This window comes from Dictyobacter aurantiacus (genome assembly GCF_003967515.1).
Taxonomy (GTDB): domain Bacteria; phylum Chloroflexota; class Ktedonobacteria; order Ktedonobacterales; family Ktedonobacteraceae; genus Dictyobacter; species Dictyobacter aurantiacus.
On the sequence record NZ_BIFQ01000001.1, the window covers coordinates 3,460,292 to 3,517,962 of the forward strand.

The following is a 57,671-nucleotide window of genomic DNA, read 5'->3' on the forward strand; positions in this document are numbered from 1 at the left end:
TTAAAAACGGCGGCCCCGCCAACGACATCGCTGTGCCCATTGATGTACTTGGTGGTGCTGTGTAGTACGATGTCCGCGCCCAACTCTAACGGTTGCTGGAAGTATGGACTGGAGAAGGTATTGTCAACCACCACCAGGATGTTGTGACGGTGGGCTATTTCGGCGATCGCTTTAATATCTACCAGGCGCAGTAGCGGATTGGTGGGGGTTTCCAGCCAGATCAATTTTGTGTTCGGACGAATGGCTTTCTCATAGTCTTTGGTTGAGGCGGCCGACACATAGCTGGTCTCGATCTGGTAGCGCGAGAGGACGCGCTCGAAGATGCGGTAGGTGCCACCATACAGGTCATCGCAAGCGACCATGTGATCACCCGTTTTGAGCAGGCTTAAGACCGCCTGTTCGGCTGCCAGGCCAGAGGCAAAGGCCAGGCCATACTCGCTGTTTTCCAGCGCTGCGATACAGTCTTCAAGGGCGGTACGCGTGGGATTCCCTGAGCGCGAATATTCGTAGCCTTTATGGCCACCAAGCCCGGTCTGGGCGTAGGTCGATGTTTGAAAGATCGGGGTCATGATCGCGCCTGTGGATGGATCCGGCTCTTGCCCTGCGTGAATTGCTTTTGTTGAAAACTTCATTGGTTATACTCCCCAAACAGCCTCCCCTCATACATCGATATGTGGGACCGCCGCAATAATCTTGATCAACTATATCATCATAGCCCTTAAAGCACAATTGACATAGGTAATTTCTCACAGGACGTAAGGTCTTACAGTTCTTCTCTTGTGGATGGGCCTGAAGTCTGACAATGTGTATCCCTGACAGATGGTGTCACGTCAGGCATCTATAAATGATTACAAAGATAAGCACAGAAATATTCCTGCAACCCGCCCGCTGGCAGATTCGTCCTATTTATATCAGATGTGTATATCATTACTTAAATATTTAAGAATGGGTCTTACCTCCGTTATCCTGGGGCATGTGAGCGCCCCCGCACGCGCGTCCGCTGTGCGGCCGCGCTAGTTTTTTTAGCTGGTGCATATGGGGTGCGCGGATGCGCACCCCATATGCACCAGCTAAAAAGGTGTAGGAGGGTTTCGATATATGGATGCTTCTGAATTATTTTCGCTGGATGGGAATAAAGGTCATTGTCCTGTGGAGGTGAGCGTGGCCGAGATTCTGGCCGGACAGCCCGTCGCGTCTCCGTGTTCCGGCCGGGTGGGCGTGTTGCTGGTGCATGGACTCAATGGGGGCAAGAGCGATATGGAAGAGCTGGGCGCGTTGCTGCAGGCGCAGGGATGGTGCGTCGAGCTGATCTTGTTGCCTGGCCATGGGACTGATGTGCGCGATATGTTGCCCATCGGCTGGGCCGAATGGGCGCAGGCGGTGCGTGAGGCGCTGCATGAACTGCGGGAGCGCTGCGATCATGTCTTCCTGGTCGGCCACTCGCTGGGCGGCGCGCTCTGCCTGCATATGGCCGCCTCCGAACCGGTGGCTGGCCTGGTGACTATGTGCGCGCCTATCTCTATGTATCCTGGCATGCTGGCCGCCGTGCGAGTAGTTAAGCGTTTTACGCCCTGGTTGCCGACGCTGCGCGAAGATGTTCGTGATAAGGAGGCCCGGCGCAGGTATGCCAGGGGAGTTTATCGCCATACACCTATGGCACCCGTTGAAAGTATGTTACAATACTTACCGTTGTTACGGGCTGAGCTGCCCAACGTGACAGCGCCGATTCTGATTATGACGGCCATTCATGATCACGTTGTGCCGGCACGTGATGGGAGAACCATCTACCGCTTGATTGGTTCACAGGAAAAGCAACTGGTAACGTTTCACCGGTCATACCACGTTATCATGAAGGATCACGATCGCGAAGAGGTGTTTGAGCGCACGCTGGCCTTTATTCAGAGGCATCTCCCATCGACATCAAGTTAAGCAGGAGGTGCAGGAGGGCGGCTAGCCCTCCTGCCGGGGTGGGGACTTGAGCATGCTCCCAGCATGCTCGCCTACACCCCGGCAGAGAGTTTAGCATGCCCCCGGCATGCTCGCCCTGCACCCCTTTATAGTAATTTTGGAGCTAGAGGCTACCTTGAAACCACATGTTAGTAATCCACCGGCATCGGAGCCAGAGACGCCACAGAAGAGAACGTGGTGGGCGGCGTCTCTCTCTAGAGGCGGTGCCGCTCTTTTTCTTCTCCTGCTGTGCCTGGTGTTTGCCATCAGTGGACGGCAGATCTGGCGTGGCTGGCCCGCGACAACCAGTGCTTCAAACGCGGAGTTCTCAAGCTCCGCTTCCGCTCCCGTGCAGGCCCCAAATGGCGATGGTCTCTCTTCCCTGCAATTGCCCACCGGACGCACGCTGGTCTATGAACAGGTCGATCATATCTATACCATTGCTACCGGCGAGAAATCTTCCCATGCCCTGCAGACGCCTGGCTATATCTATAACCGGGCCGTTCCGGCTGTGGTGACCGCGGGGAAAGAACTGCTCTACAGCGGTGCTGGCATCTGGCGCATGAGCCTGTCGGGTGGATCGGCGACGCAGATCGCCTCTCTCCCATCTGATCAGGTGATCACATCGATGGTGGTGAGCTCCGATGGGAGCACGCTGGCCTGGAGTAGTGCGCCAAAGGATGGTAGTGGAACGATTTCATTGTATGCCGGTCCACTGGATCATACCAGTCGCGTCTATCAGCAGCCAGCTGATAAGTGTCCCTGCTACAGGGCCTTTGCGTTTCCGAATAACGATACCCATACCCTCCTGCTTACCAACGATCGCGGGGACCACCGCAGCGTGCGCTATGGTCTATGGAAGCTCACTCTTGGTCAGGGCTCCTCGGCGCAGCCGCAGCCATACCTGAGCGATGCCGATCAGCAGGGCCCCCTGGCGCTGGCACCGCACGGCAACAACCTGCTCTACTCCACCTTCCAGGGCTATGTTCCCATGCAGGAGGAGCATGCGCCCGACGATATTTCGTCGCTGAGTTACGCGAATAGCCTGTCTGTGGCGTCTATTGGTGGAGCGCAAACTCAGGTCGGGCGGACGCAGACGCTCCTGCCCGAGCAAGGTGATCTGGAGAATACCGAGGAGTATCGTTGGGTATCAACCCCGCAGTTCAGTCCCGATGCCCGGATGCTGGCCTATACCGAGTTTTCTGTTAGCAACGTGAAGCATTTTCCGCGTCAGTATGCCCTGTACACGGTTGATCTGCATGGTGCCAGTGGGGCGAAGCCACAACTCCTGGCGACCTCCACAGCCCATTATATGGAGACCGGTGCCTGGTTGGACGATCATACCGTTACCTTCTATGCCGACAATGCGCTCTACGCGCTGGATATCCAGCAGCACAGTGTTGCCCGCATCACAGCAACCGGAGCGTATGCTGATGTTATCGCGGCGATAGAATGAGGCGATTGTGAAGCGCAACTCGACTGGTTTGCGAGCCCTATTTGTGGTACTGATAGGGCTCTTTGTTTTTTGCTATCCTTTTGCGGTCATCGGTGTGGCCTTTGATGTCAGGCCACCTTTTTCTCTGGATTGGGCCGGTAGCTTCCTGCTCTTTTTAGAGGGCGGCATTCTGCTGCTGGCCGCCATGCTTTGCTATGGTCCGCTGCCCGCTCTGTGCGCGGGCATTGCGATCATCGTGCTCTCATACCTGGTGGAGACTCTGGGTGTCAACACCGGCTTCCCCTTTGGCGTCTATCACTACACCCCCGTCTTATTGCCGCGCCTGCCTGGTGGGGTCCCGTTGGCCGTTATGTTTGCCTGGATACTGATTGTCCTGGGTGGTTACGGTATTGTGAAACGCCGCCTGCCTCTTAAACGTAGCATAAGGGTAGGGGAGGCATTGTCTGTTGCGATACTGGCGACACTTTTGGATCTGGCGATTGAACCTGTAGCGGCTCATGTTGTGTTGTACTGGCGGTGGGAAGTGAGAGGCTCAATGGACTACTATGGGGTACCGTTGATGAATTTTGTGGCATGGTTTGTAGTCGCGTTCGTGCTGGTGGTCGTGGTGAATGTGATATTGCAACAAGGGAGAAATATTCTACGGTTTTCTCAACACGGACAGGTGGACCGGGCGAGTGTGCAGAAGGCGGGAAGAGTTGAGCGACTGGCAATGCTGGCCCCATGCATCCTCTTTAGCTGTAGCCTGTTTATGTTTGGCCTCGTTGATCTCACCCATGGTTACTTTCTCGGCTCGGCCTGTGCCCTCGGTGCCGGTCTGCTCATCCTCCTCCTCTGGCGTTTCGTGCGTGCGCAACCTGTTTCTGATTATGCCGGATAATATCGCCCCTTCCACGAGGTGCCCGTTTTACTATAGTGCCAGCGGATCGCGTTGAGCAAGATAAGGCATTCAATGATGATCGAGAGAGCATGCAGCAGACTGAATAGCAGAGCCTGTCCCAGATTTCGTCGATTGAAGCGCAGCGCCAGCAGTACGCGCATAAAGATGGGTAGTAGCGTGGCTAGCAGCGCCAGCACGATGATGAGTGGACTCGCCATCAGCAGCAGGCTGGCGATGAGGACGATAGGAGGCGCTACAAAGAGCAGCAGATTGAGTATCAGGGCCCCCAGGGCGAATACGAGTGAATAGTTGTAGAAGGCAAACAGATTTTTCGAGAAGCCCGACCAGACCTCCGTGAATGAGTGATACATGCGGCACTCGGTCTGTTCCTGCGCGTCTACATAGGACATGCGATAGCCAGACGCCTTGATGGCGCGTGCCAGCAGGACATCCTCCAGAATACGCCCCTTGACCACGGTGTGTCCGCCAATCTTTTCGTAGGCGCTGCGCTGAAAACAGAGCATCTGCCCGTTGCCAGTTGCCAGGCTGGGCTCGGGACGCCGGTAGATCAATGCTACCGGAAGCAGGGTCATGATCGTGAAGTTGAGCAAGGGGATGATCAATTGTTCTCCCGGGCCGCCCAGTATCTGCGCTGGCTGCGCCGTTAGTAGTTGTACCCCCAGACGTCGCATCTGTCCGATTACTGCCTTTACCATGTCCGGCTGATGGATGGTATCGGCGTCGGTGAAGAGGATATATTCTCCTCGCGCCTGTTGGGCCAGCTGCTGGCAGGCGAAGTTCTTACCTATCCATCCCGGTGGAAGAGCGCCACCCCGTAGCAGGCGCAGACGATCGTTTTGATGAAGTGGGAGCTCGTCGATCAGACCTTGCACGATCGCCGCCGTTCGATCGCTGCTCTGGTCGTCCAGCACCAGGATTTCGAGTCGCTGATAGCGTTGAGCGAGCAGCGAGCGCACGCACGTTCCTATATTCGCCTCCTCGTTGCGCGCTGGAACCAGGACCGATACCAGCGGCTCCTCGCTATCCATGGAGCTATCCTGGGGGACGCGCAGGAGTGTAAACGTATATAGATTGATCAGCAGGATGCTGAAGTTGATCAGTAAAATAAATAAGAGCATACTGAGCAAAGCCGGGATGGCGATAGATACGATAAAATGCTCGAAAGGGATCATGAAGACCTCTATTGATGCTGTATTTGTTTGCGCAGGAGTGCTGCGTCAAACAGTCTATTGGTTGATGCGCGACCATGCATGATCTGGGTAAAGCCGCTGTAGTTGCTGTGTATGACGTCATCGCGCAGCTGATCCAGTTCGGCAGCGACTTTTTCCTGTAGACATGCGGTGTAGTGCTTTAAGAAGCCGCGTGTCTGCAGTTCGGCCTCACCTATCTTCAGCGGTTCTCCCAGGCTGATGTAGAGGTCGGGCCGCTGCTCCGCCAGGTATTCGATGCGAATGGCGGCCGGATAGACCAGCGCTGGCGCGGCCAGCCTGGCGATGTGGGCCGCGCCACTGAAAAAGGTGAGCGGCCGGTAGTCATTGGGAGAGATCTCACCCTGTGGGAAGAGCCAGACCATGCGTCCCCTCCGCTGCTTGAGCAGCTTGCCGGCGTAGTTGACGCTCTGCATGGCCGAGCGCGCATTGTGGCGATCAACCGAGAAACAGCCGACCCAGCGGAAGAAGAAGTAGCGTTTGAGCTGCGCCTCCTCCATCATCAGGTAGCCGTCCAGCTTCAGATGCCGTTCGACGAGGGCAGCCACATAGCCGTCCCACCAGCTGGAATGGTTGGCGCAGATAATAATGGGGAGCCGGCGCTGTTCTTCTGTCAGTGGCTCCTGCATGCGGAAAAAGATCCGGTCAAAGTGCCCGCGTAGCGATGTACGTATTAATAGCCAGACCAGTTGCTCGCCCGGCGTAAACTTACGAGCAGGTATCATTTATGGCTGTCTCCTTACCCATCAGGGATAATGCTAACATCTTCTTTGAGAATATTATAGCGAGGTATAATGATGTCTGTATATAAAAAGATTTTAATTGTGGGAGCGGGTATTGGTGGGCTGTCGGCATCCATCCACCTGGCGGCTCAGGGGCACTCAGTTTCGCTGCTGGAACGCCAGCCGCGCGTGGGCGGTAAGCTGAACCTGATTAGGCAGGATGGTTTTAGCTTTGATACCGGTCCCTCACTGATTACGATGCCCTATGTGTTGCGCGATCTATTTCAATCGGCTGGTCGTCGGCTGGAGGATTATCTGGATCTGCAGCCGCTGGAGGAGACGTGCCGCTATTTCTATCGCGATGGTGCTATCCTGCATGCCTGGCGCGATCGACAGCGCTTCACCCGGGAGATCACCCGCTTCAGCCAGCGCGACGGCGAGTCATTCCAGCGCTTCTTCGAGGCCGCCCGTACGCTCTTCGCGGCCTCGGCCGATCCCTTCCTCTACAACAGTCTGGGGAGCCCGCTGGATGTGGTGCAGACCTTTCTGCGCTTCGTGCTGCAGGGACATTCCGGCATGTCAGAGGAGGAGCAGGGGCAACTGCCTGAACGCCTCAAAGCTGTGCTAACCGCCCTCTCTCCCACGACGCTGGACCGATATATCAGTACCTTTTTTGAGGATGCCCATATTCGTCAGCTTTTCGATCGTTACGCTACCTATAATGGTTCGTCGCCCTACCAGGTGGCCTCGGTGTATAGCATCATCCCCTATGTCGAGATGGCCGATGGCGGCTGGTATCCGCGCGGTGGCATCTACGCGCTGGCGCGGGCACTGGAGAAACTGGCACGGGAACTGGGTGTGACCATCTGCACCGGTTGCGGGGTGCGCCGCATCCTGGTCGAGCGCGGCAAGGCCAGTGGCGCCGTTCTGGATGATGGACGCGTCCTGCGCAGCGACCTGGTAGTAGCCAATAGCGACGTGGTAACGACGTATCGCGAACTGCTCTCGCCGTCCATACGTCAGTCGCGTTATACTCGGCGCCTGGAGCGGTTAGAACCATCCAGTTCGGGCTTTGTACTCTTGCTGGGCACTAGCAAGCAATATCCAGCTCTGTCCCATCACAACATTTTCTTCTCCGATGATTATCCGGCCGAGTTTGCCGATCTGTTTGAGCGCAAAGTTCCTCAGCACGATCCCACCATCTATATCTGTGCCACCACGCGTACCGATGCCAGCCAGGCTCCGGCGGGCCACGAAAACCTGTTTATCCTGGTCAACGCTCCCTATCTGACCGATCATGCGAACTGGCGACGCGACGCGGCGGCGTACCGCGACCGGGTCCTGGATACACTGGCCCGCTATCCCCAGATCGACCTGGGCGATATTCGTGAGCACCTTGTCTACGAACATATGCTGACGCCCGAGGATTTTCAGCGCAACTACGGGTCCAACGCCGGCTCCATCTATGGACTCTCCTCGAATGATCTCATGGCCCCTTTTACGCGGCCGGGTAACCGAGCCGCGCACATCAAGGGACTCTATTTCGTAGGCGGCAGCACCCATCCGGGTGGAGGGGTCCCTCTAGTAATGTTGTCTGGCAGGATCGTCGCTCAACTGATCGCCGAAGATCATACCCGCTGATCGGCATATTTCGCAATCTGGTGTACCCAGATTGTATAATTGTCGTTGTGTTCGTGTTAGAATGTTTGCGTTGCCGCTTGCTGAAAAGGGGCACGAACGATCGCGTAGATGCTGGGCTATGTACAAGGTATGAGATAGAGAGGAGCCTCCTCATGGCGAACATCCCCGACAATGTAAAATGGTATCTGGCCGAACTGGTAGAAGAGATTAAGATCGAAGGTGAGAGCGAGAACGTGGTTCACAACAACCTGGTCCTGATCCGCGCGGACTCACCGGAGGAGGCTTATCGCAAGGCGCTGGCCAAAGGTGCGGAACTAAACGACGTCTATGAAAGTCCCGATGGTAAGCAGGTCAGAGTCACCTTCCGTGGACTCAGTGACCTGAACGCGATCCTTGACGAGCTTGAGGACGGGGCCGAAATCGCCTACGAAGAGATGACTGGCGTCACCGAAGACGAGATCGAGGAGATGCTGCCCGACAAAGACCAGCTCGGCGTCTTCCAGTCCGACGATTCCGATACTCCGGACATCCTGGAAGAGGCCATGCGCATCATCCGCAACTCCGAACATAACCAATAATCCCATAGCCCCGGTTTTGCCGCAAGGCGGTTGCGGGCCCGACCAGCTCCCAGGTTCGTTATGTGTTGGTGCGGTGGGTGCGCAGCCGTGCACACCACCCCACCATATAGAACCAGTGCGTCTGCTACGCGACACACCGGTTCTATATGGTGGTGCAACAGGGGCGCGGATGTGCCCCTGTTGCACCACCATACAAAAACTGGGCGGCCGCGGAGCGGACGCGCGTGCGGTGGCGCGCACGTGTCCCCAACATGACGGAAGTCAGATACATTCTAAGATATGTGAAATAAAAATGGCAGGATGCTATCCCAGCAGAATCGTAGGAAGGGATTTCATATTATGGAAGCATTAAGAAATTTAAGAAGACGCCAGAGGATTGCTTTCAACTATGGATTGTGGCTAGCTCTGTTAGGGACTTTTTTAATAGCTATATTGGACGCTTTTGATGGCTACAGGCACATGATGACTTTTGTAGATAACTATATGTATCTAGTAGTTTATTTTCTAGCTGGAATGCTTACTGCTAGAAAAGCTGGCGTCGTGACTCATTCCGGTCTGGCTGGTAGATGGACTGCTTTTTTCTCCGTGCTTTTCGGTCTGGTTTATGAGGCGATTGTCTACCTTTTCCAGTTTGCAGCCTTCCACACGCTTCCCAAATTTATTACCGACATAGAGTTTGGAGATGTTCATGCGCCGATTACGCTCATCTTTTTATCGCTTATAGCCTGCGGCTTACTTGCATTTGTTACCGCCCTGACGGTGGTTATCGGTTGGGGGATTGGAGCTCTAGGTGGTTTGTTGGGTAAGGCAATGTTTAAGGCACCCGCAGGTAGTGATTATTAAAATAAGGGTACTATAAGGGTAGTGTGGCATCGTTTTCTTTATGTGGTCTTTGATGTTGAGCAGGCCAGATATGACATGAAAGGATACTCTATGTCGGCTACCCCCTCTTATTCTTATGAAGAGCTGCAGCGCCGTCGGACGCGGCAGGCATCTGTCCTCCTGACCCCCGATATCTACGATTGGTATGAGCAGATGATGGCCTCGCACGATCTCTACTATGACGAGACGCGCGCCTCCTGGCTGTTGTTTCGCTATGAAGATGTAATGCGTGTTTTGCAGGACACCAGGACGTTCTCATCGCAGCGCACCACCAATCCCGATGGCAGTGTTGATCCCATCGCCAGCGGTGGCATTCTGGGCATGGACCCGCCGCGCCATCGTCAGTTGCGTTCGCTGATTTCAATGGCCTTTACCCCTCGTGCTATCGCGCAGCTGGAGCCGCGTATCCGCGCCATCGTTAATGATCTGCTGGATCATGTGGGGGACGAGGATGGTATGGATGCCATCAACGACCTGGCCTTTCCGCTGCCGATCATCGTGATCGCGGAACTGCTCGGCGTACCGGCCAGCGATCGAGAGCAGTTCCGCCAGTGGTCGAGTGATTTTGTGGGAACCGACTACGCGCTGCGCCTGGCGACCTCTAAAAAGATTGCTGCCTATTTCCAGGCGTTAGTAGAGCAACGCCGCAGGCAGCCAGGTGAGGACCTGGTGTCTGAACTCATCCGCGCGGAGATTGATGGTGAGCGTCTGCCCGCGCCCGATATTCTGGGCACCTGCCTGCTGCTGCTGATCGCTGGCCACGAAACCACCACCGGCCTGATCGGCAATGCGATTGTGTGCCTGGATGAGCATGCGGAGGCGAAGCAGGAACTGCTGGCGCATCCCGAACTGTTGCCATCGGCGATCGAGGAGGTGCTACGCTATCGGGCGGTTGTACATACCATACCGCGTATTGTCGCCGTCGATACGATGTTGTGTGGACAGGAGATCAAGGCGGGAAACCTGCTGTTGCCCCTCTTCGCCGCCGCGAACCTGGACAGCAGGCAGTTTCCCGATCCTGGCACCTTTGATATCCGGCGCGACCCCAATCGGCACCTGGGCTTTGGCTATGGCATCCATTTCTGCCTGGGCGCGCCGCTGGCCCGCCTGGAGACGCGCATCGCCCTTTCCGCCTTGCTCGAACGCTTTCCCAACTTCCATAGGCGACACGCGGGGCAATTGGAGCTCAGACCCAGTTCATTCATCTATGGATTGAAGCAGTTACCTATCGTCTTTGAGAGCGTGTCTGATTCTCATGATCATCGCCTGTAGCCTGGCTGAGTTTTCGCATCGGCGGTGCTCACGAGTCTATGGTGTGTTGGTGCAGCAGGGGCGCGCACGTGTCCCCAACATGACGCAACTCTGACACTCTCTTAGAGAGTGTCAGAGTTGCGTCATAGAGGGGAAGGTGGAGCGAGCCGGATCAGCATGCGTAGGCTTGCTGAGAGCATGATAAAGGCCTCCGAACTAGCTGGCAAGCCCTCATGATCGCGGCAGAGCCGACGCCAGCGCGTGATCCAGGCAAAGCTGCGCTCCACCACCCAGCGTTTGGGCAACGGCTGGAAGCCCTGGGGCACGAGCTTGTCCCAATCCACTTCCTCGCCCTCGGGCACTAAGATCCCGCGTTTGGGCACCTTGAAGTGCTTGACCGTCTGCATGCTCCAGCCCAAATGCAGCTTGAGCCACAGGATCATCTGACCACCATAATGACTATCCCCCCACACCGTCTGCATGCGCGGAAAACGTTCTTGCAGTGGCTGCAATAACGCTTGCCCTCCTTGCAGATCAGAACACTGGGCTCCCGTGACTTTGATCGCCAGCAGGGAGCCTGCACTATCGACGAGGGCGTGTCGCTTGCGTCCCCACATTTTTTTTCCCCGCATCGTAGCCCTTCTCCGGACCACGAACCGCACTGCTTTTGATCGATTGGCTATCAATCACCCCCACGCTGGGTTGGGGATCTCGCCCTTCTTGCTGGCGCATCTGCATGCGCAGAGCCTCCAAGACCTGGTCCCAGACCCCTTCGCGTTGCCAGCGTCGAAAGTAGCTATGCACCGTGCCATAGGGCGGGAAATCGTGGGGCAACGAGCGCCAGGGGCAGCCGCTCCGCAACACGTAGAGAATCGCATTGACGATCATGCGCCGTTCATGATAATGGTAGACCGCCTCGCGATGGACGCGAGGAATCAGTGGCTCCAACACGCTCCATTGTTCATCACTCACATCAGATGGATAGGCACGCCATACGGCACGGCTTGGCATCGTCACCCTCCTTTAGAAAACAGACAGGGGCTCACCTCGTGGTTGCCCTCAGTATGGAGGCTTTGGGGGGCCGATGTCAATCTGAAGCAGCGGAGGCGTGTGTTCTTTCCCTTCTCGCTCCTTTTGGTCTTCCTCCTTCTTTTGTCCTCTCTTCTAAACCCTTCAGTGAGTCGTCATGGCTCCCACTACGACGCAACTCTGACACTCTCTAAATGACGAGGGTAATCTATTAGTGTTGTTTCAGAAGGTGAGGAATAAGGGAGTCAAGCAGGGGGGTAAAGGGCATGGATAGGATCACCCTGTCTTTGTGCCGTGGTGATAGTAACGGTACATTGATAGGATCAATGTGACTCAGCCGGGTCACAGCGAGATTGCAAGCCCGACTCCCTATTTTTAGTGTAATTAAGAAAACAAGAAGCAAGCAGCATTAACGCTGTTTGCTTCTTGTTTCTGCTTTATGGCGAAAAAAGAGAATTAGAAGAAGATGCGCCCACGGCGTGAGCGGGGCATCAGGATGTAGGCCAGGATCATGCCACCGACGAGGCCGCCGATGTGGGCCCAGACGGCGATGCCCGATCCAGGTGTAAAGCCGAAGACCAGGTTGAGCACTAGCCAGAAGAGCCACTGTCCAATGACCCCGGTGCCAGCTGCGCCCAGGGCGCGTCGATTGATTAGATAGAACATACCGATGGCGCCAAAGACGCCAAAGATGGCTCCTGAAGCCCCTACCGCGATGCCATTAGGATCGAGTAGGAGGAAGGCCACGCTACCCAGTAGACCCGATACCAGGTAGATAACCAGGTAGCGCCACTTGCCATAGATGATCTCAACGCCTCGACCCACAAAGTAGAGCGAGAGCATATTCAGGGCAATATGGTAGATGCTGTTTGGATCATGCAGGAACATAGCGGTAAAGAGACGCCAATACTCTCCATTGTTCGTGATCAGTGGATTTACCTGCGCGCCATAGATAAAGACAGCATTATCCAGTTTCATCCAGATGTAGATCAGAATGTTGATCACGATCAAGGTGATGGTGACCAGGGTTGGATATTGACTTAAAGTAAAACGGGTACGTACCATCTGGTGGCGCATGGGATTGGGCTGTGACCAGGATGGCGCGGCCATGCGTTGGCGGCTGGCATTCTCCCCGTTGTTTACCTGATTCTCGGTTGGGCTGTTCGCGCCGGGATAGCTGCTGGTCGGTTGAGCGGTAGGCTTTTGATTTTCCAGGGGAGGGAAGCAGTTTTCAAAACGGCCCCCATACGAGAGACGCGTAGCGCGGGCCCGCGCCAGATTGGCGTCATAATCCTGTCCGCTGGCGCGCAGCAGGTAAGAGCGCAGAGCGTGCAGGTAGCCGATACCTGGATCGCTCTCGATGGCCTTATCGACGCTTTGCAGGGCGCGATCATAGCGACGATCCAGCAGCTCCAACAGCGCCTGGGCCGCCCAGCCCTCCGCGCCACCTTCTGGCTGCAGTTCTTGTACACGGCGACAGGCCATCTGCACTACCCCGTAGTTGCCCAGGGCCAGATTGGCCTCTGCCAGGCCCAGGTGTACCTGCGGATTATCGGTTTCCAGCTGAGCTCCATGCGCGTAGGCGATGGCCGCCTCCCTGCCATTGCCCTGCGCCAGCGCCTGTCTCCCCTGTTCTAGATAGTTTTGGAGTTCCGTTTGTGCTTCCACGAGATTTCCTCCCAATATGCCATCGCTCACGCCGGATATGGCTGGCGCATAACGATTAGTGTCCCAAATGTAAAGCTAAAATAGCAAGTAGTAGTGTACCTAAAATTGTTAAAAGTGCCAAGGGCCATCGGCGAGATAGACGATGTGTATCGAGCAATATCTGTTCCGCGCCCGGCCGATAGAGGGGTGTGAACCACCAGCCTAGCAGGCAGCCGCTGATAAATCCGCCCAGGTGCGCGTTATTATCGACGTTAGCCATCATAAAGCCGAAGCCTAGATTAATCCCGATAATAATGACCAGCCAGAGCAGCGCCATCAGTCCTCCCCGGGGAAAGGCGCGCCGGTGGATCAGCACAAAGATGCTATAAGCCCCGACCAGTCCAAAGATAGCGCCCGAGGCGCCCACGCTGATGACATCTGGCGCGAATACAAAACTGGCGATAATACTGATAATACCTGTGATTACGTAAATTAATAAAAAACGCAGATGACCAACCAGACGTTCCAGAAACGTACCCAACACGACCAGGTTCAGCATATTCAGTCCTATATGTAACAGGTTGGCATGCAGAAAGATCGGTGTTAGAAAACGCCAGTACTGCCCCTGCAGGATCAGATCATTCTCTTTGGCTCCATAGCGGATCAGCACTGTTGTCAGGGCCTCGTCGCTGCCGGGCTGCGTATTAATAGCGTTGTTGAGCACATGGTTAAGGATGGCGCCCAGGCTGTGGGCGCCCATCGCCTGGGCAACCCGGGTCGCCGTGAAACACCAGATCAAGCTTGAGCCAATCACAATAAGCCAGGTTCCCCAGCTGATGCGTGCCAGCGGTGTACGGGTACGGTAGTAGGAAAGCGCCGCCCGGTAGCTCTGTCTGGCACGAGCTGTACGTGTCGTCACACCATCAATGAGCTGAGGATTATTCACGTACACCTCGTTTCAAGGACGCTCTACTCATAAGACCTTGTACCTGTCTTCTTCTATCAGTATAGTTGGTATGATTGTTCTTTGTATGTACTACGTACTACAGCGTATAAGGTCGCAGGTCTGGGCCATGTATTATGCGATCGACACTGGATTGAGCTGGTGCTTACCTGATAAATCCGCCCGTATGAATATAAGTGGTGATACCATTGAGCATAAATTGAATGGCCAGAGCCGCCAGCAGGATACCCAGGATACGTGATAATACCAGGATGCCGGTTTTACCCACACGCTTGATAATCCAGGTGCAGCTGCGCATCGCCAGCCAGGCCAGAAAGAGGGCGCTGATAATGGCGGCAGCCACCGATATCAAGCTGAAGGGATGGGGCGCGGCCTGCCCGACATAGAGGATAGTGGTGGCGATGGTGCCGGGTCCGGCGATCATCGGGATGGCCAGAGGAAAGACGCTGATATCTTCGCGCGTCATGGCCTCTTCTGCTTCGGCCTTGGTTTCACGTGTCCCCGACTGACGACCAAAGAGCATGTCAACGGCGACCAGAAACAGCAGGGCGCCGCCCGCTATATTAAAGGCGTACAGCTCAATCCCCAGTCGATCGAGCAGATAACGTCCGACGAGCGCGAAGAAAAGGATGATGCCAGCGCTGATCAAGGTGGCGCGCGCCACAATCACATTGCGCTGCGCGTTCGTAAAATGTGAGGTAAGCCCTACCACGACCGGAGCCAGCCCGACCGGATCAATCACGGTAAAAAAGGTCACAAATGCACTGATGGTAAAGGTTAATGAGATGTCCACAGATGAAGCCTCGACAAAGTAAAAAAGTAATGTAAACAAGCCGCCGCTATTATATCACACATGAGTTAAAGGAGATGGTAGTAACTTCCATCTCCTTTACAGTAAGGCGTTCATGTGTTGTTCCATCGGGCCCCTCCAGACTCAGCACTATCGTTACGCTGTTCCGGTACCGACTGGTTTACCGGTATGCTTATTGCTCTTGCACCGGGGTGGTTGGGGTTGCATATAGACGGCGTCGGCGTGTCCAGTTGCGATAGCTTCGATAGGAGGCCAGGTACCACAACAACTCAAACACGACGGCCGAAGCACAGGCTTTCAGTAGCGGAACATCATAGAGGAAGATGTCCTTTGGAATATTGACCAGTACGACATCGGTGGCGAACCAGATACCCGCCAGCGCGATCACGACGGTACTGAAGATTCCAAAGGGGACGCGACGCCCAAAGACCAGGCGCGCCAGTATGCCTATTACCAGCGCCAGGAACCAGCATAGAAGCTGGCCTGCGCTCAACAAAAAGTGCGCCCCGCCCAGCGCGAACGTAAAAATGACGAGGTCAGCGAGTATTGGACTCATCGAGCAAGCTCTCCTTTATGGTATGGCTTTTTCAGGTTAACTATTTATATTTATACCAGAATGTCCCTGACTCATTACTCTGCTATATCTGTTACGTAATAGCTGATAGAATAGGTGCGCCACGCTACCTTTATCCTGTCCAGACTATAAATTCCCAACACATTCTATTATGTGACGGATTGTCGCCGTAATGTCCCCCTCTTGCGTATTAAGAGGGAAGGGTATAAGAGTATAAAGGTTTATCATCCGATGTCTCGCCGGGCGTATGGATCGCACCTATTCCTATGTTTTTATGAGCTTATCTCATCATAACCATTTATGTTTGAAGAGTTGAGCCTTGCAATAACTACAAGCATGCATGCCCGTGCGTTATAATGGAACAGCATTAATTTACTATTGTATTGGGAGGGACGCTATGCAAAAGGCGAAACGGTTCGCGATTATCACCGGTATCGTGTTAGCGATCATTCTCGTGGGCGGTGTCGTGCTGGCTGCTATCTTTGGCAAGCTGCTGGAACTGCTCTATATAGTTTTGATCGTCCTGGCAATTTTGCTTATCGCTGGTACCGTCTATCAAATCTATTCAGTGTTTCAACTTGTGCGCTCGATCAAGACTGTGCGCGAGGAAATGAGGCCATTAATCGGTTCCGTCAACGAGACGGTTGGAATTATGAAAGATACGGCCCGCACGGCTGGCAATACGGTATCGACGATTGGCACCGCGACCAAATTTACCTCTGAGCTGGCGCTGGGCCCCAGCGTGCGCGCAGTGGCGGCCGTTGTTGCCGCTCAGGAGATGGGACGCGTATTCCTGGGCAAGGGCCATGCCCGCAGCCGCGCGGAAGAGCGTCGTAGACAGCAGATGGAGGCGATGGCGGCGGCAAATGCGGCTGTGGATAGAGGAGGTGAATAATGGCAGCTACCACTATGGTTTTAGCTGTAGATCCTATTCTGGCCATGCTAGGGCAGATCGCCGCCCTGGTGATCTGTCTGTTCGCTCTGGTCTTTATCGTTATTACGGTGGTGTTTAATCTGGCTATGGGATTTGCCATGTCCTTCTTAGAAGAGAAGGTCCAGCTGATCAAGATGTTGCGCCCGTTTGTGGACAGTGTGAATACCACCTCTAAAGCGGCCGAGCACGGCATCGCTCCTCCGAAAGATAAACCAGCCCCGGCGCGTATCGCGGGTCAGTTGCCGCTGCGTGTCAATCAGGCTGATAAAACGGTTGATCAGGTATCCGATCGTGTAGCCAACGCGGTCATTGAGTTCCGCGCACGCACCATCCAGGCTAAAGCGATGGCCAAAGCGTTTTTTCTGCCTGGTTTAATGAATAGGGAAGAACGCACAACAATAGACGGTGAGACTATTGTCAATGAAAGGGGACAGCAGTTTACCAGCCCTGGTTATCGGACCCTGGTAAGCGAACGTCCCGAGGTGCTGCCGGGCCATGGGCCGCAGAGCGAGGCACCGGTGCAAGAGCAGATCGTGCGTCAGCGAAGGTAATATGTCTCTCACACAACATTATATACAGCAATTCGGGCGTTTCCAGCGAAACGCCCGTTTATATCTTATTAGCAATGCTCTCAGCGGTATGACGCTGGGCATTCTGCAGGTGCTCTACAACCTCTATTTGATCGCGCTGGGGTATCAGACCGACTTTATCGGGCTGATCCTTTTTGCCGGTACCATCGGGGCTGGTGTGGCTATCTTTCCCGCCGGACTCTGCATCGATCGTTTTACCGGCAGGTCTATTTTGATCTGGGCCAGCGTTCTGGTCGGCATCGCCGGGGCCGGTCAGATCTTGTTGCGCACCCCGTTCTTTCTGCTGCTCAGCGCCTTTATGGCTGGCATCGGGGGCGCCTTTATCCTGGTCGTCAATGCCCCTTTTCTGGCCCGCAACAGCACTCCCGATGAGCGCTCCCACCTCTTCAGCTTGAACATCGTTTTGACCCTGATCATGACCGTGTTGGGAGAGGCTCTGGGTGGTGTTCTGCCACTCTGGTTCCGGTCCAGTGCCTGGTTGATGGCGCCCCTTCCTCCCTGGTTTCATTGGGCTCTTGCCCAGGCGCCGCAGGCCCGTTCCTATCAGCTTTCACTGCTGGTAGCGGGTATCATCGCCACTCCCAGCTTTATCCCACTGTTCATGTTACGTGAAGAGCCACCCGAGCGCCGTGCCGATCCTACCTCATCGGGGACAACGCTCAGGGACAGGCTTTCAGTCCTGTCCGGATGGAGAAGGTTGCCGCCGCGAATGCTGCTGAACAATCCCTTGACCGTCATGATCGGTATTCAGCTCTTAATCGGAGCCGGTGCTGGCCTGTTGCTTCCTTACTTCAATGTGTATTTTGTAAAGCAGCTAGGAGCGAACTCAGCCTTATTTGGGGCCATTGACGCGGCGGCCAATACATTGAACGCCTTGCTCACATTGCTCGCTCCCTGGCTCGTCCTACGCATCGGTAAGGTAGCTGCACTGGTGATTCCCCGAGTCATCAGTCTCCCTATTATGCTCTTGATCGGGATTACCGGATCGCTACCGCTGGCGGCGACCCTCTATCCTCTGCGCCAGGGTTTCATGGACATGACGCAAGGCATCCTGCAGGTCTTCTCTATGGAGGTTGTACCGCCTCAGAGACGTGGCCTGGCCAACAGCGGCTACCAGGCCGCCTACCAGATCATGTGGGCGCTTGGTGCTTCCCTCGGTGGCTTCCTGATCTCCCGTGTCGGCTATCTCTCCGTCTTCATCAGCACCACCATCCTTTACTCCCTGGCCCTCCTCCTGCTCTGGACCCGCTTCGGTCACGGTCGCTGGCAAGAACCCACCACCTCACCCATCCAACCCGAACATATAACAATGTCATGATATGATTAATACATGTATGTGGATATGAAGAAAAGCGCGCGTCACGCGCGCTTTTCTTCATATCCACATACATGTATTAATCATACCTTTGAGCGCCGCAGGCGCGTATAGTCATGGCCGAAGGCACACACTAACCTGATAACAGGTAACATAAAAGAGGCCCCTGGCAATCAATGCCAGGGGCCTCTTTTATGTTACCTGTTATCAGGCCAGTTCCTCTTCAGCGTCTTTCTTTACCACGAAATGGATGAGTATTATGCTGAACTCATACAGAATCGATAGAGCGACACCGATAAAAACCGGACTGTACAGGTCGCCGCCCGGTGTGACAACGGTGGCCGCCGCCCACATTCCCACGTGCGCCACCGCGCGCTTACTCTTCAAGAAATGCTCGGTCACGATGCCGATCATGGCCAGGAAGGTCAGGACCAGCGGTAGCTCAAAGACCGCGCCAAAGAGGAGCAAGAAGAATGACACAAACGAGAAGTAACTATTGGCCGATATAAGTTCAGTAAAGTTCTCTGCGCCAAAGTTGACCAGAAAGCCAACTGGATATTGCAGGATAAAGTATCCCAGCGTCACCCCCATTACGAAGAGCACCAATCCCAGCGTAATAAATGGGACGGCATGCTTCTTCTCCCGGTCATAGAGTCCGGGTGAGATAAACGCCCAGAGCTGATACAAAATGACCGGAAGAGCAAACACCAGGCCAAAGACGATCGAGAGCTTGATCGAAACCGTAAAGGCTTCTCCGATGCCCGTCATAACCAGCTTCTGGCCTTCTTTTCCCCCAACGGTATTGGAGGTAAGTGGTAATGGTGCGTCCAGGACATGAATAATCTGGTTGCGGAAGATGAAAGCGATCACCACTCCGACAGCCACTGCGATCAAACATTTAAAGATGCGCCAGCGGAGCTCTTCAAGATGATCTATCAGTGACATTGCCGAGGGGTCGTTCTCGTCATCGTCTTTCGGTGAATTGTCGTAGCCCCCCGATTTGAGCAGACCCTGCTGATCTAGATCACTGGTAGCCATGAGATCCCCCTATACTAGTGTCAGCAGTTTTGATTAGTCAACGTTCGGGGTTGTCTTTACCTCAGGCCGTGCCGCCTCTTCTGCGGCCAGGGCAGCTTTTTTGGCGGCCAGTTCGCGCTCAATGGCCTCGAGTTCCAGGCGAGCAGACTCGGTAGCAGACTGGCGGGTCTGTACTTCTTCCTCTTCTTTGGGTTTGGTGATTTCGTTGACGCCATTTTTGAATTCTTTGATGCTCTTACCAATGGCGGAACCCATTTCGGGCAGCTTCTTGGGTCCAAAGACGAGAAGCGCGACGACGAGGACAATGATAAGCTCTAAGCCGTGTGAACCGAAAATACCCATGATTAGTATCCTTTCCTGCGCTGGTGCTTACTACTGTGTAACACCCAACGTTGATGTACTCAAGTCCGCCACGACAAAATAGTGGCTGGATGATGTTTTTTCAACTGCTTCTACAACGTTAAAATACTTGCCTTACAATGATAACAACGCTGGCTTTACGAATATGCCGGGCGGGTTCCTTCCTGGCTGCTCAAGATGCTCTGAACGCTGGCAACGCTGGCACTGAGAAGGCCAAGGCCAGCGGACCCCATCGCTACCAGTTGAACGGCACGACGGCGGCTGATACGCTGTTCACAGAGACGCCTGGCTGCGCTCTGGCGTTGCTGTATCTCCTGTGCCTCCTGGTGCACAGATGCGCATAGACGCTGCTCCAGAGCCTCGGGCGTCGGGCTGTTGGAGCCATAATGGCGTAACAGCAAGGTCTCAATTGAGTCGTTATGCATAGCCACTTCCTATCGATGGTGCCTGGTTCGCCAGGGATAGGCGCCGGTGCGTGTCTTTGGGCGCGTTGCGCTGCTTGCGATCCTGACCATCGGATTGTTGTTGGAGCAGAGAGCTGGTCGCTAGCGGTGGTGCCGCATCGACTAACTCTTCACCACTTTGCTGCGAATAGAGCTGTTGGAACTGCTTGCGAGCCCGGACCAGGCGTTGCCGTACCGCCGCCTCTTTGAGGTCCAGCATGTCCGCGATCTCCGCAGTAGAGAGCCCGCCCACGATTGAGAACAAGAGGCAGATGCGTAAAGGCTCTGGTAACAGGGCCATGGTACGCTGGACCGCGTCCTGCTCCGCGATAGCTTCAGCGGGATCCTCATTGTTGGCTGTGCCATAGCCGCCGGGTTGTACCGGCGCGGCCTGCGCCTGCACCATCTCATCCCTGGCTACGTTCCGCTCACTCCCCTCCTGCTGACGCTTCTCATGCATACTGGAGAAAGGAATAAAGCTAAATAGCGCCCGCCTTCTTCTCTGCATACGCACTGTATTTAAGGCAATACGTAACAACCAGGCTTTAGCGTGGAAATGTCCTCCACTGCTGGCCCGTGCCGCGTCAATGCCTTTTAACGCCTGGTGAAAGGTATCCTGTGTTAGATCCTGGCTTTCTTCCCAATTATTGGTCAGGCCATAGATCGTATGGAATACCAGCTTATAGTATTCATGAATGAGCGTTTCAACAGCTTGTGCTGCAGGTATCGTGTCCACACCTAACTCTTTTCGCGTTCGTATGAAGGTTTTCTCTTGGGAGAATTCCTTCACGTTAATGTAGATGCATGGCGAATGTGATTTGTGACAACAAATTTTTTATTTATTCAGATGTCAGGGAACAAAAGAGGTGCGCATTGCGCACCTCTTTTGTTCCCTGACATCTGAATAAATAACTATATGAGCGCCGAAGGCGCAGCCATAAAAAAAAGGGCGCTTGCGATATATATAATTATATCAGCAAGCGCCTAGCATTGCGAAATATTAGCGCAGATGCTCTTCGATGTAATCCTCAGCTTCCTGGACGGTTGTGATTTTCTCAGCATCCTCATCAGAGATCTGCAGTTTGAAGCCCTCTTCGAGAGACATGATAAGTTCGACCAGGTCGAGTGAGTCTGCGTTGAGGTCCTCAACAAAAGATGCGCTAGGAACGACCTCGCTCTCATCAACACCGAGTTGCTCAACGATGATTTTTTTCAGACGCTCATGAACTGTAGGCATTACTTCACCTCGCTTTCCGCTTTTGAGATGGGCTGTTGTTGTGCCCGATTAAATATCGTACCCAGAACGCCATTGACGAAACGACTGGATGTTTCACTGCCATAGGTTTTAGCGAGCTCCACCGCCTCGTTAATAGCCGCTTTGGCTGGTACAGTATTATTAAACAGAATTTCGTAGATTGCAAGTCTTAGAATATTTTTATCGATACGAGCCATCTGTTGCAAAGGCCATTCACGGGCTGCGCTTTGGATGTGCGCATCGATATCTGCAAGATGGCCATACGCGCCCAGAACAAGTTCGCTAGCGTATTCAACTACCTTGGGGTGCAGATTGCGCTCCTCGGCGTGGCGCTGCAAGACCTCTTCCGGGGCATGGTTGGCTATATCGTATTCGTAGAGTGTTTGCAGTGCGATCATTCGCGCTTGCCTGCGTATCCCTGGCATAGTTTCCTCGAATGTGACTAGCTGGTGCCTGTTCTTCTCAAGCGAGACCGTTCGTTATGGGGACGGCAGCGCGTGAGTTGGACAGACGATGTTTCGACTCATCAGACGCGTTATGGTTGTATTGTTAATATTACTTACGCAACGTCCTGAATGTAGACATTGACGCCCTGAACCTGCATGCCGATCATATTTTCAATGGCGGCGGCAACTTCTTCCTGGACGGCTGTGCCCACTTCCACTATGTTACTACCTGATTCAACGATTAAATAGAGGTCAGCAGTAACAGTATTATCTTTGACCGTAAGGTTGATACCCTGATTGGGGACGTCGCGCCCCAATAGTCGTGACCATTGGTCACTGGTATGAGCCATACGGACAACGCCGCGAATTTGCAGAGCGGTACTTAACACGATGGTTGTGAGCACTGGACGTGCCACACGTACCACTCCAGTCGTTTGTGATTCCATAGCCATATGACTGTTCCTCTTGACTACAGTGATAAACCCTGGGCGGCCCAAGATTGCCGTTCAATGCGACCACAGACGCGATATCGATGATCATGCCTTTATGAGCACGAATCATCATGCGCGCTGCAGCTTTACTGCAAAGATAGGCGCTTTTTATCTTTGTGTCAAGTACATTATCCCACTCGTCTTCGGTAGGCCATATCTTTTGAGCTAGCTCGAAGCTGGTGTTAGAATTCTTTGACCCTGGCGACCGCCTTTTCGATCTCTTCCACGCTTCCGATATTGATGATATCAACATCCCTGGTGATACGCTTGATCATACCAGCCAGGGCCTGTCCAGGACCAATCTCAAAAAAGACCTTCACGCCCTGGGCCGCTAAATATTCGATGGTGCGGGTCCACTGGACGGATTCAGCGATCTGCCGTGAAAGCTCGCTACGCAGGTCTGAAGCGCCGGTGATGGGCTGGGCGGTGATATTGCTGATAATGGGATAAGTGGCATCCTGAATCTGTGTGGCAGCGATGGATTCTGCTAGTTTGGTCGCGGCCGGTTGCATGACTGGCGAATGGAAGGCGCCGCTGACTGAGAGCCGAATGGCGCGTTTGGCGCCACGTTCTTTGGCCAGAGCACACGCTGTGTCCAGTGCCTTCTGCTCGCCTGAGATGACGATCTGGCCGGGTGCGTTGTAGTTCGCCAGCACTACGCGTCCCATCCCTGGATGCTGCTGAGCCTTCTGATCTAACTGCTGCAGGCACTGCCGCGTCGCGTCCTCACAGACCTGCTGTAAGGCGTCTTCCTTCATGGCGATGATGGCGGCCATCCCACCCGGACATATCTCTTCCTCTTCATGCATCAGGCGGCCGCGCTCGCGTACAAGATGGGCGACGCCCTTGATATCGATGGTGCCGGCGGCCACCATCGCTGTACATTCACCAACGCTATGGCCGGCGGTATAGCTGGGAGCGAGCGGCGTGGTCCAGGAAGAATTGTGTGGGGAGAGAGCTTCTTGAAAGGCTGCCAGATATGCCAGGCTCACTGCGACAATAGCTGGCTGAGCATTAATGGTTGAACGTAGGGTCTCTTCTGGTCCCTGGAAACAAAGATCACTGAGCGAGAAGCCTAATGTTTCGTCAAAGGTGGTGAAAACTCGCCTTGCCGCATCGGATGCCGCAAAAACATCCGCTCCCATCCCAACGTTTTGACTTCCCTGCCCCGGAAATAAAAAGGCAACTTTTGTCGTCATTTCGTCCACTTCGTATACGGAAAGAATGTGCAAGGCTACCAGGCGACCTGGTCTGGAAAGTAGTCGTATATATGTGTATACCTATCTTGTCTTAAACCGTAAAGCGCACGCAAACCGTATAGGATTTTTGACATCACTACACAATTGAGCGTGCGTCTATGGTAGCCTTTGCAACTTCTTACTACTTCTTTGTCCTGGGCAGGACAACCTGGCGACCACGATAGGTGCCGCAATTGGGGCAAGCGTGATGCGAAAGGCGCGGGCGCTTGCATTGTGGGCAGGCAACTAACTGTGGAATTTCCAGATGATGATGTGCCCGTCGCTCTCCCTGACGAGCGCGCGAAATGCGCTGTTTAGGTAATGCTCCCATTAGAATTTCTCCTCTTCCACCAGTATTGTGTCCTGGGCGCGTGCTCGCACCCAGGGTTACGTACTCGTGTATGCTAGTGTGTTTAGATTATTTTTCGTTTTGCAGCAATTGTTTGAGCACATTCAGACGGGGATCATCAACCTCAGGTTCACAGTTACAAGGACCAAGGTTGAGATCATGACCGCACTGTGGACATAGGCCCGCGCAATCTTCCTTGCACAAAGGTACCGTCGGGATAGCCAGCAGGATAGCCTGGCGAATTGCTTCGGTAAGATCAACCTGATGGTGTTCATCGATTGGGAAGACATCGTCTTCCTCGACGGGAGGGAGTGGCGTACCCGTTACCACATCCACCGTTGGATAGAAAAGCTCCTCAAACGTGATATGCATGGGCTGCTCAAAATGCTTCAAGCAGCGTGCGCACTCGAGCTCGAGTTTGAGGTCTACCCAACCGTCTACTAGCAGTCCCTGATTGACACGGCGCATACGCGTATGCCCATCAACGGGTCCAATCACCTTAAAATCGTTGTCGAACTGAACCTGCTCTTCGTGAATATCTGCTTCAAATGCGGCCCCCGAGCCGAACGGGGATTTCATTAATTGCGCCACGTTAAAGATCATGGAATGTGTCCTTCCCATTGAGATCGAAACAGTATAAAACTTTTGCCAGTAAATACGTTTTGGCGCAAGGCGAACCATCCCCTACTCTTCTCTGGCGCCTGCTCATTATAGACAAGGCATGAAAGGGTGTCAAGTCCTGTTGGTGATTCCTGATCGGCAGGAGCAGGCGCGGAAAACACCGCTGGCGCGGCACTCCGGTCACCAGAAAATGGTGGAGGATATCTTTCTTGTTGACCTTACATATCTACCATTTTTATGTATATTACAGTGTATTACATTGGATAATTGGGACCACCCATGGTATCGGCGGCCAGTGAGGCGCGCCGTGGTAGGGGGCGGGGCTGGAGCGCGTCATCGTCATCGTCTGGTTCTACCCTGTCAGGGGATGGCGGAGCCTCTTGTTCTTCCTCAGGACGGCCTTCCAGGCTGTCCAGGCCCTTCTCAATACTCATGACCGTGCGCTCGATCTCCATTTCAACGTTGAGGAGGTGCTCGCGCAGATTGCGCAGGGTCTCGGAGGCGTAGGTGTCGGCCTCAATCTGCAGCTGGTCGGTATGGGATTCCGCGCGTCGCACGATGGCCTGCGCCTGCTCGTTCGCGCGCCGAATAATCTCCTGCGAGCGCTCTTCTGCGGCCCGCAGGAGCCCCTCGCGCGCCATGGTGCGTTCGCTTTCCTCGCGCGCTCGGCTCAGTATCGCGGATGCTTCAGACTGCGCCTGCGCTAAGATGCGCTCTTTCTCCTGCATGACGCGCCGCGCCTGCTTGATTTCACCGGGAACTGAGGAGCGCATCTGCTCAATAATTGCCAGAAGATCGGCCTCTTTGAGGATAACCTGGTTAACTAATGGCATCCGCTTACTATTTGCGACAAGGTTCTCAAGGCGATCTACGAGGTAGAGAATATCCATACTGTTTGCCTGGCCTCCTTCCCATGCCGCTGTGTCCCCACCGGACCTGGCGAGATGCCTCTTTTTTGAAGAGGTTGCGCTGATCCCCTACATCTATTCTACGAATAAATAGTCATGCCTGTTGCAAAGTTACAGAATTATGAGCCCTACATCGTTTCGAGTGAGGCTGAGGCCGCTATCTGCTCAGGCCGGGCTGGTCTGACTGAATTTGTGCTGCAAAGCCTGCACAACTGACGCAGGCAGCATATCCTTGACGTCCCCACCCAGTTTGGCAACTTCTTTTAGTAGCGAGGAACTGACAAAGAGCTGCTCCAGATTGGTAATAAAGCATACAGTCTCGATCTCGGGTGCCAGCTTGCGATTCATCAGGCCTTGCTGGAACTCCGCATCAAAGTCATTGGGTGAACGCAGGCCCCGAATGATGGCCTGGCCGCCCACTGACCGTACATATTCGATCAAGAGACCGGTGAATTTTTCAACACGTACATTGGTCAGGCCCTCTTCGGCCACGACCGTTTGCCAGAGTGCGATCCGCTCATCGACAGAGAAGAGCAGATTTTTAGCCGGAAAACTGTAGACCGCTATAATCAATTCATCGAAGAGGCGCGCTCCCCGATGGGCGATGTCGAGATGTCCATTGGTTAGTGGATCAAAGCTGCCTGGATAGACAGCGAGGCGGTGACGCGATTCCTGCTGACTCACATAAGCTCCTTTGCTGACGCTTGTGCTTACTTTTCTTTTTGAAAGCTTTGCGAAATGGTTAAGGACATTAAAACATATTCCAGGCGGTTCGGCAATAGCTGAGCAACTGCCCGGCGGCCGGGCTATTCCCGTGCGGGCGGCCGCATGCGCGGCCGCCCTGGTTTTATATGGATGGAACAAAAAACGCGCGTTGAACGCGCGTTTTTTGTTCCATCCATAATATGAGCGCCGTCGTAGGTGCCGGGCTTGCCCCGGCTTGGCTGCGAAGCGGCCCTGTGCCCGGGCGCACACGTTCCATCAACGATACCATCTCCCCTCTCAAAGGGGCGCCGGTTTTCGAGACGATCAGGCCAGTTTATTCGAGCGGCGGTAGCGGCCAGCGATCGCTTCACCGATGCCGATCGCGCCCAGACCGAGGAGCAGGTGGATGATCTGGATAACGATATGGGCCGAGCCCAGGCTGAGCCAGCTGAGCTGTCCCAGGCCGACGATAGGCAGGAGCAGGCCGATGATAAAGGCGCCGATGGCCAGTCCCATGTTGCGACCCTGGGGAGCGGTGGCGATACCAAAGGCCAGTAGCCAGAGCGAGATCATGGCCAGCAGGCCCAGCAGCATGTGGATCATGACGATGCCGCCAGAGATTACGTTGAGCCAGAGGAGGATGCCAAGAATAAGTGCTAGCAGGACACAGATACGCAGTGCCATGATACCGATACGTACAATCACAATAAAACTCCTTAAAATAACGTTTAACTATGCTCGCATAAGAGCGTTTCATTCAGTTGCCTGGAAAATCCTCCAGACAAGTGCGCTATCGCATTATATTATAAGGAACTGACCGGCTGCTGCCTGAGCGGAGAGTTCCTCGCGTTTGAGTAAGATGCCTTACCGGGACGCGGCGTTCTCGGCGACCCGTAGTTCCGGCTTTTCTTCGGGACGATGAATCTTAGTCAGGATCGGCAGCACCACCATGGCTGCTAGCAGGGTGATCAATCCTCCCAGAAGCAACGGGATGCCGGGACTGCTGAGGGCATCGATGCTGCCAGCGATCATGGGTCCAATGACGCGACCGAGCCCGGCGACACCCTGCGCCAGGCCCAGCATTTCGCCCTGCGTCTCAATCGGACTGGTGAACGAGAGCAGGGTCGAGATGGTTGGACTGATCGCTCCGTCTCCGATACTCAGCAGTCCGACACTGATCAATACCAGCGCGAGCTGATTGCTGAATGCCAGCGTGACCAGGCCGATGGTCAGCAAGAAGAGTCCTGCTAGCATCAGCTTTTGTTCATTCCACCTTTTGACCAGTCGACCAACCAGGCCGCCCTGCATCAGGACTACGATGAAACCAACGTAGGTGAACAGGTAGGCATTCTGGACCGAATTCCAGCCAAATTTCTGTTGTGAGAAGAGCGGGAAGATCGTTTCCATCGAGGTGAAGGCAATCGTAAAGAGCAGGTTGACTATGACCAGTCGCAGGACAATGGGCGCGTTCAGGGCGCGCTGCCAGCCGGACCACAATACGCTGAAGCGATTCATTGACTCGGATTTCTGCTTTGCCGACTGCGCATACAGCACCTTCCTGGTCCTGGTTTCTGGCAAGAAGCAGAAGACCAGCAGCGCATTGACCAGGGCGATAGCCGCAGCCGCCCAGAATGGGATGGTCGAGCCTATGGGGGACAGAATTCCTCCCAGGGCCGGTCCGAGTACAAATCCCACACCGATCGAGGCCCCGATCAAACCCATCCCCTTCGCCCGATCTTTAGCCGGGGTAACATCGGAGACCACCGCCTGCGCCGAACCGATATTGGAGGCGCCCAGACCGCCAATAAAGCGGGCAAAGAGCAGCATAATCAATGAGCCCGAGAGCGCGGTTAGCGCCAGCGAGAGCGTTTCAATCAGCAGTGAGATCACAATCACCGGGCGGCGCCCGTAGCGATCCGATAGCCCTCCCAGCACTGGCGTAAATATAAACTGGGCCAGCGCATAGGCCGTAACGATCGCTCCCACTCCTAAAGGATTCGCTCCCAGGTGCTCGGCCCAGAATGGTAACAGGGGAATAATGAGGCCGAAGCCCGTAAAATCGATCAGGATGGTCAAAGCCATCAATAATAGTGGAGACCGCCGTTTTTGCTCCATGCTCGCTCAGCTCCTGTATATCTATCTCATCGTAACCGTCATTGTCAGGCAGAATGCGTGGTTGGGGCAGCATGTGGGTGACCTGTGGCTCCCAGTGAAATCTGCTCAATCGTCCGTTTCAACCAGCGCATCTCAGCATCCAGCAATGCCAGCTTATGATCATTTACCAGTTGATGGGCGGCATCCGAGGTGTGGCTGGCATCCCTTAGCTGTATAACAGCGTTATGGTAAGCTTCAACCAGCGAGAGGCGTTCATAAAGAAGCATGCAGGCCTCCTCGGCCGTCAGGTGATGCAAAAAGTACAGGCAGGCATCCACTTCACTCAAACCCGGTGTAAACTTGCTGATCATATCGCGCAACAGGTTTGAGAAGTACCCCTTCCCTTGATCCGTCACGTAGTACATATCCCGCTCACGTAGAGCTACATCCTCATGTGCCGCCCCCGGCCCCGGAGCCTCTACGGTCTCGCGCCGAATTTCAAGATAGCCATCCGCGACCAGCCTCTCCAGCTGATAATAAATCGTCGGCTTCTTAATATGATTGGCAAATAAATCATGGTGTGCCTCAATAAACTCCCGAATCTGCTGTCCATACATCGGCTTCTCAAGCAGCACACCAAGCAGCATAACCTGTTTATACATAGTAACCGCCGTTTAGTCAAATCTGACTTAATTATAGCGAGCCCCCAACACCCCCGTCAAGAGGAACAGTATGGGTTGTGGCATGGCTTCGGGCTTCTCGCGGAGCGAGAAGCCCGAAGCCATGCCACAACTCGTATTTTGTGAACTAGCCCATAGAAAATTAATAAGAATTACGCTATCATACAAGTACTATAGAAGAAAATCACCATTTTTATGGCTGACTTTAAAGGTGTGCACACAAAAGGGCTCCGCGTCATCACGCGCGCCACACGCCATACTGGGGTAAAAGTCCAGCACATAGAAACTTTCCGTGAGCCTTCTACGTTTCTGAATAGACCTATGTTGATATATTGGTGTCATCAGGAAAAGGGATGCTCTCTACACGGGGGTGTTCTTGAGGAGATGGATGTTCATGGGGAAGGACCGCTCTCTATTCTGCGTAGAGTGTGGAGGGGAAAATCCGCCGCACGCGAAGTTTTGCCGCGTCTGCGGGTATCGTCTCATCAATCAAACCAATAACTCTACGCCCGCGTTGACGACCTCGGCTCATCTGGAGGCGGTTGCGTTGCATACGCTACGGGTCAATGACCTGCTCAAGCAGCGCTATCGCATCGTCGCACAGATCGGGTCGGGGGGGTACGGGAAGGTCTATCGAGCCATTGACAGCGAATTTATGGATCGGCAGGTAGCCGTTAAAGAGATGATACAGCATGGTTTGAATCCTCAGGAACTGGCGGAGGCGGCGGAAGGTTTCAAGCGCGAGGCCGTTCTGCTGGCGAGCCTGACACAGTCCAATCTTCCCAGCATCTATGATTATTTTTCCGAGCATGGCAACTGGTACCTGGTGATGAGCTATATCGAGGGCGAGACGCTGGAGAGCTATGTGCGCCGTCGAGGTGGCTCCCTACCCGTCGATAAGGTGATTCAGATCGGCATTCAACTGGCGACTGTGCTGAGCTTCCTGCATACGCGCAAGCCCTCGATTATCTTTCGCGACCTCAAGCCCTCGAACGTCATGCGTACCCCGGAAGGGCAGATCTATTTGATCGACTTTGGCATCGCGCGCCACTTCAAGCATGGCAAGACCAAAGATACGATCGCCCTGGGATCGCCAGGCTACGCGGCCCCCGAGCAATATGGCCGCGCGCAGACCACGCCCCAGGCGGATGTTTATAGCCTGGGCATTGTGCTTTACCAGTTGATTACAGGCATTGATCCCTCTGTCTCTCCCTTTGGACCAAAGCACCTGGATCTACCCGATCATCCGCAGCTTACAATATTGATCCAGTGTATGCTGGAAATGGACCCCAAACGGCGTCCGAGCAGTATGGGGAACATTCAGCGCGAGTTACAGCGTATCGCATCCGGCAAGGTGATCAAAACATCGCATCATCCGAGCCAGCGCCAGCCACCGGTTCCCCATTCCTCCGCGCATATCCCGGCGGTCCGTCCTTTGCGTCCGAGCTCAAGCGGCCTGCGGGGTGTCCATCTGCCTTCGCCGCCACTACAGAGCCATGCCGCCGCAACCGAGCAGGCCAGTCTATTGCGTCCAGCCGCCTCATTTGGACCCCAGTTCGTTTCAACGCCTCCCATAGCCGAGCTCGCCCCGACCGCGTGGTGGCGCATGCTCAACTTCATGCGTTCCATGAAGGAACTATGGCGAGAGAAATTCTAGTGATTCACGCATCATTTCCCCTCGACTGGTCGTGTAAAAGTGTACAATGATATGGCGATATTGTTGTATGTGTAGCCTCTCACCGGTAGAGGATAATTGAAGGAGTATTCTGATGCCAAAAGCAACCTGGAAGGGTGTGACGCTGGCGGAAAGCGATAACTGCATTGTGGTTGAAGGCAACCAGTACTTTCCACCCGATTCTGTTCAGCGGGCCTATTTTAAGCCGAGTAGCACCCACACAACCTGTCCATGGAAAGGTGAGGCCAGCTATTACACCATTGAAGTTAATGGTGAATCTAACAAGGACGCGGCCTGGTTCTATCCCCAGCCCAAGGATGCGGCGAGCCAGATCAAGGATTACGTCGCCTTCTGGCGCGGCGTCAATGTAGAGGTGTAAGGGCGTTTCGGCTGGTCTGCTTGATTATATTGCTGGTATGACCCGGAATAAATGGCGGGTGAGACGTGTTTGGATAAGCAGATTGGATGGGTTAAAGTAGTATAGTCAGGAATGAGTGAATGACCAGAAACGCCAAAATTATTGTGACAATCGCCCTGATGTTGGGCATGACCCTGGCCGCATTGGATACCACCATTGTGGGCACCGCCATGCCCAGTATCGTGGGGAAGCTAGGTGGCATCACCCTTTATTCATGGGTATTTTCCGCCTACCTGTTGACCTCGACCACGACGGTGCCTATCTACGGCAAGCTGGCCGACCTCTATGGTCGTAAGCCACTTTTCTTGTTTGGTTCTGTACTATTCCTTATCGGCTCGATCGCCTCTGGCTGCTCCCAGACGATGGTTCAGTTGATCATTTTTCGTGCCATTCAGGGTCTGGGCGCGGGCGCGGTACAGCCAATTGTGCTAACGATTATTGGAGATATATATGCTTTAAAAGAGCGTGCCCGGGTACAGGGATTATTCAGTGGCGTCTGGGGCCTGTCCAGTATTGTGGGGCCGGCGCTGGGTGGTTTAATTGTTGACCATTCCTCGTGGCGCTGGGTCTTCTTTATCAACGTACCCTTCGGTGTGCTCTCGGCTGTTATGTTAATGTTCGCACTCAAAGAGCAGGTCGAACGGAAAAAACATCAACTGGACTATATCGGTACATTGACATTAAGCGGTGGCATTGTAGCCCTGCTCTTTGCATTCCTGCAGGGTGGCACCAGCTGGTCGTGGGCTTCCTGGCAGAGTATCAGCTTATTCGCTATCTCAATCCTGCTACTGGGCTGGTTTTTGTATGAAGAGCGGCGTGCCGCCGAGCCTATCCTGCCGCTGGATCTATTCCAGAATCGCATCATTGTTATCTCAAGCATTGGTGGTGTGGTGCTGGGTACGATTATGTTCGGTATCACTTCATACGTGCCACTATTCATGCAGGGTGTTAAGGGTGGTAGCGCTACCGATGCCGGTATTATCCTTGGACCATTGCTGCTGGCCTGGCCGATCGCGGCCACTATCAGCGGAAAAGTTGTTTTGAGCTATGGCTATCGCATTACTGCAGTGCTGGGGACCGGACTGACATTGATCGGCATGGGGATGGTACTGACGTTTACACCTCAGATTAGCCTGCCCATCATTATCGTAGCCATGGTCTTAATCGGAGCCGGATTGGGCTTCTCCAGTTCCGCTTACATCCTATCGGTACAGAATGCGGTTCCCTGGAGCCTGCGTGGTGTTGCAACGGCCTCCACCCAGTTTTTCCGCACCATCGGAGGAACCATCGGCGTCGCTATCATGGGTTCGATCCTCAATGCGCAAATGGCTATGCGCTTCACACCGATCTTCGCCCACTATCAGCAGGCGCTACAGCATCTACCCAAAGGTATCTCACCGGCCAATGTTTTATTGACGCCGGATGTACGTGCTACCCTTGCGTCGGATCTGCTCAGCCAATTGCAGGCGGCCCTGTCTCAGAGCTTATTCTGGGTCTACCTGCTGCTGTTCGTGCTGGCGGTGATTGGCCTGGTCGCTATGTTCTGGCTACCCGGTGGTCGCGCCGACCAGTATGCATATCATGCTGAACCCGAAGCCGCCGAAGCCCAGGCATCCTCAGAAATGGTCATGCCGCACATGGGCTAACTCCGAGAGACTAGCAGAAGCACAACAACGCCGGCGCCTCTTTCGAGGCGCCGGCGTTGTTGTGCTTCTGCTAGTCTCTCTCTGACTCTTCTTTGATCTCTTTATCGGTGTCGTCGCCGGGTTGCTGCAGCGGTTTCGCGGCTTCTGGAGCCTTGCCTTTCGAGGGATGCAGCCAGGCCTTGACACGCAGGTATAGCGCCATGACGCCGCTAAACCACAGGCCCCCGTAGATATAGCCCGCGGCCACGTCGCTGGGCCAGTGCGCGCCCAGATAGACGCGTGATGGTCCGATGCAGGCGATTAACGTGGTACAGATGCCGATGAGTAGATTGCGGATGCGTCCCGAACGCCAGTTGGTTGCCAGCAGGTAGATGAGCAGACCGTAGAAATTGGTATAGTACATGACGTGTCCGCTGGGAAAGCTGGGCTCGTTGATAACTTTAACCACCGTAACTAGCTCCTGGGTCGGCCGGGGACGCTTGATCACACGCTTCACGATGGCGTTGAGCAGCGTAGCGGACGAGGTGAGCAGGATAAATATGGCTTCGAGCCGGAAGCGTAGTGCCCAGAAGATGCCCGCGATGCCCAGCGTTTGCGGCAAAGCATACTGGACAAAGCCGATCTCTGAGACGCCAAAGAAGAAGCGTCGCAGCCAGGGATTGCGATACTTCTGGAGCCGGGATGTAATCGACATATCGCCGGGAAAAAACTGCGTGCGCTGTGCGATCAGGGAAAGGATCACCGCTCCCGACAGGATCCAGAGGTAAAAGGCCATAAACATGGTGCCACGCGAAACGGCTCGTCGGCCTGAGACGGAGGACTGGGCTGCGGCCTTCTGGGCCTCGGTCATCACCGGAGGCATCTGTACTTCCGGCAGCCTGACCTGTGGTAAGGGATCAGACGGCCGTGTTTTTATTGTTGTTGTACCGGGTGTGGGTTGTTCTGGCTGTGTTTTTTTGCCTGGTTTACGACTAAAATTAAACATATACAGAACCTTTCTCTTCGCTCTGGTCGCGTTCGGTAGCCCGCTGATATATTCTTCTCTTCTTGCGCTCTGACTTCGTCATATTGGGGCCTGCCGCCACCTTTTTGGCTACGCGCACCTGTAAGACACCGGTCTGAATCTCGATCAACGCCGGGGTAGTGCCCTTCTGTTCCCCATCGGCGTGAATCTTCACCGGGTGTTCTGACTGAATATAAATGGTTTTTGCCTTGCGCCGGCTGATTTTCTGTGCCAGCGCCCGTCTCCCCTGGCTGATTGAGATGGCGTGGCGAATATAGTCTATTTTGCTAAAGCGTCGATAGATGAGCACGTCGAGCAGCCCGTCATCCATTAATGCGTTGGGCGCGAACTGCAGGCGTGCCCCGTAGTAGGGCGAGTTGCAGACGCTGATCTGGATAGCGTTCATCCGGTGACGCTTCTTGTTGTCAAAGGTAACGGTAAAGCGCGTTGGCGCAAAGGTGAAGAGCGTGCGCAGTCCGTCTATAACCCCGTGCAGCGTCGAGGAGAACCCTTTGCTCTTGAACTCTTCTGCTGCCGGAAAGAGGGCCGCCTCCAGTCCAATGCCAGCTACTTCTAAAAAGATATGGTCATTGATCTTTCCCACATCGATGCGGCTGGTAGTGCCCTGAGCGATGATCTCGCATGCCTTCTCAATATCTTCTGGAATATCAAGGCTGCGCGCGATATTATTCATCGTACCCATGGGCAGGATACCCAGCGCACTATTGGTATTGATCAAGCCATTGGCAACCGCGTGGAGTGTCCCATCACCCCCGCCCGCAATGACGATATCCGCGCCCTCTTCGGCCGCTTTGCGCGCCAGCCCTGTGCCTGGATCCTCCACCGTGGTATAAATGATGGTAGGTTCTATATTATACGGGCGTAAAGAGGCCAGGATCAACTCTTTGCTGTCATCAAGGGTATTATGGTTCGTTGCCAGAGCCGACTCACCTGAGGTCGGATTGAGGATCAGTACAGTCCGCATAATATGGTTCCTTATTCACATATAACTTGCATTATACGTTCGCACTTTTTTGTGGGACCATCATGGTGACGAGCGGCTCTGTATATATAGCTGCATGTACAGAGATGGTCCCTTATACAGCACGGCACAATAGCCCCCCTCACAACGTGGCCTCATGTAGTACACGCATAAACAGTCGAGTTAGTCTCAGGTCAGCCACCTGGTAGCGCTTATGAAAAGCGGTCCGCCGTCCAGCGTACGGCCTCGCTTAGCGTCGGATAGGGCAGGATAGTCTGTGCCAGTGTCTGGACGGAGATACCTGTCTTCATGGCCAGAATTATCTGTGCCAGCAGATCATCTGCCTGCTCGCCCAGGATGTGGCCGCCGAAAATGTTGCCATGCTCATCGGCCAGTATTTTGAGGGTGCCAGCGGTGCGACCATTGGTTATGGCGCGCTCGACCTTCTCAAATGAAAGCCGGGCCACTTTGTAGCGCTTCCCTTCAGCGCGCAGCTCGGCCTCGGTCTGGCCAACATGGGCCAGGGGAGGATCTGTATAGGTCACCCAGGGGATGGCCTGGTCGGTAAAGGGCTGGGGCGTGGTCGCGAAGGCATTGTTGGCGGCCAGGTGCCCCTGGTCGCTGGCCACATGGGTGAACTGGTAGCCACCCGTGATATCACCGGCTGCCCAGATATGGGGAACGGAGGTGCGCAGCGTAGCATCTACGCTAATTCCCTTTTCAGTGCTATCAATATGCGCCGCCTCAATATTGAGTTCATCCAGATCGGGTTTGCGCCCGGTGGCGAGAAGGATCTCATCAACCTCGAACTGCTTCTGGCCGTTCTCTTCCCGATAGACAAGCCGTTTCCGCGTGTTCGGAGCGTGCTCGATCCGTTCAAGCTCGACTCCAGTGGCTATCTGGATGCCCTCCGCCCTTAAAATATCGCCCAGCTGATCCGCCAGTTCCTGCTCCTCTTTTTTTAGCAGCTGCGTATTGTGTTCCAGTACTGTAACCTGGACGCCGAAGCGCTGAAAAAGCTGGGCGAACTCCAGACCTAGTGGACCGGCTCCGATGATAGCCAGGCTCGCTGGCAACTGTGGGAGATAGACCGCCTCTTTATTGGTGATATAGCCAACCTCCTGCAGCCCCTTTACTGGCGGACACCGCGTACTGGTGCCCGTGGCAACAATGATCCTATCGGCGTAGAGCGTCTGTCCCTCGACCGAGACAGTGTGCGGTGAGGTAAACGTGGCATGGGCATGGAAAACATCGATCCCCTGTTGTTTGAGGGACCTGCTCGCCTGCTTTGGTGTGCCACCACGGATGCGTGTAACCACACTCTGAATGTAATCCTGTACTCGCCGCCAGTCAAACGTCGCTTCGGGAATAGAGAGCCCGTAGCGCTGCGCATGACGGGACCGATGGAGCATGGTAGCGATCTGCAATAGCGATTTGGTGGGATCGCAGCCATAGTTCAGGCAGGTTCCTCCTAGTTTATCAACCTCAATCAGCCCGACGCGCTTATGCATCTCAGCCGCTGTGCTGGCCGCTGTACTTCCTGCAGCCCCCGCCCCAATAACAAGTAGATCATAGCTATTATCATTCATCCCATATCTCCTCCGTAATCTTATTCTACCCATAACAATGTATCATACGCACCGCCCGGGTTGCCTCCAGTTCACCAGCCTTGAGCTTTCGCGCCTGTGGTGCTCAAGGGTTATGTATATATGGTGCATCGGGTGCGCAACTGCGTTCCCGATGCACCATATATACATAAGTGAGGCCGCAGGCCGAGCTCTGCGGGTTACATGAAAAATTCCTGAGAATTACGCCCTGGCCACACCTCTGTAGAAACTTTTTGTTTCATGATAGCGTACGACAAATAGGTAGCAACATTTCATTTAGATGATTCCTCTCCAGCCGATGATAGGAATTGATTGTAGTGCTGATAGTTTGAATAGGTAGGAGTGCGAAGAAGGGATGGGCCATGGTCGGTAGCGACGCATCTGCTCAATCTGAGGTTTTGTTTGAAAATCCATTCCATATCGAAGATTTACAGATTTTCGACGCTGAAACCATGCGCGACATGCTGGCATGTAGTCATGCTCAGTTATCCAGTCGTATGCTGGCGGATAGCCTGCATAACGTATCATCAGCTCTGATCATGCGTATCATGCAGGGCGTTCCAGAGGCGCAGCGGGATCAGTTTCAGCAGGAGTTACAGCAGCCTCTCTCTTCGGAAGAGATCGACCAGGCCCGCAATCAGACTTTGAACACCCTGTTCTGGGAGCTCATCTATTGGAAAACGCCCGAGCTATACGAGGAGTTGACGGTGGGTGAGCGGTTACATGAGGGCATCTTCCAATCTATTCAATCCGACCTGAAGGACAAGGTGGTGCTGGATGCTGGCGCCGGCAGTGGTAGGGCCTCGTTTGAATATCTGCGCTATGGCGCGACCAGGGTGCATGCCGTTGAACCTTCACCCGGTTTATTGCGTCTCCTGCGCAAGAAGATCATCGATCGCGGGTTGGAGCAGTCCATGTTCCCGGCTGCCGGTCGCTTTAATAAGCTGCCGCTGGCCGATCAGTGCGTGGATACTGCGCTCTCCTGTTCGGCGTTTACCGCGCTGGAGGACCAGGGAGGCGAGGCGGGTTTACTTGAACTACGCCGTGTGACCAGGCCGGGTGGCAAGATCATTATTGTCTGGCCACGTACTGAAGACCATCAGTGGTTTGGAGAGCATGGCTTTCAGTACGTCTCTTTACCGGTTCAGGAAGAGATGTGTGTCCACTTCCGCTCATTTGATAGCGCTGTACGCTGCGCCCGGCTCTTTTACGCCCATAATCCCGCCGTGCTGCGCTACTTACAGCAAACACACAAACCGGAGATTCCCTTTTCTATTATTGGTATGAATCCGCCACGGGACTACTTTTGGCTCGCGGTATAAGAAAGGACGCCTGAGATAATGGTTGCAGAGACGACAAAGCAGAATGAACCGACTACTAGCTGGATGGATACACCACCGAGATACCCATTGCTGCGTCACTATAGCGCCAAGCTGGTGGCGAATATGCCCTGGCTGGATAAACTATCGAATCCCTTGCGAAACTGGACCCAGTCTTTATTTGGAAATCCTAAAGATGCATCATATCGACTGAAGGATTTTCTATCTGGTGTCTGGTTTGGTCATCCCGTTCACCCGGTACTGGTGACAATTCCTATTGGCGCCTGGACCTCGACGATGGTTTTTGACCTGGCCTGGTTGGGGAGCGATGAAGATAAAGGGATGGCCCGCAGCGCTGATATGATGATGTGGTTGGGCCTGGCTGGCGCGACAGGTTCCGCCGCGACAGGTCTGGCGAACTGGGTGGATACCGATGGGCAGGAGCAGCGGACCGGTATGTTGCATGCGCTGATGAATGGTGGTATTACCGTCCTGAATCTGACCTCCGCCATCTTGCGTTTAACGGGTCAGCGGCGCACGGCTATCGCCCTGTCCAGCACAGCATATGCGCTGAACATCTATTCCGCCTACATCGGTGGAGAACTGGCTTATTCCACAGGTATCGGGATGAATCGTACTATTGTTGAGGGTGGTCCCGATGAGTTCGTAGCGGTGATGGATGCAAAAGACCTGGCTGAAGGTAAACTAACACGCGTAGACGTAGATGGCACACCAGCGGTGCTGGTGAAAGACGGCTCAACTATATGCGCGATCTCCGCTACGTGTTCCCACCTGGGCGGACCCCTGGATGAGGGTACCTATAAAGATGGGGTCGTGTATTGCCCATGGCATAATTCAGGCTTCAGCATGTGTGATGGCTGTGTTGTGAATAGCCCGGCCGTCTACGCGCAGCCTACCTTTGCGGTACGCATCCGTGATGGTAAAATCGAGCTGCGACGCCTCGAACATGCATAAACTACATTCCCCACTCACTATGCAGGAGGGGCAGGAGGGTCCCACCGGCCCTCCTGCGGTGCTCACGAGTCCGTATCATCGCCTGCGGCCCTCCTGAGCTTTCGCGCCTGCGGTGCTCACGAGTTCGTTGTATATTGGTGCATGGGCTGCGCGGCCGCGCAGCCCATGCACCAATATACAAAACCAGCGCGGCTGCGCAGCGGACGCGCGTGCGGGGGCGCTCACGTGCCCCTATGGTGACGGGAGTCAGATATATTCTTAAAAAGTAAAAGACCATCAGGCGGCGTGTAAAAAGAGAAAAAGAAGTTTCATGGGGTGTCCCCACGAAACTTCTTTTTCTCTTTTCAACTCCCCCAATCCCCTCAGAGATTGCCTCTTTACGACTTTTTATAGATAAGTAGAGCTTTATTCAACAGAAATTCCATTGAAATTATTGTTTGAAGAGTATATGCTAGTATCTATAAAAGTGAATGGCTGATAGAACATAAATCCATTCAGAAATGAAGAGGTTACCCGTGCGAACTCAAGAAAGTATGCAATCTTCTTCGCCAGAAATCTCTGATGCCGTATTGGCTAAGATGATTATAGATGGAGATCAACTCGCCTTTGAGCTGCTGGTACGCAGATATCATACCCCTCTCTTCAACTTTATCTGTCGCTTTCTGGGGGACTATGATCTGGCCTGCGATGTTTTGCAGCAGGTTTTCTTGCGCTTTTACATTTCGCTCCCCAAACTGGGAACCGGTGAGCCGTTCAAGTCATGGTTATTCCAGGTTGCGCGTAACTGTTGCGTGGATGAATTGCGGCGCCGCCATCGCTATGCGATCCATTTTTCTCAACTAGAAGTAGAGAATGCTGATGGCGAATTCTCGGTTTTGAACGATATACCCGATCCCGGACCCCTGCCCGAGGAATTGATGGAGCGCCACGATCTGCAACTCCACCTGCACCAGGCCATTGATTCCTTGCCACCCAAGTTCCGCTCGGTTGTTGTGTTGCGCTATGCCTCACAGCTCAGCTTCTCGGAGATTGGAAAGGTGTTGTCGATGCCAGAAGCCACCGCCAAAACATATTTTCACCGGGCCAAGGTTCTGCTACGGAAGATTCTGGGTGCGCAGGCACAAACTACGTATATTTAAGCGGCTCCCGCGCGGGACGTTGTTGCATAAATTGCCGGGCCTGAGCTATACAGACTCCTGCCAGGATGAGTACGCCGCTGATGAGTACGCCTGCCGTGATAACCTCATGCAAAAAGAGCGCACCTCCGATAACACTGATTAGCGGCACCAGGTAGAGGAAGAGCCCTGCCTGCGAACCGGGCATGGAAGCTACACCATAATTCCATAGCATAGTGGCGATGACGGTACTGCCCACGGTCAACAAGCAGAGCGCCAGCCAGCCGTAGACATTCAAATGCAGCACATTGGTCGCTACCTGTGGCGTATAGAAAACAAATAATGGCAGAGTGCCAATGAACGTGGTCAACGCCGTACAGCTGCTGGCCCCATATTTCGCGGTCAGCGGTCGTATCAATATCGTGTAGGCCGACCACATAAAGGCTGCTAGCAGTGTGAGCCCCGCGCCAAAGATCTGGGTGCCGGTGAGTGAGATATCTCTGGTATTGCCCAGCAGCGTTCCGACGCCAATTCCGATGGCCGCCACGACAAATCCCAGCCAGATAGACCAGTGGGGACGTTCATGGGTAATCAAGAGCGATAGCAGTAGAATCCAGATCGGCTCGGTGGCAATCAGGATGCCACCCAGACTGGCGGCAATAAAATGAAGCCCGAAGGCTACGGTCAGATTATATCCAATACTATTGAGCAGGCCACACAAAATAGCCAGGCCGATCTCCACTCTTGACCAGCGCTGCCGCCGTAGTTGTAGCAGTGGCGGCAATAATAATATGGTGGAGATAGCAAATCTGATCAGGATGATCTGTATAGGTGTCAGATCAGTGAGTAGATAACGTGTGGCTACCGGTGCCATTCCCCAGCAACTTACGGCCGGTAAAAGTGCTCCAGCGGCGACAGAGTAAGGCGTGCGAGCCTGCATGTGACATTTCTCTTTCATAAAAATATATTGGACTATCTATCTATTTAATCTTATCCGGTTGTGGTTCGCCATTCAAGCCCGCATGATATTTCAGATACGTATCCTTTTGCGCAGGCTGATGAGTGATAGGAATGTGCCAGTCTCTCATCAAACATTTTGATGGAGAGAATTTGAGAGTGAGGAGTATGTTTATATGTCACAGAAACGGCCGATCAAAGGCGTTATTCTAGATATTGATGGAACCCTGATAGAGAGTAATGAGGCCCATGCCAGGTCGTGGGTAGACGCGATGGAAGAAGCTGGACATCATGTGGCCTTTGAAAAAGTTGCGCCTATGATTGGAATGGGTGGGGATAAAGTTTTACCCGAGTCCTTGAATATCGCCAAGGACAGTCCCGAAGGAGAGCGCATCAGTAAGCGGCGTAAAGAAATTTTTAAGCAGAAATACCTGCAGACGGTGAAGGCGCTGCCGGGGGCCGCAGACCTTCTGCGGCACATGCATGATAAGGGATTGAAGCTGGTGATCGCGACCTCATCTGATCCCGACGATTTAAAGAATCTATTACAGCTCATTGGTCCACATATCGAGGATCTGTTTGAGAATGCAACTACCTCCAGGGACGCGCCGCAATCTAAGCCCGATCCAGATGTAGTGCATGTGGCCATTGAGAGGATCAAATTAAGCCCTCAGGAACTGATAATGACAGGTGATACCGCCTATGATATCGAAGCGGCCAATCAGGCCTCTGTGCCCACCATCGCTTTTCGTTCTGGTGGATGGAGCGACCAGGATCTCAAAGGTGCAGTAGCCATTTACGATGGGCCAGCAGATCTCCTCCAGCATTATGATGAGTCGCCATTGGCTCAGGGATTGTAATTACGCCATAGGCAACAAGAAGGGAGCGCTCCGCGTTAGCAGGCGCTCCCTTCTTGTTACTTTTGTATGCCCGTCAGGCATTACTAAATGCCGAGGTATACGCGATATTTTGCCCATTGGGCAGCGATGAGGCTACGCATTTGCGCACCCGTACGGGGTGTATAGAACAGAGCGGCAGCGATACCCACGATCAGGCCCAGTCGGAACAATTTTCTTGCCCGCTGGCGCTTGTGCTGATAGTGCGCATACTGATCCTGAACAGATTCAGGGAAGTCTTTAACGTTCGAAGCTGCTTTCTTCAGGTTTTTTTGCGCCTGCTTCGAGCTTTTATTCAGGACGTCCTGGGCGGTCGCTAAACCTGGCCCTACGTTGCCCTGGATATTCTCCTGCAAATGACTCAACTGCTTCTGAGCTTTTTGCAGATTCTTCTGAGCCTTCTTGCTATTCTTCTCGAGCAGCTCCTGTGCCAGTTGGGACCCGGTTCCTAACACGTCCTGGGCTTTCTGCGTGCCAGTTCCCAGCAGATCCTGAGCCACCGATGCGCCACTTAACAGGGCATCCTGAGTTTTGCTCAAGCGTGAGCTGGCCGTATCCTGAGTCTTTGACTGGAAGGACAAAAAGCCCTTTTGTGCTTTCTTCTGATTTTTCTTGAAGCGTTTCCAATCCTTTTTGTTCTGCTTCTGCCTATCTTTAAGCAGGAGACCGGCTGTACCAGCTCCAGCCAGGATGGCACCCTGTGTTTTGGTCAAACCAGACTTTACATTGCCATAGGTTGACTGCGCCGTATCTTTTGTGGCGCCATAGGTTGACTGCGCGGCGTCTTTCGTGGCCTCGTACGCAAGTTGTGCAGCATCTTTGAGGTTCTCATAGGTTGACTGCGCCGACGACTGGGCCTGCTGGGTTTTCTCTTGTGCCCGGTCGTATTTTGCTTGCGATGGATTAGATGTCAAGCGATCTAATAGATTAGCCATACGCCCTCCTTTCGCTTGCTGAGTGCTATATTGAATTTATTTGTTTTTGTATCGTACTGCTTACTATAACCACGCTCTACCTGCGTTTGTAGTTTCATTTAGTATACAGGGTACTGCAGAGCAATCGATGGTCCTGGATGCTCTGTTCGTTCACCAGTTGTCTGCGCTATTTTTGTTTGACGATGCCCCAGCATTCGCGGGCGATCTCCCAGTCCTCTTGCGTGTGGACGACCAGCACGCGTACCGTGGAGTCAGCGGTGGCGATGTCTGTATCAACTGGTGAAGCGTTATTTTTCTGCTGATCTATCTTCAGGTTCATGAAGCTGAAGTTTTCACAGGCGCTGGCTCGTATGCCGGAGTCATGTTCGCCGATGCCCCCGGTAAAGGTTAACACGTCGATCCCCCCGAGGGTGGCGATCATGCTACCAATGGCGGAGCGCAGACGATGGGTGAAGATAGCGAGCGCCAGGTTGGCGCGTTCGTTGCCCGCCTGAATTTCTTTACGGATAGCACGTACATCGCTTGAGATGCCAGAGACGCCCTTGAGTCCTGATTGTTTGTTCAATGTCTGGTCCAGCCTGTCCGCGTTATAGCCTTTTTCGCGCTCCAGGTAGAGCAGGATACTGGGGTCAATGGAGCCGGAGCGTGTGCCCATCATCAGACCTTCCAGCGGTGTAAAGCCCATTGTGGTGTCGATACTGCGTCCATTCTTGATTGCCGCCAGCGAGCAGCCATTGCCGAGATGACAATTGACCAGCCGTAGCTCTCCAATATCTTTGCCCAGAATCTGGGCGCTGCGCCGTGTGCAGTACTGGTGACTGATGCCATGAAAGCCGTAGCGCTGGATATCTTGCTCGTACCACTCGTATGGACCGGGATAGACCTTTGCTTCGAGAGGCATCTGTCGGTGGAACGATGTGTCAAATACCGCTACCTGCGGTATGTCACCCTTGATCTGCTCAATGGTGTTAATGCCTTCCAGGTCAGCTGGATTGTGTAAAGGAGCGAATACGGCCAGCTTCTGAATGTCATCCTTCACCTGCTGGTTGATGCGTACACTGGTGGTGAACTCGGGGCCACCATGGACAACGCGATGTCCCACTACCGCAATCTCTGAAAGATCATCAATGACCTTTGTATCGCCACTCCAGAGCGTCTTAAGCATCTGGCTGATGACCTCGGTTCGCGTGTCGGTCGACAATTCTTGCTCGCTGGTCTGACCATGAGCCGTTATCTTGAGATCTGTTTTGCCCTGTGTTTTTGTCCAATCGGCCTCCGCCGCCCATAGAGGCTCGGGTGCCGTGGCGGGCAGTTGATCGGTAACTTCGTACAGGCTACTCTTATGGCTGCTCGATCCGGCATTGAAAACCAGAAGTTTCATATAAGGGGTCCTCTCCCAGTAGGGAACTATACAAACTATCCGCTATCTATAGCACGTGTTATGCACAGGTAACGGTGTCGTATGCAATTCAAGCTATCTTCAATGGGGCATGAAGTTCTGCCAGAAGAGGTACATGCGTTCCCGCAGGGGGGCATGTTCTGGCTTACGCAGGTATGGATCGCTTTGCCAGAGCTGTTCGGCCAGTGTGCGTGCCTGCTCGATCAGGGCTGTATCGCTGAAATCCGCGATGCGCAGTTCTGGCATGCCACTCTGGCGCACACCGATGAAGTCACCGGGACCACGCAGCCGCAGGTCCTCTTCTGAGAGCTTAAAGCCATCGTCGGTATCCTGAAAGACTCCTAGCCTCTCCTGAGCCTGGATGCTAGCCTCCGCGCTTAAGACGTAGCAGTAGGATTGATGTTTGCCACGGCCAACACGGCCACGGAACTGGTGGAGCTGCGAGAGGCCAAAGCGATCGGCGTCTTCAATCACCATGACAGTGGCATTTGGCACGTCGATGCCTACCTCGATAACCGAGGTGGCCACCAGGATGTCCAATTCATGATCGCGGAAACTATGCATAATCTGATCCTTTTCCGCTGGCTTCATCGCGCCATGCAGCAGTCCCAGGCGCAGATTGGGAAATACTTCGCGCTGTAAGCGTTCATATTCGGTGGTAGCGGCCTTGGCTGATAAAGACTCCGACTCTTCAATCAAAGGGCAGATAATAAAGGCCTGGCGCCCTTCTGCGACCTGATGAGCGATCTGGGTATAGGCCTCGTTGCGCCGGGCGCCGGTGCGCCAGCGCGTGATGATCTTCTGCCTTCCCGGTGGAAGCTGGTCGATGACCGATACATCCAGGTCTCCATACAGGGTAAGGGCTAGCGTGCGCGGAATGGGGGTCGCCGTCATGACCAGCATATGTGGATGCAGACCCTTCTGGCGTAGCGCGTCCCGCTGCTCAACGCCAAAGCGATGCTGCTCGTCGACGATGACCAGCCCCAGGCTGTGGAAGTTGACATCATCCTGGATCAAGGCATGGGTGCCGATGGCGACCGCGGCCTGGCCGGATTCCAGGGCCTGGCGTGCCGCGTTGCGTTCGCGCTGGCGCTGGCTACCTGTCAACAGGACCGTCTGGACGCCGAACGGCTCCAGCATGGCGCTGATGCTGCGGGCATGCTGCTCGGCCAGCAGTTCGGTCGGGGCCATGATCGCGCCCTGGTAGCCATTGAGAGCCGTCAACAGGAGCGCGGCTGCCGCCACCGCTGTTTTACCGGCTCCGACATCGCCTTGCAAGAGACGGCACATCGGCTTGCTTTTGGCCATGTCGCGGAAAATCTCGTTGATAACACGGTTCTGAGCGGCGGTAAACGAGAAGGGTAGCGTGCCCTCAAATGGTTTGTCGGTGGCGATGACCGACCAGAGCGTCGAGCCTAACAAAGGGGAAGCAGATGGATCGGACTGTGCTTTTTTCTGATCCGCCACGGCGTTATGCTGGCCTGGATTGAGAAAGATACGATGGTCGTAGCGTGTAAATGCGTTGCCGTCCTTCGCCTCGTGCTGCCAGCGTGCGCGCCGCTCCTGCATCCCCAGCTGCAGCATAAACAGCTCATCAAACGCCAGCCGATGATGGGCGCTGGCACGCAGCTCTTCGTTATCGGGATAGTGGATCTGCTCGATAGCGCGTGAGAGCATCATCAGGCGACCGGCGGACTGGATAGAGGTCGGAAGATGGTCCGGTACCATCTTCGCGTAGCGGTCGACCACATACTTGGTGAAGCGGCGCAGCGTTTTGGCGCTCAGCCCTTCGGTCAACGGATAGATGGGAACCATGCGCCCCGTATTGAGCAGATCGCCCTGTTCCGGCAATTCATGGCTGCGCACCGAGAACTCGACCTTGTTGCCAAAGCGCTGCTTGACACCGGTTACGACCAGATAGGTACCGTGCGCGGCCTGTAGCTGCTTTTGCAGGTACGGCTGATTAAACCAGGAGACGTAGAGCTTCCCCGTCTCGTCGGAGATGGTGGCGATGGTGCGCGTACGCCCATTGCCGGTGCGCTTCATCTCCACTTCCCATATCAGCCCCATTGTTGTGGTGACCTCATTGAACGGCACATCGGCGATCCTGGTCAACTGACTATAGTCGCGATGCTCGCGTGGAAAATAGAAGAGCAGGTCGCGCACCGTACGCAGTCCCAATGAGTGTAGGCGTGTTGCTGCCGTAGGACCAACACCTGGAATGGCGGTGATATCGGCGCTCAACAGCGTCAACGAGGTATGCCCCTGGCTCATGCCAGCTTCCAGCCGAATAGGATTGGGCGTATCCTGGCCGGACTCTTTGCTCCTGGCTTGTCTGGGCGTGGCTGCAGACTTACCATGGTTGCCATTAGTGGAGGAAGTTTGGGCGGCCAGATTGGCTTTTGCCGCCGGGGGAGCCACCTTGCGTGGTTCTACCGTTTTTTGCGCTCGCGCATTGGCGGGCGAGCTGGTCGTGGGCGGTGGGGATACCGTTTTGCTGTTAGCTCGCGTTGCTGCTGGCGTGTCTGGCGTGGCTGTTTCCAATTCATTGAGAATTGCCAGGGCCGCCCGCAGGCTGGCGGCGCGCTGAATTGGATCTTGTTGATGATAGCCATGGAGATATTCGGTGAAGCGTTGTAGTGGACCGGCGTCCTGACCCGTACTTTCGCAGAGCGCGCTCGTATCAGAGTACCAGCGCGCCGTAAACGCCTCCACTCCACCAGGCTTTATTGCCAGGTCCTGGTGATTCATACGCTGCTCGTGCTGTAGCACTTTGCGCGCACGCTCAATATAGGTTGTAAGTGTTGCAGTATTGCTGTTTGGCATAAATACGATGTTTTACTCTGTACTATGATGTTCAATATTCAGCGTCCATAATAGAGTGTAATTGGAACATGTGTCAAGTACAAAAACAAGAAGAAGCCCACCCGGGCTTCTTCTTGTTTTTGTACTTGACACATGTTCCAATTCAGGCCGATTTATTCGTTTGCTCTGACGGCGCGCTGAAATGGATCTCCAGCGCCCGATTGACGAAGCGAGCCACGGTCGCCTCCTGATTGGCCAGAATTGAGGGCAGTGTAATGTCGCGCTTGAAATTGCCGATCTCGACCACCATCTCATCGCCATTTTTGCTCATCGACACTTTATCCATCTCGACATGCGGCAAGGGTAAGCGCAGGATATAGGTATCGCCATCCTGCACGATCTCCTGGATGGGACCGCGATGGAAGACCTGGGTGGGATCATTGGTGCCGAAGATGGTGGTGGCCAACTCTCCTAGCGCATCGATGCCCAGGATCTCGCGTGAACGATAGGGAGCCTCCCAGACCGGCAGCGGCGCGAAGGTCTGATGGATGCGCTGGCGCAGCTTCTCCTGCGTCTGGTAGATGTCCTGCATAAAGGCATCCTGATAATCGCCGGCAGGAATGACACGATTGCAGACGACCGCGTCGATTGGATAGCCAAAGAGCGCCAGGTAGGTTTCGGCGCGTAACGCTTCCTTGATCACCATGCGTTCGGGATTGACGACGGGCCGATAGGAGCTGACGGTCGGATCGCTTAAGACCTCGCGCAGCGTTTTCACGCGTTCGCTCAGGGCATTGACGGCATCGACAATCTCGGACGTGGGGATGGGAAGGACCGCCTTGAGCAGGGGACGAGCAAAGCCCAGGTTGTTTTGCAGGCCCATGATGCGACCGGCATACCACTGAAAGGTATCGGGCATGCTCAGGAGTCGCACGGTCTCGCCGGTGGGCGCGGCATCGATAACCACGACCTCAAAATTGCCATCGCGCGCATTGCGATAAATGTTGATCAGGCTGACAATCTCATCCATGCCCGGGATCAGCGCCAACTCGTTGGCCAGCACCGCGTTAATCCCTTGCTTGCGCAGGGTTTTGGTCATAGACTCCTGTAACTTTCCCCATCCCTGGCGCATCTCATCCAGGGCATTAACTTCCTGTGCCCACAGGTTGGTTGCCAGTTCCCTGGGTTCAGAGGTCAGATTGGTCTGTAGACAATCCGCGAGGCTATGGGCAAGATCGGTACTCACCACCAGGGTGCGTTTTCCCTGGGCTGCGGCTCGGACAGCAGTAGCGGCCGAAACGGTGGTTTTGCCAACGCCACCTTTACCAAGATAGAGAATGATACGCATAGAATTCCTTGCTCTATTGTTATTTACTGTATGATCAAACGACCGCGGTCGATCTGTACTCACGTATCGGTCAAACATATCTACGTAGACTGTAGCGCCCGGGTTTGATTGCTGGGGTATACCTGCCAATGTTTCCTGCTATGTTACCCATTTTTATAACGAACTTACATCTATATTGTGATCATGATGCGGTCATATACGAATACTTTTTCTAAGATTGTGAAATTTATACTGATAATAGGATGCGTTTTTTCTACAGCGGCTGTAATATTTGTATTTTTACACTGTTGAATGAAGTATCCTGTTGGCAGGGGGATAATCGGTCGATTATGTATCTTTCAGGAATGCGACTGCTGGCCCCAAACGAAGAATGAACAGGAGATAGAGGATGCGACAGGTACAGCAGGTAACAGATGCTTATGAATACTGTCGTCAGTTGACTCAACGAGCATCGAAGACCTTTTACTGGGGATCACTCTTTTTGCCACAACCAAAGAGGCAGGCGGTCTGGGCAATTTATGCCTTCTGTCGTATGGTGGATGATATCGTTGATGAGGAGGTAGAGGGGGCCGCCCCGGTGGTGGGGCACTTGCGGGGGGTGATCGCTCCGGACAGGGCCATCGATGGCTGGCGTAGTGATCTGACGCGTCTGTATGAGCGGGGAGTGGCGACCGATAATCCGATCCTGCAGGCCTGGGAGCACATGCTGGGTTACTATACTGTTCCGCTTAATCCGGTGTTAGATCTCTTGAGCGGCGTCGAAATGGACCTTAATCAGCAGCGCTATTCCAACTTTGAGGAACTATATCTCTATTGCTATCGCGTGGCCGGAACTGTGGGCCTGCTGACCTCGCCGATATTTGGTTATGAGGATGACAGTGCGTTAAATTATGCCGTCGACCTGGGCATCGCCTTGCAATTGACAAATATCCTGCGTGATATTGGTGAAGACGCGCGCCGGGATCGCATCTATCTTCCGTTAGATGAACTGAAGCAGTTCGGGTATAGCGAAAATGATCTGATGCGTGGAGTCATTAACGATGCATTCCGCGAACTGGTCTGTTTCCAGATGGAGCGGGCAGAGCATTATTACCAGAGGGCCATCCCCGGCGTCGATCTCTTAGAAGCCGACTGTCGGCTGGCCGTACGTCTGAGTGGTACCCTCTATCGTTGCATCCTGGATCGCATTCGCAGCAATAATTTTGATGTTTTTACCATGCGGGCCAGCGTTCCCCTGCAGACCAAGGTGCGCATAGCCTCCACCTACTGGCTGATGCAGCAGGTGGATCCCTATGTCAAAGGGCTCCATTGCTGGAAAGAGCAGTACCAGGATGCGCTCTCCTCGCATCGCTGATGCGAGGAGAGCGCATCCTGCCGCTCTCGCTCGGGCGGCCGCATACGCGGCCGCCCTGTTTTTTAGGGATGGGTGCGACACAACACAGTGGGTGCATCCGCACCCACTGTGTTGTGTCGCACCCATCCATGTATTGTTTTGAAGTAGTGCGTTGTGGGATCCTGCATCGCGCTGAGCGCGATGCGGGATCCCACAACGCACTACTTCAAAACTCTTGTGAGCGCCGTAGGCGCGAACAAAGCGAAGGGGCTCCCAACCATCGGTTGGGAGCCCCTCCGTAAATAAAATGTTGCGCACCTAAAATAGAGTGTAGTAGCTTCCTGAATAATTAGGGTTTAATCTTGCCATTGACAACAAGCAATTTCAGGAATTCCAGCTGACGGAGCACTTCTACGCGATCACTTCCGCCATGCTGATACCATTGCCGCAACCAGAACAAGGAAATAATCTCGTCTGGAGTAAATCCATTACGAGCCAGCTTGTCTGTTTCCGTTTCTGCACTCTGCGAAGTATGTATCATTTCCAAGGGTTGTGTATTCATGTTTCTTATCCTTCCACCAACGCCCTTCATAAGGCACTTCACCGCAGCATGATTTCCGCTTTTTAAGGTACTGACCAGAGATTGCATACATCAAGGTGTAAATCCCTGATATATTAAACGTCTACGACGTTGTTTTTTCAAATACGAACTTAACCTTATCCCCCACCAGATTTCACAAGCTTTTTTCCCTTCCTCCCTACTATCCATTCTTACAAGAGGAAGTATAAGCGGAAAAGATCGCAGTTGCTATCGATTGCGTGACAATTAGAGTGTGAAATAGTTCACAATTAGGGGTTTTTCCCCGACTATGCTACCTGCATACTGTTGAGCAGGCTTATATGAACTATCTGCCCTATATACGTTTGACACTATAGAAAGGTTCCATCCCTGGCTGAGTAAAATCCTCTTTTTTTCGGTATCGCTATGAATTATCATATCGGACGATACCAACCTGAACTGGAATTGATAGGTACAAGCACACTTACTTACATAGACGCTTTACAATGGAGATTGGTGGCAACTTCTCCGCGCCTGAAAGCTACAGGGGATCAAGGCAAGAAGTCAGGACAAGCCCGCTACCTACCATCTATAATTAAGAACAAGAGGGCGGTAAAAAATATTCCCTTTTGTGTTTCAACCCTTGAGGACCCGCGCACGATCGTGCGCGGGTCCTCAAGGGTTGAATATGGTAGTCTTTGGGTGTTCTATACTCAGGCGTTGCGTACGACGATGTTAACCAGGCGGCCAGGAATATAGATGACTTTTTGGACACTGGCGCTACCAATAAAAGATTGGACGCGTTCGTTTTCCAGAGCCAGCTTACGCACCTCTTCCTCGCTGATGTCGGCGGCCACTTCCATGCGTTCCCTGACCTTGCCGTTGACCTGGACCACCAGTGTAAAGGCCTCGTCCTGGGTCAGCTCTTCGACATAAGCTGGCCATTCGGTGGTATGGATGCTGTCTGTGTGACCGATCTGCTGCCACAGCTCATCGGTGATATGTGGCGCGAACGGGGCCAGCAACTGCAACAGGGTGACCAGGGCCTCCTGGTAAGCGGCGCTCTGCGCGACCGGATCGCGTTGCTGTTTAATCAGGGCATTGTTGAACTCCATCAAAGCCGCCAGGGCGGTATTGAAACGGAAGTTGCTCAAATCCTCCGTTACACGCTTGATGGTCTTATGGCGCAGGCGCTCAATCGCCTTACTCTCGTTGCTTCCCTTTGTCGAGGGTGTGTTGATCCAGGTATCGCCAATCAGCGCCCAGACGCGGTTCAGGAAGCGCCAGATGCCCTCCAGGTTGTCGGCTCGGAATGAGCCGCCCGCATCGAAGGGGCCGATAAACATCATGTAGCAGCGCACCGTGTCGGAACCATATTTAGAGACGTATTTGTCGGGTGCCTCAACGTTGCCGCGTGACTTCGACATCTTCTGCCCATCTGAACCCAGGACCATTCCCTGGTGGAACAGGCGCTGGAATGGCTCATCAAAGTTCAGATGCCCCATATCATGCAGAGCCTTCACGAAGAAGCGCGAGTACAGCAGGTGCAGAATGGCATGCTCAACACCACCGATATACTGATTGACTGGCAGCCAATCCTGCAGCTTCTCTGGGCTCCACGCCGCCGTCTCATTGTGTGGATCGGCATAGCGCAGATAATACCAGGAAGAGTCGATGAACGTATCCATCGTATCCGCCTCGCGCGTAGCGGGTCCACCGCAGATCGGGCAGGTCGTGTTGACAAAATCCGGCTCGTAGCGCAGCGGCGACTCACCGGTGGCCTTAAACTGCACATTCTCCGGCAGCCAGACCGGCAACTGATCCTCTGGAACTGGCACCGTACCATGCTCTGGACAATAGACGATCGGAATAGGCGCGCCCCAGTAGCGCTGGCGACTGATCAGCCAGTCGCGCAGGCGATAATTGATCTTGCTGTGACCGATGCCTTTCTCCTCGATATAGGCGATGACACGTGCTTTGGACTCCTCACCGGGCGTCCCATCAAAGGGACCCGAATTGACCATCACGCCCAGGGCCTCCTTCGCCTCCGTCCAGGTGGCGGGATCGGTCGCCTCCTCGCCCTCAGTACGGATCACCTCGCGAATGGGAATCCCAAACTTGCGCGCGAACTCGAAGTCGCGCTGATCGTGGGCCGGTACACCCATGATCGCGCCCGCGCCATAGCTCATCAGTACATAGTCGGCGATCCAGACTGGAATCTTCTCACCGCTGACAGGATTGGTGACGTAGGCGCCTGTGAAGACACCACTCTTCTCTTTCTCGGTACTCATGCGCTCGATCTCGGTCATGCGCCGCGCCTGCGTCACATAGGCATCGACCTCGGCCCGCTGATCGGGAGTGGTAATCTTCTCGACCCAGGGATGCTCAGGTGCCAGTACAAAGAACGTAACGCCATAGATTGTATCGGGACGGGTGGTAAAGACTGGCACCTCCTCGATCTGGCCATTGATCTCGGCGCTGAAGCGAATCTCAGCACCCTCGCTGCGGCCGATCCAGTTGCGTTGCATCGTAATGGTCTTTTCTGGCCAATCCACCACCTCCGAAAAGTCCAGCAGACGCTCGGCGTAGGCCGAAATCTTCAGCAGCCACTGATCGATCTCTTTGCGGATCACCACGCTGCCACAGCGCTCACAGGTACCATCGGCCAGCACCTGCTCGTTAGCCAGGGTCGTATTACAGCCGGGACACCAGTTGGCCGGCGCCTTGGTACGATACGCCAGGCCTTTCTTATAGAACTGCAGGAACAGCCACTGCGTCCACTTATAGTAGTCGGGCAGACAGGTAATCACCTCGCGCTGCCAATCCCACTGGGCGCCCATCGCGCGCAACTGCTTACGCATATTCTCGATATTCGACAGCGTCCATGTACGCGCCTGAACGCCACGCTTGATCGCCGCATTCTCGGCTGGCAGACCAAAGGCATCGAAGCCGATCGGCTGCATCACATTATAGCCCTGCATACGCTTAAAGCGACCATAGGCATCGAACGGGGAATAGTTATACCAGTGCCCCATATGCAGATCCCCCGAAGGGTACGGGAACATCACCAGGTGATAGAAATTTGGCTTCGGCGATTCATCGGAAGCATGATAAATCTGATCAGCCTCCCATCGCGCCTGCCACTTCCCCTCAATTTCCTTCGGATCATACTTGGTATGTGTAATCATCATTCCTCCCCATATATACAGACAGCCTTGAACTGTCTTAAAAAGCCATGTTTTATTTAGAGTGATCTGTCAACATTGCGCTTCAGCACAATGTTGACAGATCACTCTAAATAAAACAATAAAAAAACCTTTCGCCCGCAAAAGGGACGAAAGGTTTTTCCGTGGTACCACCCTGATTTTCGATCAAAGTGGCGTTGGTGGACCTGAGGGGACTCGAACCCCTGACCTCCTCCATGCCATGGAGGCGCTCTACCAGCTGCGCTACAAGCCCATGCATATGTATAACTGGCGCGCGACCAAGATCTACTCTTTATTATACGCGATAACGGGCGTACCGACAAGTGTTACTAAATTCACACTTATTGCTCCCAGGCGAGTTCGGTCTTGGTTGCAACCTCGCACCATCCGGCTGCTCTCTGAATCAGGGCGACCTACTACTCCTGCTCGTCGCTTTCTTTTGACGAAATGTACTATAGCACAAGTGCACGCGATTTGCAAGATATCTATCGATGGTACGATAGGTGGAGATGAGGGGGCTCGAACCCCTGACCTCGACAGTGCGATTGTCGCGCTCTACCAGCTGAGCTACATCCCCATGTGCGTAGATAATAGCACACTTCTATAGACTTGTAAACCCCTATCTGCAACTATTTCCTTGAAGGTTGCGTGTATATACAATGCCGCCGCCCTTTTTTATAGTATGGTGCCTGCTTTGTTCTTATGGTACGGGGGAAACACGTTACTCCAAGAAAAGCAATTTGAGCACGGTAGATGCGAGAACATGGACATAGTAAGCGTCCACACCTCAAATCCTGAGCTACTTTTTAAACTTCATAAATCTATCATAGGCAAACGATGGCACCCCCCAAATGGTCTACCATTCTCCAAAAAAGAGGGACAATGGCGTATAGTGATTGTAGATATTGCAATTATTCATCGATCTCCATCTCCTGGAAAGAACAATCAGAAGCTCGCCTGGCTAGCCAACGTGTTTCTGCTTGGTTAGTAGTACCCATCTGGCATGTGGGGTTATACGTTGAGAGGTACATATAACAATGATTTATTATCGTGTTGCATTTTGTGTAGAGCAAACCCCTGTTGGAAATACAGAACCTATAAATTCGCACTGCCAGGCCCTTACCCAGCAAATGGTTTGGAAGTGGCGTTCAACCTTATTGACGTCCCCGCACGCGCTGTTTACGCTGCTGCGTGCCTATAGCTATATTCCTAAAGAAAACGTGCGTGTCTTCTTCGCATCCTCAGAGGCTGAAATGGATGATATGCTGGTACGGCAAAACGCGGGGCAGATCTCCAGCTCCGTTACTGCAGACCAATTCATGTCTGGTAAACGCATCAATACTATGGACATAAAACGATTAGAGTTTGAGTTGAATACCGATGCAGATCATGATGAGGCATATACGTTTGCTATGCCCGTATCAATTGCCGAACGTATGGCCTGGATCGCTCTCTTGCGCAGGCGTCAGCAGGGCGAATTAGAGAGTTAAGTCAACCAACAATGCATAGAGAGAAGGGGGACCATCGGGGCGCTAATGCGCCCCGATGGTCCCCCTTCTCTCTATGCATTGTTGGTTACGCCACAAAGGGGGCCATCTCGGTTTCAAAGCTTTGAATGTCCTCATTGCCCGGTACGCGTATGCGATGAATGATATATGGCGTGGTGCTGTCCTGAACAATGGAGGACACGCGTGGATCATTGGTGGCCCCGACATAGCCCGTCTCATTTAAGAGCGCCATGACACCCTGAATCTGATGCTGCGTCGAGGCCAGTGCCTGGTTCTTATTGAGCGGATCTCCCGAGGGGTAGCAGAACTGTTGAATGAACGTCTGGAGATGGTCCTGCAGGGTCTGACGCGACGTGACAAGTTCATGGCGCGCATCATCAGGCGAGAGCTGCCACACATCCCCCAGCGCCCGGTGGTCGATCGTATGCGAGCCCATCTGCATGCCATTGGCCAGCATCTCACGCAACTGAGGCCAGCTCGCCTGTCCCTTCCAGCCAACCTTGCCGGTGATAATATAGAACATGCCCGTGTAGCCATGCGCTCTAAGGATCGGGTAAGCATTGGTGTAGGCGTCGACATAGCCATCGTCGAAGCTAAAGATAATTGGCTTATCCGGCAGAGGACCATCATAGTAGAGGGCACTGAAGAGCTGATTAAACGTGATGGTGTGATAGCCGAGCCTCTTAAAATAGTCCAGCTGCTGTGAGAAGACGGTCGGCGTTACGGTTAAACCTGGACGATAGCTATAGGGATTGGCCTTGTCCTGGGCGGGTACCTCTGAAATATAATGATACATCAGGATGGGGACGCGTACCTTTTTGGCGACCGGATTGGCGGGGGGGAGAATGGGGGCCTCTACATCGGCTGGACCGCCGTTGAGGATCAGCCATTGTCTGCCTTCTCCTCTGCCCATGCCAAACGGCACGCGCTGCACGATGAACGGCAGGTTGCGGAAAAGCTCGTTTGCGTGCAGGAGGGCACCCGATGTCCGCGCATCGGGTGCTGACGGTTGGGCAGGATCTAATTGAAGAGAGATTGGCAATCTAGAGACCTGCTCATACTCCTTCATGGTCTCGGCATTTGTCCAGCTCGAGAGATCGCTGACCTGTCCCATCGTGAATTTTTTAAGCCTGAAATCGTGAAAGCGACGCTGCCAGTACGCGGCGAATGCCTGTTCGCCGGGCCACATCTTCTGCACATCGGGATGAAGCATCGCCCACATCCGGGCATACTGCTGCTGAAAGAGCGCCTGCATATAGTGTTGCCCGATCTGCCTGACTTCAGATTGATATTGACCCGGCGTTGTCTGTCGTACATGCTGAGTAATTGTCGTTTTCGCGCCCACCCTGAGTGTCTGTGCGGGGGAGAAGATCAGGTATCCTGCCAATACGGCGGCGGTAAGTAACAAAATAATGGAGCTGACCATCAAGAATTTAGCGAAAAATAGATGATTTTGTTGTGCTTCTCTCTTGCCAATATGCTTCATTTACCATACCCCGTGATAGTTTAATTGCTTCCTTTGAATACTTCGCTATTAGCATACAGTAAGCACATCCATTAACTCCTATCTATCGATTAAAATCAGCCGAAATTCCTATAAAAAATAGCGTGGTATCTTACTTCCAAGATACCACGCCGGTGTATAGAAGAATGTGACAGGTAGTTGTCTTAGCGTGCGCGCGCCGCCACCTGTTTTTTGGGTGGGATATGGATGGGATGCCCCTGCGCGGCCAGTACGGCTTCGCGTAGTCCCTCGCTGAGGGTGGGATGCGGATGAATGGTCTCCTCAATCTCGTCAACCGTGAGCTCGCCACGCATGGCCAGCGAATACTCGGTAATCAGGTTGGTGGCATCCGGACCAATGATGTGGGCGCCCAGGAATTCACCATATTTGCCGATGATTACTTTGGTAAAGCCTTCGGTCTCACCGATCGCCACCGCTTTGCCGATCGCGGTCCAGGGGAAGCGCTCGACGCGGACCTCGCCATACTTCTCACGTGCCGCGGCCTCTGTCAGACCCACAAAGGCGATCTCTGGGAAGGTATAGATGGGATTGGGGATGACGTCGTAGTTCATGGTTGTCTCGTGGCCGGTGATATTGTCGGATGCGACTTCACCCTCTGTGGAGGCCACGTGGGCCAGGCCGGCACCATGGATCAGGTCACCAATCGCGTAGATACCAGGAAGGTTAGTGCGCATATGCTCATCTACACGTACGCGTCCGCGATCAGTATCGAGTCCCTGCTCTATCAGCTGTTCCAGTCCGCTGGTATTGGCGCGACGGCTGACGGCCATCAGCACATATTCGGCCTCGAAATTTTGTTGACCCTTTTCGGTCGTAGCTGTAACCTTTTTAATGCCATTGGCATCTTCGATGCCCTCAACTTTGGCGTTGGTCACGATCTCAATGCCGCGCTTGGTCATGATACGGACCAGCAGTTTGCGCACCTCTTCATCCACGGGCGCCAGCACATTGGGCAGCATCTCAAGGATCGTCACTCTGGTTCCCAGCGCATTGAACATACAGGCCAGTTCAATGCCGATCACGCCGCCGCCGACGCAGATCAGGCTATCGGGTGTCTTGGGCAGGTTCCAGCAGGTATCGCTATTCATTACTTTATCGCCATCGACACCCGGCATCTGAGGAATAAAAGGAACTGAGCCGGTAGCCAGGATGATGTTATCCGCGCTAAACTGCTGGGTATTGCCGTCTTTGGTCACCGTAACGTTCTTCGACGCATCGACGCTCCCATGACCATCAAAAACATCGATATTATTGCCCTTCATCAGGGTGCTGACGCCGCTCGTCATGCGTTTGACGACTTTATCTTTAAAGGCGACCGCCTTCGTCATATCGAAGACCGGTGCCTGAGGTAGCGTAATACCGAGCTCACCAACGGAGTTCAG

Annotated in this window: 56 protein-coding genes and 2 tRNA genes (2 of these 58 running past the window's edge); 19 read left to right on the top strand and 39 right to left on the bottom strand. The window is 53.9% G+C overall.

The window, feature by feature from the left end; genetic code table 11:
- Positions 1-632, bottom strand: partial view of a cystathionine gamma-synthase gene (locus tag KTT_RS13985; protein ID WP_126596553.1) — the 5' portion only. 505 nt of this gene lie to the left of the window's left edge; the window shows 632 of its 1,137 coding nt (coding positions 1-632); the start codon lies at positions 630-632; its stop codon lies off the left edge, out of view.
- A gap of 466 nt (positions 633-1,098) precedes the next feature.
- Here KTT_RS13985 and KTT_RS13990 point away from each other — a divergent pair, with 466 nt between their 5' ends.
- The 3 genes from KTT_RS13990 to KTT_RS14000 all read left to right on the top strand — a co-directional run bounded on the left by KTT_RS13990 (position 1,099) and on the right by KTT_RS14000 (position 4,283).
- A complete protein-coding gene (locus KTT_RS13990) occupies positions 1,099-1,929 on the top strand; it encodes an alpha/beta hydrolase (protein WP_126596554.1) in 831 nt (276 codons plus the stop codon).
- Positions 1,930-2,083: 154 nt separating this feature from the next.
- Positions 2,084-3,403: a TolB-like translocation protein gene (locus tag KTT_RS13995; RefSeq protein WP_126596555.1), complete on the top strand. Its 1,320-nt coding sequence runs from the start codon at positions 2,084-2,086 to the stop codon at positions 3,401-3,403.
- 7 nt (positions 3,404-3,410) lie between these two features.
- Positions 3,411-4,283, top strand: a complete 873-nt coding sequence (locus KTT_RS14000) for a carotenoid biosynthesis protein (protein ID WP_126596556.1) — start codon at positions 3,411-3,413, stop codon at positions 4,281-4,283.
- Here KTT_RS14000 and KTT_RS14005 read toward each other — a convergent pair.
- Together KTT_RS14005 and KTT_RS14010 are read right to left on the bottom strand one after the other, a co-directional pair.
- Positions 4,271-5,476 (bottom strand): glycosyltransferase family 2 protein, encoded by a 1,206-nt coding sequence (locus KTT_RS14005; protein WP_126596557.1) that lies wholly within the window; start codon positions 5,474-5,476, stop codon positions 4,271-4,273. The two genes, KTT_RS14000 and KTT_RS14005, sit on opposite strands and share 13 nt — an antisense overlap.
- 8 nt (positions 5,477-5,484) lie before the next feature.
- Positions 5,485-6,237 carry a lysophospholipid acyltransferase family protein gene (locus tag KTT_RS14010; protein WP_126596558.1) on the bottom strand — a complete coding sequence of 251 codons (753 nt, stop codon included), beginning with the start codon at positions 6,235-6,237 and terminating at the stop codon, positions 5,485-5,487.
- A 99-nt stretch (positions 6,238-6,336) separates the two neighbouring features.
- Between KTT_RS14010 and KTT_RS14015 the strand changes: the two genes are divergently transcribed.
- The 4 genes from KTT_RS14015 (at position 6,337) to KTT_RS14030 (ending at position 10,607) form a co-directional block, all read left to right on the top strand.
- Positions 6,337-7,875 carry a phytoene desaturase family protein gene (locus KTT_RS14015; RefSeq protein ID WP_160145855.1) on the top strand — a complete coding sequence of 513 codons (1,539 nt, stop codon included), beginning with the start codon at positions 6,337-6,339 and terminating at the stop codon, positions 7,873-7,875.
- A gap of 152 nt (positions 7,876-8,027) precedes the next feature.
- Positions 8,028-8,453, top strand: a complete 426-nt coding sequence (locus KTT_RS14020; protein WP_126596560.1) for a DUF4288 domain-containing protein — start codon at positions 8,028-8,030, stop codon at positions 8,451-8,453.
- 339 nt (positions 8,454-8,792) lie between these two features.
- Positions 8,793-9,296, top strand: a complete 504-nt coding sequence (locus tag KTT_RS14025; RefSeq protein WP_126596561.1) for a hypothetical protein — start codon at positions 8,793-8,795, stop codon at positions 9,294-9,296.
- Positions 9,297-9,386: 90 nt separating this feature from the next.
- Positions 9,387-10,607 (top strand): cytochrome P450, encoded by a 1,221-nt coding sequence (locus tag KTT_RS14030; protein WP_126596562.1) that lies wholly within the window; start codon positions 9,387-9,389, stop codon positions 10,605-10,607.
- Between the two features lie 122 nt (positions 10,608-10,729).
- Here KTT_RS14030 and KTT_RS37085 read toward each other — a convergent pair whose 3' ends face one another.
- The 6 genes from KTT_RS37085 to KTT_RS14055 all read right to left on the bottom strand — a co-directional run bounded on the left by KTT_RS37085 (position 10,730) and on the right by KTT_RS14055 (position 15,593).
- On the bottom strand, positions 10,730-11,218 hold the full coding sequence (locus tag KTT_RS37085) for a transposase (protein WP_235845707.1): 489 nt from the start codon (positions 11,216-11,218) through the stop codon (positions 10,730-10,732).
- A complete protein-coding gene (locus tag KTT_RS37090) occupies positions 11,169-11,597 on the bottom strand; it encodes an IS5 family transposase (RefSeq protein WP_235845709.1) in 429 nt (142 codons plus the stop codon). The genes KTT_RS37085 and KTT_RS37090 overlap by 50 nt, the downstream gene beginning before the upstream one ends.
- A 474-nt stretch (positions 11,598-12,071) precedes the next feature.
- Positions 12,072-13,283 (bottom strand): rhomboid family protein, encoded by a 1,212-nt coding sequence (locus tag KTT_RS14040; protein ID WP_126596563.1) that lies wholly within the window; start codon positions 13,281-13,283, stop codon positions 12,072-12,074.
- A 55-nt stretch (positions 13,284-13,338) separates the two neighbouring features.
- The gene (locus KTT_RS14045; RefSeq protein ID WP_126596564.1) at positions 13,339-14,208 is read right to left on the bottom strand and encodes a rhomboid family intramembrane serine protease; all 870 of its coding nucleotides are present in this window, start codon (positions 14,206-14,208) and stop codon (positions 13,339-13,341) included.
- A gap of 163 nt (positions 14,209-14,371) precedes the next feature.
- Positions 14,372-15,019: a MarC family protein gene (locus tag KTT_RS14050; RefSeq protein ID WP_126596565.1), complete on the bottom strand. Its 648-nt coding sequence runs from the start codon at positions 15,017-15,019 to the stop codon at positions 14,372-14,374.
- A gap of 190 nt (positions 15,020-15,209) precedes the next feature.
- Positions 15,210-15,593, bottom strand: coding sequence for a hypothetical protein (locus KTT_RS14055; protein ID WP_126596566.1), 384 nt, complete (start codon positions 15,591-15,593; stop codon positions 15,210-15,212).
- Positions 15,594-16,008: 415 nt separating this feature from the next.
- Between KTT_RS14055 and KTT_RS14060 the strand changes: the two genes are divergently transcribed.
- The 3 genes from KTT_RS14060 to KTT_RS14070 are packed head-to-tail and all read left to right on the top strand — an operon-like array spanning position 16,009 to position 18,453.
- Positions 16,009-16,506: a hypothetical protein gene (locus tag KTT_RS14060; protein WP_126596567.1), complete on the top strand. Its 498-nt coding sequence runs from the start codon at positions 16,009-16,011 to the stop codon at positions 16,504-16,506.
- A complete protein-coding gene (locus tag KTT_RS14065; RefSeq protein ID WP_126596568.1) occupies positions 16,506-17,096 on the top strand; it encodes a hypothetical protein in 591 nt (196 codons plus the stop codon). Before KTT_RS14060 ends, KTT_RS14065 begins: the two co-directional genes overlap by 1 nt.
- 1 nt (position 17,097) lies before the next feature.
- Complete coding sequence (locus KTT_RS14070) at positions 17,098-18,453, top strand: MFS transporter (RefSeq protein WP_126596569.1); 1,356 nt, start codon at positions 17,098-17,100, stop codon at positions 18,451-18,453.
- Positions 18,454-18,657: 204 nt separating this feature from the next.
- Here KTT_RS14070 and tatC read toward each other — a convergent pair whose 3' ends face one another.
- From tatC to KTT_RS14150, 16 genes are all read right to left on the bottom strand, one after another.
- Positions 18,658-19,488, bottom strand: coding sequence for a twin-arginine translocase subunit TatC (gene tatC / locus KTT_RS14075; protein WP_126596570.1), 831 nt, complete (start codon positions 19,486-19,488; stop codon positions 18,658-18,660).
- A 33-nt stretch (positions 19,489-19,521) separates the two neighbouring features.
- The gene (locus KTT_RS37525) at positions 19,522-19,830 is read right to left on the bottom strand and encodes a Sec-independent protein translocase subunit TatA/TatB (RefSeq protein ID WP_126596571.1); all 309 of its coding nucleotides are present in this window, start codon (positions 19,828-19,830) and stop codon (positions 19,522-19,524) included.
- Positions 19,831-19,985: 155 nt separating this feature from the next.
- Positions 19,986-20,273: a hypothetical protein gene (locus tag KTT_RS14085; protein ID WP_126596572.1), complete on the bottom strand. Its 288-nt coding sequence runs from the start codon at positions 20,271-20,273 to the stop codon at positions 19,986-19,988.
- The gene (locus KTT_RS14090) at positions 20,266-21,027 is read right to left on the bottom strand and encodes an RNA polymerase sigma factor (protein WP_160145856.1); all 762 of its coding nucleotides are present in this window, start codon (positions 21,025-21,027) and stop codon (positions 20,266-20,268) included. Before KTT_RS14090 ends, KTT_RS14085 begins: the two co-directional genes overlap by 8 nt.
- Before the next feature lie 264 nt (positions 21,028-21,291).
- Positions 21,292-21,528 carry an acyl carrier protein gene (gene acpP / locus KTT_RS14095; protein ID WP_126596574.1) on the bottom strand — a complete coding sequence of 79 codons (237 nt, stop codon included), beginning with the start codon at positions 21,526-21,528 and terminating at the stop codon, positions 21,292-21,294.
- Positions 21,528-21,971, bottom strand: a complete 444-nt coding sequence (nusB, locus tag KTT_RS14100; RefSeq protein ID WP_126596575.1) for a transcription antitermination factor NusB — start codon at positions 21,969-21,971, stop codon at positions 21,528-21,530. Before nusB ends, acpP begins: the two co-directional genes overlap by 1 nt.
- A gap of 134 nt (positions 21,972-22,105) precedes the next feature.
- The gene (locus KTT_RS14105; protein WP_126596576.1) at positions 22,106-22,444 is read right to left on the bottom strand and encodes an Asp23/Gls24 family envelope stress response protein; all 339 of its coding nucleotides are present in this window, start codon (positions 22,442-22,444) and stop codon (positions 22,106-22,108) included.
- Positions 22,326-22,736, bottom strand: coding sequence for an SDR family NAD(P)-dependent oxidoreductase (locus KTT_RS37685; protein WP_126596577.1), 411 nt, complete (start codon positions 22,734-22,736; stop codon positions 22,326-22,328). The genes KTT_RS14105 and KTT_RS37685 overlap by 119 nt, the downstream gene beginning before the upstream one ends.
- Positions 22,666-23,682 carry an ACP S-malonyltransferase gene (gene fabD, locus KTT_RS14115; RefSeq protein WP_126596578.1) on the bottom strand — a complete coding sequence of 339 codons (1,017 nt, stop codon included), beginning with the start codon at positions 23,680-23,682 and terminating at the stop codon, positions 22,666-22,668. Before fabD ends, KTT_RS37685 begins: the two co-directional genes overlap by 71 nt.
- Positions 23,683-23,863: 181 nt before the next feature.
- Positions 23,864-24,052, bottom strand: coding sequence for a 50S ribosomal protein L32 (gene rpmF / locus KTT_RS14120; RefSeq protein WP_126596579.1), 189 nt, complete (start codon positions 24,050-24,052; stop codon positions 23,864-23,866).
- A gap of 87 nt (positions 24,053-24,139) precedes the next feature.
- Complete coding sequence (locus KTT_RS14125) at positions 24,140-24,673, bottom strand: YceD family protein (RefSeq protein ID WP_160145858.1); 534 nt, start codon at positions 24,671-24,673, stop codon at positions 24,140-24,142.
- 272 nt (positions 24,674-24,945) lie between these two features.
- Positions 24,946-25,581 (bottom strand): hypothetical protein, encoded by a 636-nt coding sequence (locus tag KTT_RS14130; protein ID WP_126596581.1) that lies wholly within the window; start codon positions 25,579-25,581, stop codon positions 24,946-24,948.
- Positions 25,582-25,764: 183 nt separating this feature from the next.
- Complete coding sequence (gene coaD, locus KTT_RS14135) at positions 25,765-26,283, bottom strand: pantetheine-phosphate adenylyltransferase (protein WP_126596582.1); 519 nt, start codon at positions 26,281-26,283, stop codon at positions 25,765-25,767.
- Positions 26,284-26,628: 345 nt separating this feature from the next.
- A complete protein-coding gene (locus tag KTT_RS14140) occupies positions 26,629-27,009 on the bottom strand; it encodes a hypothetical protein (RefSeq protein WP_126596583.1) in 381 nt (126 codons plus the stop codon).
- 159 nt (positions 27,010-27,168) lie between these two features.
- A complete protein-coding gene (locus tag KTT_RS14145; RefSeq protein ID WP_126596584.1) occupies positions 27,169-28,419 on the bottom strand; it encodes an MFS transporter in 1,251 nt (416 codons plus the stop codon).
- A 44-nt stretch (positions 28,420-28,463) separates the two neighbouring features.
- Positions 28,464-29,060, bottom strand: coding sequence for a PadR family transcriptional regulator (locus KTT_RS14150; RefSeq protein WP_126596585.1), 597 nt, complete (start codon positions 29,058-29,060; stop codon positions 28,464-28,466).
- A gap of 412 nt (positions 29,061-29,472) precedes the next feature.
- Between KTT_RS14150 and KTT_RS14155 the strand changes: the two genes are divergently transcribed.
- The 3 genes from KTT_RS14155 to KTT_RS14165 all read left to right on the top strand — a co-directional run bounded on the left by KTT_RS14155 (position 29,473) and on the right by KTT_RS14165 (position 32,817).
- A complete protein-coding gene (locus KTT_RS14155) occupies positions 29,473-30,735 on the top strand; it encodes a serine/threonine protein kinase (RefSeq protein ID WP_160145859.1) in 1,263 nt (420 codons plus the stop codon).
- Between the two features lie 112 nt (positions 30,736-30,847).
- Positions 30,848-31,132 (top strand): DUF427 domain-containing protein, encoded by a 285-nt coding sequence (locus KTT_RS14160; RefSeq protein WP_126596587.1) that lies wholly within the window; start codon positions 30,848-30,850, stop codon positions 31,130-31,132.
- Between the two features lie 119 nt (positions 31,133-31,251).
- Positions 31,252-32,817, top strand: a complete 1,566-nt coding sequence (locus KTT_RS14165; RefSeq protein ID WP_126596588.1) for an MDR family MFS transporter — start codon at positions 31,252-31,254, stop codon at positions 32,815-32,817.
- Between the two features lie 70 nt (positions 32,818-32,887).
- Here KTT_RS14165 and KTT_RS14170 read toward each other — a convergent pair whose 3' ends face one another.
- The 3 genes from KTT_RS14170 to KTT_RS14180 form a co-directional block, all read right to left on the bottom strand.
- Positions 32,888-33,802 carry a phosphatase PAP2 family protein gene (locus KTT_RS14170; RefSeq protein WP_126596589.1) on the bottom strand — a complete coding sequence of 305 codons (915 nt, stop codon included), beginning with the start codon at positions 33,800-33,802 and terminating at the stop codon, positions 32,888-32,890.
- Positions 33,795-34,805 carry a diacylglycerol/lipid kinase family protein gene (locus KTT_RS14175; protein WP_126596590.1) on the bottom strand — a complete coding sequence of 337 codons (1,011 nt, stop codon included), beginning with the start codon at positions 34,803-34,805 and terminating at the stop codon, positions 33,795-33,797. The genes KTT_RS14170 and KTT_RS14175 overlap by 8 nt, the downstream gene beginning before the upstream one ends.
- 209 nt (positions 34,806-35,014) lie before the next feature.
- Positions 35,015-36,391 carry a dihydrolipoyl dehydrogenase family protein gene (locus tag KTT_RS14180; protein WP_160145860.1) on the bottom strand — a complete coding sequence of 459 codons (1,377 nt, stop codon included), beginning with the start codon at positions 36,389-36,391 and terminating at the stop codon, positions 35,015-35,017.
- 380 nt (positions 36,392-36,771) lie between these two features.
- Between KTT_RS14180 and KTT_RS14185 the strand changes: the two genes are divergently transcribed.
- From KTT_RS14185 to KTT_RS14195, 3 genes are all read left to right on the top strand, one after another.
- Positions 36,772-37,731 (top strand): class I SAM-dependent methyltransferase, encoded by a 960-nt coding sequence (locus KTT_RS14185; RefSeq protein WP_126596592.1) that lies wholly within the window; start codon positions 36,772-36,774, stop codon positions 37,729-37,731.
- An 18-nt stretch (positions 37,732-37,749) separates the two neighbouring features.
- Entirely contained in the window at positions 37,750-38,703 is a 954-nt protein-coding gene (locus tag KTT_RS14190; protein ID WP_126596593.1) for a Rieske (2Fe-2S) protein, read from the top strand.
- Between the two features lie 515 nt (positions 38,704-39,218).
- Positions 39,219-39,842: an RNA polymerase sigma factor gene (locus KTT_RS14195; RefSeq protein ID WP_126596594.1), complete on the top strand. Its 624-nt coding sequence runs from the start codon at positions 39,219-39,221 to the stop codon at positions 39,840-39,842.
- Here KTT_RS14195 and KTT_RS14200 read toward each other — a convergent pair.
- On the bottom strand, positions 39,829-40,758 hold the full coding sequence (locus tag KTT_RS14200; RefSeq protein ID WP_160145861.1) for a DMT family transporter: 930 nt from the start codon (positions 40,756-40,758) through the stop codon (positions 39,829-39,831). The genes KTT_RS14195 and KTT_RS14200 overlap by 14 nt on opposite strands.
- 193 nt (positions 40,759-40,951) lie before the next feature.
- On the opposite strand from KTT_RS14200, the gene KTT_RS14205 reads away from it, so the two are divergent.
- Positions 40,952-41,635 carry an HAD family hydrolase gene (locus KTT_RS14205; protein WP_126596596.1) on the top strand — a complete coding sequence of 228 codons (684 nt, stop codon included), beginning with the start codon at positions 40,952-40,954 and terminating at the stop codon, positions 41,633-41,635.
- A gap of 83 nt (positions 41,636-41,718) precedes the next feature.
- Here KTT_RS14205 and KTT_RS14210 read toward each other — a convergent pair whose 3' ends face one another.
- The 4 genes from KTT_RS14210 to KTT_RS14225 form a co-directional block, all read right to left on the bottom strand.
- Complete coding sequence (locus KTT_RS14210) at positions 41,719-42,606, bottom strand: hypothetical protein (RefSeq protein WP_126596597.1); 888 nt, start codon at positions 42,604-42,606, stop codon at positions 41,719-41,721.
- Positions 42,607-42,772: 166 nt separating this feature from the next.
- On the bottom strand, positions 42,773-43,987 hold the full coding sequence (locus tag KTT_RS14215) for an acetate/propionate family kinase (RefSeq protein ID WP_126596598.1): 1,215 nt from the start codon (positions 43,985-43,987) through the stop codon (positions 42,773-42,775).
- A gap of 99 nt (positions 43,988-44,086) precedes the next feature.
- A complete protein-coding gene (recG, locus tag KTT_RS14220; RefSeq protein ID WP_126596599.1) occupies positions 44,087-46,831 on the bottom strand; it encodes an ATP-dependent DNA helicase RecG in 2,745 nt (914 codons plus the stop codon).
- A gap of 142 nt (positions 46,832-46,973) precedes the next feature.
- A complete protein-coding gene (locus KTT_RS14225; protein WP_126596600.1) occupies positions 46,974-48,158 on the bottom strand; it encodes an ArsA family ATPase in 1,185 nt (394 codons plus the stop codon).
- 388 nt (positions 48,159-48,546) lie between these two features.
- On the opposite strand from KTT_RS14225, the gene KTT_RS14230 reads away from it, so the two are divergent.
- The gene (locus KTT_RS14230; protein ID WP_126596601.1) at positions 48,547-49,512 is read left to right on the top strand and encodes a phytoene/squalene synthase family protein; all 966 of its coding nucleotides are present in this window, start codon (positions 48,547-48,549) and stop codon (positions 49,510-49,512) included.
- Positions 49,513-49,840: 328 nt separating this feature from the next.
- On the opposite strand, the gene KTT_RS14235 is transcribed toward KTT_RS14230, so the two are convergent.
- The 4 genes from KTT_RS14235 to KTT_RS14250 form a co-directional block, all read right to left on the bottom strand.
- A complete protein-coding gene (locus tag KTT_RS14235) occupies positions 49,841-50,053 on the bottom strand; it encodes a hypothetical protein (protein WP_126596602.1) in 213 nt (70 codons plus the stop codon).
- Positions 50,054-50,763: 710 nt separating this feature from the next.
- Entirely contained in the window at positions 50,764-53,238 is a 2,475-nt protein-coding gene (leuS, locus tag KTT_RS14240) for a leucine--tRNA ligase (protein WP_126599621.1), read from the bottom strand.
- A gap of 195 nt (positions 53,239-53,433) precedes the next feature.
- Positions 53,434-53,509: transfer RNA gene (locus KTT_RS14245), tRNA-Ala, on the bottom strand.
- 251 nt (positions 53,510-53,760) lie between these two features.
- Positions 53,761-53,833: transfer RNA gene (locus KTT_RS14250), tRNA-Ala, on the bottom strand.
- 460 nt (positions 53,834-54,293) lie between these two features.
- Here KTT_RS14250 and KTT_RS14255 point away from each other — a divergent pair.
- Positions 54,294-54,746, top strand: coding sequence for a hypothetical protein (locus KTT_RS14255; protein ID WP_126596603.1), 453 nt, complete (start codon positions 54,294-54,296; stop codon positions 54,744-54,746).
- A gap of 85 nt (positions 54,747-54,831) precedes the next feature.
- Here the strand turns inward: KTT_RS14255 and KTT_RS14260 are convergent, their stop codons facing one another.
- Entirely contained in the window at positions 54,832-56,250 is a 1,419-nt protein-coding gene (locus KTT_RS14260) for a polysaccharide deacetylase family protein (protein WP_126596604.1), read from the bottom strand.
- Positions 56,251-56,432: 182 nt separating this feature from the next.
- Positions 56,433-57,671 carry the 3' portion of a dihydrolipoyl dehydrogenase gene (lpdA, locus tag KTT_RS14265; protein ID WP_160145862.1) on the bottom strand. It continues 189 nt past the right edge of the window, so the window shows 1,239 of its 1,428 coding nt (coding positions 190-1,428); its start codon lies off the right edge, out of view; it ends in the stop codon at positions 56,433-56,435.

Excerpts from the sequence above, each read along its gene's own strand:
- KTT_RS13990 (WP_126596554.1), top strand. The coding sequence starts at position 1,099 with ATGGATGCTTCTGAATTATTTTCGCTGGATGGGAATAAAGGTCATTGT.
- KTT_RS14005 (WP_126596557.1), bottom strand. The coding sequence starts at position 5,476 with ATGATCCCTTTCGAGCATTTTATCGTATCTATCGCCATCCCGGCTTTG.
- KTT_RS14010 (WP_126596558.1), bottom strand. The coding sequence starts at position 6,237 with ATGATACCTGCTCGTAAGTTTACGCCGGGCGAGCAACTGGTCTGGCTA.
- KTT_RS14020 (WP_126596560.1), top strand. The coding sequence starts at position 8,028 with ATGGCGAACATCCCCGACAATGTAAAATGGTATCTGGCCGAACTGGTA.
- KTT_RS14025 (WP_126596561.1), top strand. The coding sequence starts at position 8,793 with ATGGAAGCATTAAGAAATTTAAGAAGACGCCAGAGGATTGCTTTCAAC.
- KTT_RS14030 (WP_126596562.1), top strand. The coding sequence starts at position 9,387 with ATGTCGGCTACCCCCTCTTATTCTTATGAAGAGCTGCAGCGCCGTCGG.
- KTT_RS37085 (WP_235845707.1), bottom strand. The coding sequence starts at position 11,218 with ATGCGGGGAAAAAAAATGTGGGGACGCAAGCGACACGCCCTCGTCGAT.
- KTT_RS37090 (WP_235845709.1), bottom strand. The coding sequence starts at position 11,597 with ATGCCAAGCCGTGCCGTATGGCGTGCCTATCCATCTGATGTGAGTGAT.
- KTT_RS14055 (WP_126596566.1), bottom strand. The coding sequence starts at position 15,593 with ATGAGTCCAATACTCGCTGACCTCGTCATTTTTACGTTCGCGCTGGGC.
- KTT_RS14060 (WP_126596567.1), top strand. The coding sequence starts at position 16,009 with ATGCAAAAGGCGAAACGGTTCGCGATTATCACCGGTATCGTGTTAGCG.
- KTT_RS14065 (WP_126596568.1), top strand. The coding sequence starts at position 16,506 with ATGGCAGCTACCACTATGGTTTTAGCTGTAGATCCTATTCTGGCCATG.
- KTT_RS14070 (WP_126596569.1), top strand. The coding sequence starts at position 17,098 with ATGTCTCTCACACAACATTATATACAGCAATTCGGGCGTTTCCAGCGA.
- tatC (WP_126596570.1), bottom strand. The coding sequence starts at position 19,488 with ATGGCTACCAGTGATCTAGATCAGCAGGGTCTGCTCAAATCGGGGGGC.
- KTT_RS37525 (WP_126596571.1), bottom strand. The coding sequence starts at position 19,830 with ATGGGTATTTTCGGTTCACACGGCTTAGAGCTTATCATTGTCCTCGTC.
- KTT_RS14085 (WP_126596572.1), bottom strand. The coding sequence starts at position 20,273 with ATGCATAACGACTCAATTGAGACCTTGCTGTTACGCCATTATGGCTCC.
- acpP (WP_126596574.1), bottom strand. The coding sequence starts at position 21,528 with ATGCCTACAGTTCATGAGCGTCTGAAAAAAATCATCGTTGAGCAACTC.
- nusB (WP_126596575.1), bottom strand. The coding sequence starts at position 21,971 with ATGCCAGGGATACGCAGGCAAGCGCGAATGATCGCACTGCAAACACTC.
- KTT_RS14105 (WP_126596576.1), bottom strand. The coding sequence starts at position 22,444 with ATGGCTATGGAATCACAAACGACTGGAGTGGTACGTGTGGCACGTCCA.
- KTT_RS37685 (WP_126596577.1), bottom strand. The coding sequence starts at position 22,736 with ATGTTGATATCATCAATATCGGAAGCGTGGAAGAGATCGAAAAGGCGG.
- fabD (WP_126596578.1), bottom strand. The coding sequence starts at position 23,682 with ATGACGACAAAAGTTGCCTTTTTATTTCCGGGGCAGGGAAGTCAAAAC.
- rpmF (WP_126596579.1), bottom strand. The coding sequence starts at position 24,052 with ATGGGAGCATTACCTAAACAGCGCATTTCGCGCGCTCGTCAGGGAGAG.
- KTT_RS14125 (WP_160145858.1), bottom strand. The coding sequence starts at position 24,673 with ATGATCTTTAACGTGGCGCAATTAATGAAATCCCCGTTCGGCTCGGGG.
- KTT_RS14130 (WP_126596581.1), bottom strand. The coding sequence starts at position 25,581 with ATGGATATTCTCTACCTCGTAGATCGCCTTGAGAACCTTGTCGCAAAT.
- KTT_RS14145 (WP_126596584.1), bottom strand. The coding sequence starts at position 28,419 with ATGGAGCAAAAACGGCGGTCTCCACTATTATTGATGGCTTTGACCATC.
- KTT_RS14150 (WP_126596585.1), bottom strand. The coding sequence starts at position 29,060 with ATGTATAAACAGGTTATGCTGCTTGGTGTGCTGCTTGAGAAGCCGATG.
- KTT_RS14155 (WP_160145859.1), top strand. The coding sequence starts at position 29,473 with ATGGGGAAGGACCGCTCTCTATTCTGCGTAGAGTGTGGAGGGGAAAAT.
- KTT_RS14160 (WP_126596587.1), top strand. The coding sequence starts at position 30,848 with ATGCCAAAAGCAACCTGGAAGGGTGTGACGCTGGCGGAAAGCGATAAC.
- KTT_RS14165 (WP_126596588.1), top strand. The coding sequence starts at position 31,252 with ATGACCAGAAACGCCAAAATTATTGTGACAATCGCCCTGATGTTGGGC.
- KTT_RS14170 (WP_126596589.1), bottom strand. The coding sequence starts at position 33,802 with ATGTTTAATTTTAGTCGTAAACCAGGCAAAAAAACACAGCCAGAACAA.
- KTT_RS14175 (WP_126596590.1), bottom strand. The coding sequence starts at position 34,805 with ATGCGGACTGTACTGATCCTCAATCCGACCTCAGGTGAGTCGGCTCTG.
- KTT_RS14180 (WP_160145860.1), bottom strand. The coding sequence starts at position 36,391 with ATGAATGATAATAGCTATGATCTACTTGTTATTGGGGCGGGGGCTGCA.
- KTT_RS14185 (WP_126596592.1), top strand. The coding sequence starts at position 36,772 with ATGGTCGGTAGCGACGCATCTGCTCAATCTGAGGTTTTGTTTGAAAAT.
- KTT_RS14190 (WP_126596593.1), top strand. The coding sequence starts at position 37,750 with ATGGTTGCAGAGACGACAAAGCAGAATGAACCGACTACTAGCTGGATG.
- KTT_RS14200 (WP_160145861.1), bottom strand. The coding sequence starts at position 40,758 with ATGCAGGCTCGCACGCCTTACTCTGTCGCCGCTGGAGCACTTTTACCG.
- KTT_RS14205 (WP_126596596.1), top strand. The coding sequence starts at position 40,952 with ATGTCACAGAAACGGCCGATCAAAGGCGTTATTCTAGATATTGATGGA.
- KTT_RS14210 (WP_126596597.1), bottom strand. The coding sequence starts at position 42,606 with ATGGCTAATCTATTAGATCGCTTGACATCTAATCCATCGCAAGCAAAA.
- KTT_RS14215 (WP_126596598.1), bottom strand. The coding sequence starts at position 43,987 with ATGAAACTTCTGGTTTTCAATGCCGGATCGAGCAGCCATAAGAGTAGC.
- recG (WP_126596599.1), bottom strand. The coding sequence starts at position 46,831 with ATGCCAAACAGCAATACTGCAACACTTACAACCTATATTGAGCGTGCG.
- KTT_RS14225 (WP_126596600.1), bottom strand. The coding sequence starts at position 48,158 with ATGCGTATCATTCTCTATCTTGGTAAAGGTGGCGTTGGCAAAACCACC.
- KTT_RS14230 (WP_126596601.1), top strand. The coding sequence starts at position 48,547 with ATGCGACAGGTACAGCAGGTAACAGATGCTTATGAATACTGTCGTCAG.
- KTT_RS14235 (WP_126596602.1), bottom strand. The coding sequence starts at position 50,053 with ATGAATACACAACCCTTGGAAATGATACATACTTCGCAGAGTGCAGAA.
- leuS (WP_126599621.1), bottom strand. The coding sequence starts at position 53,238 with ATGATTACACATACCAAGTATGATCCGAAGGAAATTGAGGGGAAGTGG.
- KTT_RS14255 (WP_126596603.1), top strand. The coding sequence starts at position 54,294 with ATGATTTATTATCGTGTTGCATTTTGTGTAGAGCAAACCCCTGTTGGA.
- KTT_RS14260 (WP_126596604.1), bottom strand. The coding sequence starts at position 56,250 with ATGAAGCATATTGGCAAGAGAGAAGCACAACAAAATCATCTATTTTTC.